This window comes from Nonomuraea sp. NPDC049158, assembly GCF_040648335.1.
Classification (GTDB): domain Bacteria; phylum Actinomycetota; class Actinomycetes; order Streptosporangiales; family Streptosporangiaceae; genus Nonomuraea.
On the sequence record NZ_JBEZDM010000014.1, the window covers coordinates 171,507 to 227,444 of the forward strand.

General features: G+C 69.2%; 58 protein-coding genes and 1 pseudogene (2 of these 59 running past the window's edge). 33 read left to right on the forward strand and 26 right to left on the reverse strand.

All coding sequences use genetic code 11. The features are described 5' to 3' along the window. Positions 1-27 carry the 3' portion of a hypothetical protein gene (locus tag AB0B61_RS29145; RefSeq protein WP_358438242.1) on the forward strand. Its footprint begins 843 nt before the window's first position, so the window shows 27 of its 870 coding nt (coding positions 844-870); its start codon lies beyond the left edge, outside the window; it ends in the stop codon at positions 25-27. Between the two features lie 35 nt (positions 28-62). On the opposite strand, the gene AB0B61_RS29150 is transcribed toward AB0B61_RS29145, so the two are convergent. The 3 genes from AB0B61_RS29150 to AB0B61_RS29160 are packed head-to-tail and all read right to left on the reverse strand — an operon-like array spanning position 63 to position 3,411. Continuing rightward, positions 63-1,340 carry a D-arabinono-1,4-lactone oxidase gene (locus tag AB0B61_RS29150; protein ID WP_358438245.1) on the reverse strand — a complete coding sequence of 426 codons (1,278 nt, stop codon included), beginning with the start codon at positions 1,338-1,340 and terminating at the stop codon, positions 63-65. A 47-nt stretch (positions 1,341-1,387) separates the two neighbouring features. Continuing rightward, positions 1,388-2,155, reverse strand: a complete 768-nt coding sequence (locus AB0B61_RS29155; RefSeq protein ID WP_358438247.1) for a polysaccharide deacetylase family protein — start codon at positions 2,153-2,155, stop codon at positions 1,388-1,390. A gap of 53 nt (positions 2,156-2,208) precedes the next feature. Further along, positions 2,209-3,411 (reverse strand): MFS transporter, encoded by a 1,203-nt coding sequence (locus tag AB0B61_RS29160; RefSeq protein WP_358438250.1) that lies wholly within the window; start codon positions 3,409-3,411, stop codon positions 2,209-2,211. Between the two features lie 93 nt (positions 3,412-3,504). On the opposite strand from AB0B61_RS29160, the gene AB0B61_RS29165 reads away from it, so the two are divergent. Beyond that, positions 3,505-4,701, forward strand: coding sequence for a lytic transglycosylase domain-containing protein (locus tag AB0B61_RS29165; protein WP_358438253.1), 1,197 nt, complete (start codon positions 3,505-3,507; stop codon positions 4,699-4,701). Here AB0B61_RS29165 and AB0B61_RS29170 read toward each other — a convergent pair. Beyond that, positions 4,692-5,639 carry a ferrochelatase gene (locus AB0B61_RS29170; RefSeq protein WP_358438256.1) on the reverse strand — a complete coding sequence of 316 codons (948 nt, stop codon included), beginning with the start codon at positions 5,637-5,639 and terminating at the stop codon, positions 4,692-4,694. The two genes, AB0B61_RS29165 and AB0B61_RS29170, sit on opposite strands and share 10 nt — an antisense overlap. Before the next feature lie 92 nt (positions 5,640-5,731). Between AB0B61_RS29170 and AB0B61_RS29175 the strand changes: the two genes are divergently transcribed. Next, on the forward strand, positions 5,732-7,708 hold the full coding sequence (locus tag AB0B61_RS29175; protein ID WP_358438259.1) for a S9 family peptidase: 1,977 nt from the start codon (positions 5,732-5,734) through the stop codon (positions 7,706-7,708). Next, positions 7,708-8,505 carry an inositol monophosphatase family protein gene (locus tag AB0B61_RS29180; RefSeq protein ID WP_358438482.1) on the forward strand — a complete coding sequence of 266 codons (798 nt, stop codon included), beginning with the start codon at positions 7,708-7,710 and terminating at the stop codon, positions 8,503-8,505. Before AB0B61_RS29175 ends, AB0B61_RS29180 begins: the two co-directional genes overlap by 1 nt. Before the next feature lie 136 nt (positions 8,506-8,641). On the opposite strand, the gene AB0B61_RS29185 is transcribed toward AB0B61_RS29180, so the two are convergent. Continuing rightward, positions 8,642-8,806 (reverse strand): hypothetical protein, encoded by a 165-nt coding sequence (locus tag AB0B61_RS29185; RefSeq protein WP_214635883.1) that lies wholly within the window; start codon positions 8,804-8,806, stop codon positions 8,642-8,644. A 227-nt stretch (positions 8,807-9,033) separates the two neighbouring features. Between AB0B61_RS29185 and AB0B61_RS29190 the strand changes: the two genes are divergently transcribed. The 4 genes from AB0B61_RS29190 to AB0B61_RS29205 all read left to right on the forward strand — a co-directional run bounded on the left by AB0B61_RS29190 (position 9,034) and on the right by AB0B61_RS29205 (position 12,405). Continuing rightward, positions 9,034-9,687, forward strand: coding sequence for a response regulator transcription factor (locus tag AB0B61_RS29190; RefSeq protein ID WP_225289202.1), 654 nt, complete (start codon positions 9,034-9,036; stop codon positions 9,685-9,687). A gap of 167 nt (positions 9,688-9,854) precedes the next feature. Further along, positions 9,855-11,003 carry a HAMP domain-containing sensor histidine kinase gene (locus tag AB0B61_RS29195; RefSeq protein ID WP_358438262.1) on the forward strand — a complete coding sequence of 383 codons (1,149 nt, stop codon included), beginning with the start codon at positions 9,855-9,857 and terminating at the stop codon, positions 11,001-11,003. Positions 11,004-11,289: 286 nt separating this feature from the next. Next, positions 11,290-11,589: a DUF4193 domain-containing protein gene (locus AB0B61_RS29200; RefSeq protein WP_020542847.1), complete on the forward strand. Its 300-nt coding sequence runs from the start codon at positions 11,290-11,292 to the stop codon at positions 11,587-11,589. An 18-nt stretch (positions 11,590-11,607) separates the two neighbouring features. After that, positions 11,608-12,405: a hypothetical protein gene (locus AB0B61_RS29205; protein WP_358438265.1), complete on the forward strand. Its 798-nt coding sequence runs from the start codon at positions 11,608-11,610 to the stop codon at positions 12,403-12,405. Positions 12,406-12,420: 15 nt separating this feature from the next. Here the strand turns inward: AB0B61_RS29205 and paaK are convergent, their stop codons facing one another. The 3 genes from paaK to AB0B61_RS29220 form a co-directional block, all read right to left on the reverse strand. Further along, on the reverse strand, positions 12,421-13,728 hold the full coding sequence (gene paaK, locus AB0B61_RS29210; RefSeq protein WP_358438268.1) for a phenylacetate--CoA ligase PaaK: 1,308 nt from the start codon (positions 13,726-13,728) through the stop codon (positions 12,421-12,423). Continuing rightward, a complete protein-coding gene (paaI, locus tag AB0B61_RS29215) occupies positions 13,725-14,093 on the reverse strand; it encodes a hydroxyphenylacetyl-CoA thioesterase PaaI (protein ID WP_358438485.1) in 369 nt (122 codons plus the stop codon). Before paaI ends, paaK begins: the two co-directional genes overlap by 4 nt. 456 nt (positions 14,094-14,549) lie before the next feature. Next, on the reverse strand, positions 14,550-14,786 hold the full coding sequence (locus tag AB0B61_RS29220; RefSeq protein WP_358438270.1) for a hypothetical protein: 237 nt from the start codon (positions 14,784-14,786) through the stop codon (positions 14,550-14,552). Between the two features lie 26 nt (positions 14,787-14,812). Between AB0B61_RS29220 and AB0B61_RS29225 the strand changes: the two genes are divergently transcribed. Beyond that, positions 14,813-16,246: a trehalose-6-phosphate synthase gene (locus AB0B61_RS29225; protein WP_358438273.1), complete on the forward strand. Its 1,434-nt coding sequence runs from the start codon at positions 14,813-14,815 to the stop codon at positions 16,244-16,246. Here the strand turns inward: AB0B61_RS29225 and AB0B61_RS29230 are convergent. Continuing rightward, on the reverse strand, positions 16,179-16,463 hold the full coding sequence (locus AB0B61_RS29230; protein WP_357940820.1) for a DUF4235 domain-containing protein: 285 nt from the start codon (positions 16,461-16,463) through the stop codon (positions 16,179-16,181). The genes AB0B61_RS29225 and AB0B61_RS29230 overlap by 68 nt on opposite strands. Positions 16,464-16,542: 79 nt before the next feature. Here AB0B61_RS29230 and valS point away from each other — a divergent pair, with 79 nt between their 5' ends. Continuing rightward, positions 16,543-19,059, forward strand: a complete 2,517-nt coding sequence (gene valS / locus AB0B61_RS29235; protein WP_358438276.1) for a valine--tRNA ligase — start codon at positions 16,543-16,545, stop codon at positions 19,057-19,059. Between the two features lie 3 nt (positions 19,060-19,062). Here the strand turns inward: valS and AB0B61_RS29240 are convergent, their stop codons facing one another. Further along, the gene (locus tag AB0B61_RS29240) at positions 19,063-21,240 is read right to left on the reverse strand and encodes a DUF6351 family protein (protein ID WP_358438279.1); all 2,178 of its coding nucleotides are present in this window, start codon (positions 21,238-21,240) and stop codon (positions 19,063-19,065) included. Positions 21,241-21,331: 91 nt separating this feature from the next. On the opposite strand from AB0B61_RS29240, the gene AB0B61_RS29245 reads away from it, so the two are divergent. The 5 genes from AB0B61_RS29245 (at position 21,332) to AB0B61_RS29265 (ending at position 24,864) form a co-directional block, all read left to right on the forward strand. Then, positions 21,332-22,483 (forward strand): AI-2E family transporter, encoded by a 1,152-nt coding sequence (locus tag AB0B61_RS29245; protein ID WP_358438282.1) that lies wholly within the window; start codon positions 21,332-21,334, stop codon positions 22,481-22,483. Between the two features lie 189 nt (positions 22,484-22,672). Further along, on the forward strand, positions 22,673-23,113 hold the full coding sequence (gene dut, locus AB0B61_RS29250; protein ID WP_358438285.1) for a dUTP diphosphatase: 441 nt from the start codon (positions 22,673-22,675) through the stop codon (positions 23,111-23,113). 9 nt (positions 23,114-23,122) lie between these two features. Continuing rightward, on the forward strand, positions 23,123-23,773 hold the full coding sequence (locus tag AB0B61_RS29255) for a DUF3710 domain-containing protein (RefSeq protein WP_358438288.1): 651 nt from the start codon (positions 23,123-23,125) through the stop codon (positions 23,771-23,773). 28 nt (positions 23,774-23,801) lie between these two features. After that, positions 23,802-24,188 (forward strand): OB-fold nucleic acid binding domain-containing protein, encoded by a 387-nt coding sequence (locus tag AB0B61_RS29260; RefSeq protein ID WP_214635894.1) that lies wholly within the window; start codon positions 23,802-23,804, stop codon positions 24,186-24,188. A 4-nt stretch (positions 24,189-24,192) separates the two neighbouring features. Beyond that, the gene (locus AB0B61_RS29265; RefSeq protein ID WP_358438291.1) at positions 24,193-24,864 is read left to right on the forward strand and encodes a DUF3159 domain-containing protein; all 672 of its coding nucleotides are present in this window, start codon (positions 24,193-24,195) and stop codon (positions 24,862-24,864) included. 4 nt (positions 24,865-24,868) lie between these two features. Here the strand turns inward: AB0B61_RS29265 and AB0B61_RS29270 are convergent, their stop codons facing one another. Continuing rightward, positions 24,869-25,528, reverse strand: coding sequence for a TrkA family potassium uptake protein (locus tag AB0B61_RS29270; RefSeq protein ID WP_357642476.1), 660 nt, complete (start codon positions 25,526-25,528; stop codon positions 24,869-24,871). Further along, a complete protein-coding gene (locus AB0B61_RS29275; protein WP_358438294.1) occupies positions 25,528-26,193 on the reverse strand; it encodes a TrkA family potassium uptake protein in 666 nt (221 codons plus the stop codon). Before AB0B61_RS29275 ends, AB0B61_RS29270 begins: the two co-directional genes overlap by 1 nt. 103 nt (positions 26,194-26,296) lie before the next feature. On the opposite strand from AB0B61_RS29275, the gene AB0B61_RS29280 reads away from it, so the two are divergent. From AB0B61_RS29280 to AB0B61_RS29290, 3 genes are all read left to right on the forward strand, one after another. After that, on the forward strand, positions 26,297-28,348 hold the full coding sequence (locus AB0B61_RS29280) for an APC family permease (protein ID WP_358438297.1): 2,052 nt from the start codon (positions 26,297-26,299) through the stop codon (positions 28,346-28,348). A gap of 50 nt (positions 28,349-28,398) precedes the next feature. Beyond that, positions 28,399-29,649, forward strand: a complete 1,251-nt coding sequence (locus AB0B61_RS29285) for a class I SAM-dependent RNA methyltransferase (protein WP_358438299.1) — start codon at positions 28,399-28,401, stop codon at positions 29,647-29,649. Between the two features lie 80 nt (positions 29,650-29,729). Next, entirely contained in the window at positions 29,730-30,686 is a 957-nt protein-coding gene (locus AB0B61_RS29290; RefSeq protein ID WP_358438302.1) for an aminoglycoside phosphotransferase family protein, read from the forward strand. A 123-nt stretch (positions 30,687-30,809) separates the two neighbouring features. Here AB0B61_RS29290 and AB0B61_RS29295 read toward each other — a convergent pair whose 3' ends face one another. Together AB0B61_RS29295 and AB0B61_RS29300 are read right to left on the reverse strand one after the other, a co-directional pair. Next, a complete protein-coding gene (locus AB0B61_RS29295) occupies positions 30,810-31,541 on the reverse strand; it encodes a GntR family transcriptional regulator (protein ID WP_358438305.1) in 732 nt (243 codons plus the stop codon). A 457-nt stretch (positions 31,542-31,998) separates the two neighbouring features. Further along, entirely contained in the window at positions 31,999-32,136 is a 138-nt protein-coding gene (locus tag AB0B61_RS29300; protein WP_358438308.1) for a hypothetical protein, read from the reverse strand. 42 nt (positions 32,137-32,178) lie between these two features. Between AB0B61_RS29300 and AB0B61_RS29305 the strand changes: the two genes are divergently transcribed. The 3 genes from AB0B61_RS29305 to AB0B61_RS29315 all read left to right on the forward strand — a co-directional run bounded on the left by AB0B61_RS29305 (position 32,179) and on the right by AB0B61_RS29315 (position 33,942). After that, positions 32,179-33,000, forward strand: coding sequence for an MOSC N-terminal beta barrel domain-containing protein (locus AB0B61_RS29305; protein ID WP_358438311.1), 822 nt, complete (start codon positions 32,179-32,181; stop codon positions 32,998-33,000). 259 nt (positions 33,001-33,259) lie between these two features. Beyond that, the gene (locus AB0B61_RS29310; protein ID WP_358438313.1) at positions 33,260-33,526 is read left to right on the forward strand and encodes a hypothetical protein; all 267 of its coding nucleotides are present in this window, start codon (positions 33,260-33,262) and stop codon (positions 33,524-33,526) included. After that, positions 33,523-33,942 (forward strand): hypothetical protein, encoded by a 420-nt coding sequence (locus tag AB0B61_RS29315; RefSeq protein WP_358438316.1) that lies wholly within the window; start codon positions 33,523-33,525, stop codon positions 33,940-33,942. The genes AB0B61_RS29310 and AB0B61_RS29315 overlap by 4 nt, the downstream gene beginning before the upstream one ends. Positions 33,943-33,948: 6 nt before the next feature. On the opposite strand, the gene AB0B61_RS29320 is transcribed toward AB0B61_RS29315, so the two are convergent. Then, a complete protein-coding gene (locus AB0B61_RS29320; protein ID WP_358438319.1) occupies positions 33,949-34,470 on the reverse strand; it encodes a hypothetical protein in 522 nt (173 codons plus the stop codon). Between the two features lie 631 nt (positions 34,471-35,101). Between AB0B61_RS29320 and AB0B61_RS29325 the strand changes: the two genes are divergently transcribed. The 6 genes from AB0B61_RS29325 to AB0B61_RS29350 all read left to right on the forward strand — a co-directional run bounded on the left by AB0B61_RS29325 (position 35,102) and on the right by AB0B61_RS29350 (position 40,407). Then, entirely contained in the window at positions 35,102-36,100 is a 999-nt protein-coding gene (locus tag AB0B61_RS29325) for a Gfo/Idh/MocA family oxidoreductase (protein WP_358438322.1), read from the forward strand. Continuing rightward, positions 36,078-37,073 (forward strand): LacI family DNA-binding transcriptional regulator, encoded by a 996-nt coding sequence (locus AB0B61_RS29330; protein WP_358438325.1) that lies wholly within the window; start codon positions 36,078-36,080, stop codon positions 37,071-37,073. Before AB0B61_RS29325 ends, AB0B61_RS29330 begins: the two co-directional genes overlap by 23 nt. A 29-nt stretch (positions 37,074-37,102) precedes the next feature. Next, a complete protein-coding gene (locus AB0B61_RS29335) occupies positions 37,103-37,621 on the forward strand; it encodes a VOC family protein (protein WP_225289227.1) in 519 nt (172 codons plus the stop codon). Continuing rightward, positions 37,618-38,508, forward strand: coding sequence for a sugar phosphate isomerase/epimerase family protein (locus tag AB0B61_RS29340; RefSeq protein ID WP_358438329.1), 891 nt, complete (start codon positions 37,618-37,620; stop codon positions 38,506-38,508). Before AB0B61_RS29335 ends, AB0B61_RS29340 begins: the two co-directional genes overlap by 4 nt. Beyond that, positions 38,505-39,494, forward strand: a complete 990-nt coding sequence (locus AB0B61_RS29345) for a Gfo/Idh/MocA family oxidoreductase (protein WP_358438332.1) — start codon at positions 38,505-38,507, stop codon at positions 39,492-39,494. The genes AB0B61_RS29340 and AB0B61_RS29345 overlap by 4 nt, the downstream gene beginning before the upstream one ends. Positions 39,495-39,594: 100 nt before the next feature. After that, positions 39,595-40,407 (forward strand): sugar phosphate isomerase/epimerase family protein, encoded by an 813-nt coding sequence (locus tag AB0B61_RS29350; RefSeq protein ID WP_358438335.1) that lies wholly within the window; start codon positions 39,595-39,597, stop codon positions 40,405-40,407. Between the two features lie 133 nt (positions 40,408-40,540). Here the strand turns inward: AB0B61_RS29350 and AB0B61_RS29355 are convergent, their stop codons facing one another. From AB0B61_RS29355 to AB0B61_RS29380, 6 genes and pseudogenes are all read right to left on the reverse strand, one after another. Continuing rightward, the gene (locus tag AB0B61_RS29355) at positions 40,541-40,756 is read right to left on the reverse strand and encodes a transposase (protein ID WP_358438338.1); all 216 of its coding nucleotides are present in this window, start codon (positions 40,754-40,756) and stop codon (positions 40,541-40,543) included. Next, positions 40,692-40,859: pseudogene (locus tag AB0B61_RS29360) on the reverse strand (transposase); the annotation flags it as partial. The pseudogene AB0B61_RS29360 and the gene AB0B61_RS29355, both read right to left, overlap by 65 nt. A 101-nt stretch (positions 40,860-40,960) precedes the next feature. Beyond that, entirely contained in the window at positions 40,961-41,752 is a 792-nt protein-coding gene (locus AB0B61_RS29365) for an SDR family oxidoreductase (RefSeq protein ID WP_358438341.1), read from the reverse strand. Positions 41,753-41,877: 125 nt separating this feature from the next. Continuing rightward, positions 41,878-42,699 (reverse strand): hypothetical protein, encoded by an 822-nt coding sequence (locus AB0B61_RS29370; RefSeq protein WP_225289233.1) that lies wholly within the window; start codon positions 42,697-42,699, stop codon positions 41,878-41,880. Beyond that, complete coding sequence (locus tag AB0B61_RS29375; RefSeq protein ID WP_358438344.1) at positions 42,696-43,310, reverse strand: ATP-binding protein; 615 nt, start codon at positions 43,308-43,310, stop codon at positions 42,696-42,698. Before AB0B61_RS29375 ends, AB0B61_RS29370 begins: the two co-directional genes overlap by 4 nt. After that, entirely contained in the window at positions 43,307-43,954 is a 648-nt protein-coding gene (locus AB0B61_RS29380) for a hypothetical protein (RefSeq protein WP_358438347.1), read from the reverse strand. Before AB0B61_RS29380 ends, AB0B61_RS29375 begins: the two co-directional genes overlap by 4 nt. Positions 43,955-44,348: 394 nt before the next feature. Between AB0B61_RS29380 and AB0B61_RS29385 the strand changes: the two genes are divergently transcribed. The 3 genes from AB0B61_RS29385 to AB0B61_RS29395 all read left to right on the forward strand — a co-directional run bounded on the left by AB0B61_RS29385 (position 44,349) and on the right by AB0B61_RS29395 (position 46,732). After that, positions 44,349-45,725: an MFS transporter gene (locus AB0B61_RS29385; RefSeq protein WP_358438349.1), complete on the forward strand. Its 1,377-nt coding sequence runs from the start codon at positions 44,349-44,351 to the stop codon at positions 45,723-45,725. 181 nt (positions 45,726-45,906) lie between these two features. Beyond that, entirely contained in the window at positions 45,907-46,218 is a 312-nt protein-coding gene (locus AB0B61_RS29390) for a hypothetical protein (RefSeq protein WP_358438352.1), read from the forward strand. A gap of 34 nt (positions 46,219-46,252) precedes the next feature. Beyond that, positions 46,253-46,732 (forward strand): pyridoxamine 5'-phosphate oxidase family protein, encoded by a 480-nt coding sequence (locus AB0B61_RS29395; protein ID WP_358438355.1) that lies wholly within the window; start codon positions 46,253-46,255, stop codon positions 46,730-46,732. 30 nt (positions 46,733-46,762) lie between these two features. Here the strand turns inward: AB0B61_RS29395 and AB0B61_RS29400 are convergent, their stop codons facing one another. Genes AB0B61_RS29400 through AB0B61_RS29420 form a run of 5 tightly spaced genes read right to left on the reverse strand, consistent with a single transcriptional unit; the run spans position 46,763 to position 51,012 of the window. Then, positions 46,763-47,482, reverse strand: a complete 720-nt coding sequence (locus AB0B61_RS29400; protein ID WP_358438357.1) for a hypothetical protein — start codon at positions 47,480-47,482, stop codon at positions 46,763-46,765. Positions 47,483-47,530: 48 nt separating this feature from the next. Next, positions 47,531-48,043, reverse strand: coding sequence for a ricin-type beta-trefoil lectin domain protein (locus AB0B61_RS29405; RefSeq protein ID WP_358438359.1), 513 nt, complete (start codon positions 48,041-48,043; stop codon positions 47,531-47,533). Positions 48,044-48,083: 40 nt separating this feature from the next. Then, positions 48,084-48,683, reverse strand: coding sequence for a response regulator transcription factor (locus AB0B61_RS29410; RefSeq protein ID WP_357642485.1), 600 nt, complete (start codon positions 48,681-48,683; stop codon positions 48,084-48,086). After that, entirely contained in the window at positions 48,680-49,858 is a 1,179-nt protein-coding gene (locus tag AB0B61_RS29415) for a histidine kinase (protein WP_358438362.1), read from the reverse strand. Before AB0B61_RS29415 ends, AB0B61_RS29410 begins: the two co-directional genes overlap by 4 nt. Continuing rightward, complete coding sequence (locus AB0B61_RS29420) at positions 49,855-51,012, reverse strand: histidine kinase (protein ID WP_358438365.1); 1,158 nt, start codon at positions 51,010-51,012, stop codon at positions 49,855-49,857. Before AB0B61_RS29420 ends, AB0B61_RS29415 begins: the two co-directional genes overlap by 4 nt. Before the next feature lie 135 nt (positions 51,013-51,147). Here AB0B61_RS29420 and AB0B61_RS29425 point away from each other — a divergent pair, with 135 nt between their 5' ends. The 3 genes in view from AB0B61_RS29425 to AB0B61_RS29435 are tightly spaced (at most 45 nt apart) and all read left to right on the forward strand, a layout consistent with a single transcriptional unit that may run on beyond the window. Beyond that, positions 51,148-52,062, forward strand: a complete 915-nt coding sequence (locus AB0B61_RS29425; RefSeq protein WP_358438368.1) for a TIGR03560 family F420-dependent LLM class oxidoreductase — start codon at positions 51,148-51,150, stop codon at positions 52,060-52,062. 45 nt (positions 52,063-52,107) lie between these two features. Further along, a complete protein-coding gene (locus AB0B61_RS29430; RefSeq protein ID WP_358438370.1) occupies positions 52,108-53,589 on the forward strand; it encodes a 3' terminal RNA ribose 2'-O-methyltransferase Hen1 in 1,482 nt (493 codons plus the stop codon). Further along, positions 53,586-55,938, forward strand: the 5' portion of a protein-coding gene (locus AB0B61_RS29435) for a polynucleotide kinase-phosphatase (protein WP_358438372.1). The gene runs 143 nt beyond the window's last position; only the first 2,353 of its 2,496 coding nucleotides appear in the window; the start codon lies at positions 53,586-53,588; the stop codon falls past the right edge of the window. The genes AB0B61_RS29430 and AB0B61_RS29435 overlap by 4 nt, the downstream gene beginning before the upstream one ends.

A 55,938-nucleotide genomic window follows, 5' to 3' on the forward strand; every position in this document is an offset into this window, starting at 1 on the left:
CAGGACCAGCCCGCCGAAGCACAGTAAGAGGCGCAGTAATCAGCAGTAATCAGCAGTAATGCCTACCCCAGCACCGTCTCCAGGTAGGCGTTGCCGAACAGCCGTCCCGGATCCAGCCGATCCCGTAGCGCCACGAAGTCCGCGAACCGCGGGTAGACCGTCCCCAGATACGCCGCGTCCCGGGTGTGCAGCTTGCCCCAGTGCGGCCGCCCGCCCAGCCGCGTCATGATCTCCTCCACCCCGGCGAAGTACGCGGGATTGGGCGTGGGCCGATATATGTGGCAGGCGACATACGCCGACTGCCGGCCGTACGCCGTCGACAGCCACGCCGTGCTGGCCGGCGTCACCCGCACCTCCACCGGGAACGTGATCCGCCACCCCATCCGCTCCACCAGCGCCCGCGTCTCCCGCAGCGCCTGGCCGAGGTGCTCGCGCGGCACCGCGTACTCCATCTCCAGGAAGCGCACGTCCCGGCGCGAGGTGAAGATCTTGTACGACGCGTCCACGGCCTCGGAGTCGCCGAGCGCGGCGGCGCTGACACCGTTGATCCGCGGGATCAGCCCGGGGGAGCGGGCCCCCAGAGCGCAGGCGGCGCCGAACAGCGTGTTCTCCAGGAAGACGTTGTCCAGCCAGTGCTTGACCGCGCTGGGCGGCCGGGCCGGGCCCGGGTCGCGGTTGTTGGTCTTGACCAGGCACGCGTCGGTGTGCGGCAGCCAGAAGAAGTCGAGATGCTCGTTGTCCGCGGTCAGGGAGTCGAGCGAGTCGAGGATGCCGCTGAGCGTCATCCGGCGCCGCCGGTTGCGCAGCAGGAAGGCGGGTTCCACCCGGAACGTCACCGAGGTCAGCACCCCGAGCGCGCCCAGCCCCACCCGCGCGGCGTCGAACAGGTCCTCCCCGGGGGAGGCCGTCACCACCGAGCCGTCCGCGAGCACCAGCTCCAGCGCCTCGACCTGGTCGGCCAGGCCGCCGCTGTCGCGCCCAGTGCCGTGCGTGCCGGTCTGGATGGCCCCCGCGACCGTCTGGTCGGTGATGTCGCCCATGTTGGCCAGCGCCAGCCCGCGCGCGGCGAGCAGGGAGTTCAGCTCCCGCACCGGCGTGCCGGCGCGCACGGTGACGCGGTCGCCGGCGGCGGAGGTGACGCCGGTCAGCGCGGTGGGGCGGAGCATGACGCCGTCGGTGAGGGCCACTCCGGTGAAGGAGTGGCCCGTACCGATCATGCGCAGACGGCGGCCGGCGGCGGCGGCGTCCTTCACGGCGCGTACGACGTCCTCGGTCGAGGCCGGGGTACGCACCTCGGCGGGCGCGGCCGTCTGGTTGCGGGCCCAGTTCGTGAAGACCATGGCCGCCCTCTTGCTAGAGCATTGTTCGGATTAAACGTGAACGATACTCAGTTCTGCCAGCCCTCGGGAAGCGGGAAGGCGTCGCCGGGCTGCAGGTTCTGCGACTTGATGATGTCGGAGACCTTCACCAGCGTGTAGCCGCGGCTCTGCAGCAGTTGCACGAGCGACGGCATCACGTCGACGGTCTGCTTCACCCAGTCGTGCATGAGGATGATGCCGTCGCGCTTGGCCACGGCCAGCGTCTGCTTCTTGATCTCCGCGGAGTTCTTGGTCGCCCAGTCGCGCGAACCGGCGGTCCACAGGATCATCGGCATGCCGAACTCGGCCGCGACCTCCGAGGTCTGGAGGTCCAGCATGCCGTACGGGGGCCGCAGCAGCTTGGGCTCGACGCCCGCGGCCTTCTTGACGGCGTCCTGCGTCTTCTGGATCTCGCTCTTGACGGCGTCCGGCTCGATGGTGGTGAAGTTCTTGTGCGTGTAGCTGTGGTTGCCGAGCTCGTGGCCCTCCTTGGCCATGCGCTTGACGAAGGCGGGGCGGCTCTTCACGTACTGGCCTTCGAGGAAGAACGTCGCCTTGGCGTTGTACTTCTTCAGCGTGTCGAGGAGCGTTCCCGCGTACTTGCCCGGCCCGTCGTCGAAGGTCAGGGCGAGGCACTTGACCTGCTCGTCAGCGCAGTCCACTGCCTTCGCCTTGGCCTGGGCGACGGCGGCCGACTTGGCCGGGGCGGGCTGACGGGGGGTGGCGGACGCGGTCGCCGGTGTCAGAGTGACAGCAACAGCCGCGATGGCCAGAAGTGAAGTGATTTGTCGGGACATGCGAAAGCTTTCGTTTGTGAAGGGTGTTGCGAGGGTTGTTCGACCGTAGCGGATCAGTTCCCGGCCGGTGAAGGTGCCTCGGGAAGTCTCAGCAAACCCGAACCTCCGACGCCCACGACGGCCGCGACCGCCGCCGCGGCGAGCGTGAAGCCGTACGCGTTGGACGCCCCGAACGCCTCCGTGAGCCGTCCCCCGGCCCACGCCCCGATCGCCACCCCGAACCCGATCGACGTGGAGATCCACGCCAGCCCCTCGGTGAGCACCGAGGGCGGCACGAGCCGCTCGGTGAGGGAGAAGCCGGTGATGAGCGTCGGCGAGATCGCCAGCCCGGCCAGGAAGAGGCCGAAGGCCATGATCCGCGCGTCGCCGATGAACATGATCGGCAGCAGTCCCACCACGAGCACCCCGAGCGCCCGTACGAACCGGTGGCGCAGCGAGACCCGCCAGTGCCGCGACCCGAACCAGAGCCCCGACACCATCGACCCGCCCGCGATGGCGGCCAGCAGGAACCCGGCGGCGCCCTTGACCCCGTGCTCCTCGGCGAAGGCCACCGTGATCAGGTCGACCGACCCGAACACCGCCCCCAGCGCCAGATAGACGCAGGACAGCAGGGCGATCCCCGGAATCAGGATGGCCATCCCGGCGCTGGACTCGCCCGGCCGTGTCGGTGGCTGGGTGCGCCGCTGCGCCGCGAGCGCGAGGGATCCGCCGAGCATGCAGACCAGCGCCACCAGCAGTCCCATGTACGGGTTGACCGCGGTGGCCAGCACGGTGACCAGCGCCGGTCCGGCGACGAAGATCATTTCGTCGGCGACGGACTCGAACGCGAAGGCCGTGTGCAGCTTGGCCGAACCGCCGTGCAGGTGCGACCAGCGCGCGCGGACCATCCCGCCCAGGGACAGGGAGGTCGCGCCGACCGCCAGCCCGGCGGCGTACAACGTCCACTCGGGCAGCCCGAAGCCCGCCGACAGCATCAGCGCGGCCAGCGAGAGCGCGTTCACGATCGAGAAGGGCACGATCACCCGGGCCTGCCCGAACCTGTCGACCAGCCGAGCGGTCAAAGGCGCGGCCACCGCGAAGGAGACGTTGGTGGTGGCGGCGACGGCGCCCGCGGTCGCGTACGACTCGGTGAGGCCGGAGATCAGCAGCACGATGCCGATGCCGAGCATGGACATCGGCATCCGGCCGACGAAGCCGGCCAGCACGAATCCCTTGATGCCGGGCCCCTTGAACAAACCCCGATAAGGCCCGACCACGTCCGTTCCTCTCCCTTGATGCGCCCCAACATTTACGCGTGCGCTGACCGGACAGCAAGTGATTTTTCCGGCAACTCGGCTAACGTGTGCCGGGTGTCCGGTCTTCCCTCGTTCCGCGCCGTCCTGATCGTGATCGCTTCGGTCATCGCCGTCACGGTCGTGGCCGTGGGAGTGGCGCTGTCCACGCGGGACGACCTGTTCGCGAGTACGGCCGACCAGCAGCCGGTACGGAAGGCCCAGAAACCAGCCCAGAAGACGCAGCCGCAGACCGCCGGTCTCGACAAGATCGTGCCCACGGCCGAGCCGGTGAAGGACTTCGGCAAGGGCGGCCCCAGCGTCACCCCCACCCCGCCCCGCGTACTCGCGATCGCCCGCGCCGAGGTGCCCAAGACCACCCGGTTCGCCCTGGCGAAGCTCAAGCACGTGCAGAAGGTCGCCGTCGTCGACGCGGGCTCGGTCCGGGTGTCCGGCACCGGGCTGAACCTGCTCGCCGTCGACCCGGCCGACTTCCGCTCCTGGACGCCCAAGGCCGTCGCCGACCAGCCGGCCGTCTGGAGCGCGCTGTCCAGGGGCGAACTGGTCGCCGACAGCTCGGCCGTACGCAGGCTCGGCATGATCCTGGGCGCCGAGTACCAGGTGGACGGCGGCCCCCGCCTGCGCGTCGCGGCCTCGGCCACGCTCGGCCTGTCGGGGATCGACGGCCTGGTGGGCGCCGACATGGGCAAGGCACTCGGCCTGGCGCCGGGCGTCGCGGTCCTGCTGCACGGCAAGCCCGGCATCAGCGAGCCGGGCGTACGCAAGCTGCTCGGCAAGGGCGCCCAGGTCGTGACGCTGGGCGCCCGCCCCAAGGCCCAGCCGACGCAGCCGGCCCAGCAGAGGGCCAAGCCGCAGCAGCAGGTCAACGTCGGACGGCCCAGCAGCTACCTCGACCTCTACAAAGCCTCGGCCACCCACTGCCCCGGCCTGTCATGGACCGTGCTGGCGGCGATCGGGCAGGTGGAGAGCGGGCACGGCCGCAACAACGGCCCGTCGAGCGCGGGCGCGCTCGGGCCGATGCAGTTCATGCCCGCCACCTGGAAGCACTACGGCGTGGACGGCGACGGCGACGGCAAGTCCGACATCTGGAGCCCGTACGACGCGGTGCCCGCGGCGGCCAAGTACCTCTGCGCGAACGGCGCCGGCCAGGGCGGCCAGAAGCTGCGCAAGTCGATCTGGTTCTACAACCACTCGTGGGACTACGTGAACAAGGTGATGGGCATCGCCGAGGCGTACGCCCGCGCCTACACCTGACGCCGCCGGGGCGGTGGGCAGCAGGTGAGCGCGCAGGGCTGCGGCTCGGGCTCCTCCATCAGCTCGCGGATCATCCGGACGAAGGCCGGGTGGGTGCCCGCCGTCGCGGCCCGCTCCATGGGCAGGCCCAGCTCGGTGGCCACCTGCCTGGCCTCGGTGTCGAGGTCGTAGACGACCTCCATGTGGTCCGAGACGAACCCGATCGGCACGAGCACGACCGACCGGGCGTCGGTCTTGCGCAGATGGTCGCAGACGTCGGGCTCCAGCCACGGCACCTCGGGCGGCCCGCTGCGCGACTGCCACACCAGATCCCACGGCTGGGTGCGGCCCAGCGCCTCGTTCACCAGCTCGGCGCTCCTGCGCAGTTGCGCCTCGTAGAGGCCGCCGTAGGGCCCGGCGGTGCGCGCCATCGAGACCGGCACGCTGTGCGCGGTGAACACCAGCCGGGCGTCGTCGCGGCCGAGCCGGTCGAGCGCCTGCCCGACATGATCGGCCATCGCGGCGACGAACCCCGGATGGTCCCCGAAGTGCCGCATCTTGACCAGCTCGGGGCCGCCCTTGACGGAGATCCTGGCGATGTCCTCGTAGTACTGGCGGCAGCTGGAGTAGCCGGCGAACGCCGAGGTGGCGAACACCGCCGCCTTGCGGATCCCGTCGGCCGTCATCCGCTGGACGGTCTCCTCGCCGAACGGCTCCCAGTTGCGGTTGCCCCAGTAGACGGGCACATCGACCACGGGACGCAGCGCCTCGATGAGCGCGCGGTTCTGGCCGTTGATCGGGCTGACCCCGCCGAAACCCTGGTAGTGCTCGGCCACCTCCAGCAGCCGCTCCTGCGGCACACCCCGGCCACGCACCACGTTCTCCAGAAACGGCAACACGTCCTCAGGCCCCTCGGGCCCACCGAACGACAGCACCAGCAGAGCGTCGTAGTTCCCCACGTGCCCCACCTTATTCCCGCGAGAGACCGGCTCCGCCTGGAGCCCGCGGGTCTCTACGGAGCTAGGCAAATCAACAGGGTAGGTTCGGTTGAGTGAGCGCATTCGACGATATTCGTGACTATGTTGCCATCCCCCGGGTTCTCTCGCTGAAGCTCTCGCCCGACGGCTCCCGGCTGATCTCCGCGGTCCAGTCCCTCAACCCCGACGGCAAGTCGTACGGCACCGCGCTCTGGGCCATTCCGATCGACGGCGAGCCGTACCGGCTGACCCGCTCGGCCAAGGGTGAGAGCGCGGCGGAGTTCACCGACGCGGGCGACGTGCTGTTCACCTCGGCCCGTCCCGACCCGACCGTCAAGGACGCCACCGACGAGGTGCCCTCGCTGTGGCTGCTGCCCCGCTCGGGCGGCGAGGCCCGGCAGGTGGCCGCCCGTCCCGGCGGCGTCGGCGCCTTCCGTACGGCCGGTGACGTGGTGGTGTTCGCCGCCGACGTGCTCACCGGTGAGGAGGCGGCCGAGGAGGAGCGCCGCAAGGCGCGCAAGGACGCCGGCATCAGCGCGATCCTGCACGAGAGCTACCCGGTCCGCTACTGGGACCACGACCTCGGCCCCGGCCACACCCGGCTGTTCGCCGCGAGGCTCGGCGCGGACCGGCTGGAGGACGTACGCGACCTGACCCCCGACCCGGGCGAGGCGCTGCGCGACGTCACCTTCGCGCTCACGCCCGACGGCGCCACCGTGATCGCGACCTGGCGTACCATCCTCCCGGACGCCGAGCAGCGGGTGGACCTGGTCGCCATCGACGTGGCCACCGGTGAGCGGCGCACGCTGTTCACCGAGGAGGGCCACGACTTCTACGGCCCGATCGCGGTCTCGCCCGACGGCACCCGCGTCGCCTGCGCGCGCGAGCGCCTGGCCGACCTCGACGTCTCCGTCCGTATCGACCTGTGGATCGGCGACCTGGCCACCGGCGCGGGGCGTACCTATGCGCCCGGCCTGTTCCCGGCGGACGTCGATTGGGCGCCCGACTCGTCGGCCGTCTACCTCGCGGCCGACCACCAGGGCCGCCGCCCGATCTTCCGCGTCCCGCTGGACGGGGAGGTCGCCCGGCTGACCCAGGACGACGCCGCCTACCTCGGGCTCAACGCCTCGGCGGACGGCCGGTTCGTCTACGCGCTGCACAGCGGCGTCGGCCGCACCCATGGCCCGGCCAGGATCGACACCGCCACCGGCGAGATCACCGACCTGCCCTCGCCCGCCTCGCGCCCCGAGCTGCCCGGCACGCTGACCGAGGTCTCCGCGACGGCCGACGACGGCACCACGATCCGCGGCTGGCTCACGCTGCCCGAGGGCGCCTCGGCCGACGACCCGGCGCCGATCCTGCTCTGGATCCACGGCGGTCCCGTCGCCTCGTGGAACGACTGGCAGTGGCGCTGGAACCCCTGGATCATGGTCCAGCACGGCTACGCCGTCCTGCTGCCCGACCCGTGCCTGTCCACCGGCTACGGCCAGGAGATGATCGACCGCGGGTGGGGCAACTGGGGCCCGCGTACGCTCGCCGATCTCGACGCGATCGTGGACGTGGTCGTGGCCAGGGACGACATCGACGGCGAGCGGATCGGCGCGATGGGCGGCTCCTACGGCGGCTACATGGCCAACTGGATCGCCGGTCACAGCGACCGCTACAAGGCCATCGTCACCCACGCCGCCCTGTGGAACCTCGACCAGTTCGCCGGCACCACCGACGCGGCCCAGTACTGGCAGCGCGAGATGGGCGAGCCCGGCTCCGAGCGCTACGCCAAGCTCTCCCCGCACCACGCGCTCGACAGCATCACCACGCCGATGCTCGTCATCCACGGCGACAAGGACTACCGGGTGCCGATCGGGGAGGCGCTGCGCCTGTGGTGGGACCTGCAGCGCCGCAACGTCGAGTCGAAGTTCCTGTACTTCCCCGACGAGAACCACTGGATACTCAAACCCGGCAACGCCGTCGCCTGGTACGAGACCGTATTGGCCTTTCTCGGCCAGCACGTCCTCGGTCAGGAGTGGAAGCGCCCGGACTCGGTGGCATGATGACCGATCCGCAGACCCTGCTCGAACTGGCCGAGGACATCGCGCGCGAGGCGGGCGACATGCTGCTCGCCAAGCGGCCCACGATGTCGGAGGTCGTCGAGACCAAGTCCAGCCCCACCGACGTGGTCACCGCCCTGGACACGGCGTCGGAGCGGCTCATCCGCGCCCGCGTCCTGGAGGCCAGGCCCGGCGACAGCGTCCTGGGGGAGGAGGGCGGCGAGGCCGCCGGTGACTCCGGCGTGCGCTGGATCGTCGACCCCATCGACGGCACGGTCAACTTCCTGTACGGCCTGCCTGAGTGGGCGGTGTCGATCGCCGTCGAGGTGGGTGGCGAGATCGTCGCGGGCGTGGTGAACGTGGTGCCGCGCGGCGAGGTGTTCACCGCGGTGCGCGGCCGGGGCGCCTGGCTCGGCGGCGAGCGGCTGCGCTGCAACACCGGTGTGCCGCTGTCGCAGGCGCTGGTCGCGACCGGCTTCGGCTACCTGCGCGAACGCCGGGCCGTGCAGGCTCAGGTGCTGGCGTCGGTGCTGCCGCGGGTACGCGACATCAGGCGTGGCGGCTCATGTGCCGTCGATCTCTGCTCGGTGGCCTCGGGCCGGGTGGACGCCTACTACGAGCGGGGCACCAACTACTGGGACTTCGCCGCGGCCGGGCTGGTCGCCACCGAGGCGGGGGCCAGGCTCGGCGGGCTGAACGGCAGGCCGCACAGCAACGACTTCGTGCTCTGCGCGGCGCCGGGGCTGTTCGACGAGTTGCACGACCTGCTCGTACCGCTGGATCCCGAACGCGACGCCTGACGGCCCGTGGATCCCCGAACGCGACGCCTGACGGCGCGTGGATCCCCAGCGCGACGCCTGACGCTGTGATGTGACGGCGCGAAACGGCCGGAGCCCTTGTTCAGGGCCCCGGCCGTTTCGTCACACGATGCGCCGATCAATGAGGCAACGGGACGCCGTTGTCATCCGCCAGGCGGCGCAGGTCCTCGATCTCGGCGGTGAGGGTGTCGGCGAGGTAGTCGTCGCCGGCGCACCGGGCCTCCCGAAGGCCCTTGTAAGCCTGGTCGAGGCGGCTTTCGATCGTGGTCGTGAACTCGCCCATCTCACCTACTCTCTTCAGGGGTTGCGGAGCGAAGAGCGCCCACCGCTCGTGGGGAAGCCAAAAGAGGCACACGGCGATGGGTGTCCAGCAGGCATACCCCGGCCCATCGCGTACCGAAACATGAATTTGGCTGTGCCTTGCGGCACACATGCTCTGACATGCCTTACCGTGCGCTTATCGCAGATGTGGGCAGAATGAAGCAGCGGATCCGGAGAGAGGTGCCAGTCGTGCGAGTGCTGGTTGTAGAGGACGAGCGGGTGCTCGCTGACGCGATCGCGACCGGTCTGCGGCGCGAGGCCATGGCGGTGGATGTGGCCTATGACGGGGGCGGCGCGCTGGAGCGCACCTCCTACATCGACTACGACGTGATCGTCCTGGACCGCGACCTGCCGGTCGTGCACGGTGACGAGGTCTGCCGCCGTCTGGTGGAGCAGCGTACGTCCTCGCGCATCCTGATGCTGACCGCGTCCGGTGACGTCGACGACAAGGTGGAGGGGCTCGGCCTGGGGGCCGACGACTACCTGGCCAAGCCGTTCGTCTTCGTCGAGCTGGTCGCCCGGGTGCGGGCGCTCGGCCGCCGGTCGGCGCCGGCCCTGCCGCCCGTCCTGGAGCGGGGCGGGATCCGGCTGGACCCGGGCAAGCGGCTGGTCGAGCGCGAGGGCAAGGAGGTCATCCTCACCAAGAAGGAGTTCGCGGTCCTGGAAGAGCTGATGCGGGCGGAGGGCGCCGTCGTCAGCCAGGAGGATCTGCTGGACAAGGCGTGGGACGAGAACATCGACCCGTTCACCAACGTGGTGCGGGTGACGATGATGACGCTGCGCAAGAAGCTTGGGGATCCGCAGGTGATCGAGACGGTGCCCGGAGTGGGATACAAATTGTGACTGAACGGCCGGAGCGCGAGGCGACGCCGACGCACCCGATGATCAGCCCCCATTCCGAGCGGGCCGTGTCGCGGAGCAAGCAGCTGCCGCCGGTCCCGCCGCCGAGCGGGCCGCCCGTCTGGGACGGCCCGCCGCCACCGTCGTACGTCCGGCCGCAACGGACCACGATGGAGCGGGTCAAGGAGCTGCCGGGCAAGCTGAGTATCCGATGGAGACTCACCATCGCTTATGGCGCGCTGTTCTTCGTGGCCGCGGGGGTACTGCTCGTCTCGATGTACGTCATCGTCGGCACAGCGATCAACAGCGTGTGGCCGCCGCTCGACACCGGCGACATCGACGCCATCGACGCGGCCATCATCCACGCGCGGTGGTACAACGCCAAGGACCAGACCGTCGCCAACGCCCGCGACGCGCTGCTGCAGAGCTCCTACCTGGCACTGGCCGGCGTCGGCATCCTCGCGGTGATGCTCGGCTACTTCGTCGCCGACCGGGCGATGCGGCCCGTGAGCCAGATGACGGCCACGGCCAAGAAGCTCTCCGAGAGCACCCTGGCCCATCAGCGCATCGACCTGGTGGGCCCGGACGACGAGTTGAAGGAGCTGGGCGACACCTTCGACGCCATGCTCACCCGGCTCAATCTCGCATTCGACACCCAGCGCAGGTTCGTCGCCAATGCCTCGCACGAGTTGCGGACCCCGCTGACCATCAACAGGACGGTCCTGGAGATCGCGCTGTCCGATCCCGAGGCGTCCCAAGACCTCAAGGCGCTCGGCCGTACGCTGCTCGAAGTCAACGCGCGCAACGAGAAGCTCATCGAAGGCCTGCTGCTGCTCGCCAGGAGCGAACGCGAGCTGGCGGTACGCAAGCCGCTGGACGTCAAGGACGTCGCCCAGACGGCCGTTGAGCAGGTGACCCCATTCGCCGAAGATAACGGCGTAACCATCACCACCGAACTGGTCAGCGCGCCTACCATAGGCGATCCGGTGCTCTTGGAGCGGTCCGTCAGCAACCTGCTCGAGAACGCCGTCAAGTACAACATTCCGGAAAACGGAAAAGTATGGATCCGAACGGGAATGGTAGACGGTGCACTGGTTGTTCAGGTGGCCAACACAGGGCAGCATGTCCCTGCGTACGAGGTGAACAGCCTGTTCGAGCCCTTCCGGAGGCTCCACGCGGATCGCGTGGAATCGGCGAAGGGATCTGGGCTGGGGCTGTCCATCGTTCGTGCTGTTGTGCAGGCTCACGGCGGAAATGTGACCGCCGTGCCGCGGGAAGGCGGAGGACTTGTGGTGACCATTCGGCTGCCGAGCCGCTGATCCGGCGTGTTGCACCACGGCGGGCGTCTCGTTCTCGCCGCACATGTGGTTGGATGTGCCGTCGAACACGGTGGGGCATGCCGCCAAGGCTGTGGGTTTCGCCATATTTGGCTAACCATTGCCGACGGCAGCGAGCCCTGACGTGTTGGGAGGTTCATGGTTCCTTCCTGCTGGGTACCGATGCAAAAATTCCCCCGGCAGAACGGGCACAAGATGAGGCTCCTGGACGTTAGAAGACGCGCGATGAGCGCGAAGACGTATAGATGAGGGGGATGGAGCAAGCACGATGGCTACCGATTACGACAGCCCGCGCAAGACGGACGACGACCTGGGGGAAGACAGCCTCCAGGAGCTCCAGGCGCGGCGCACCGACAAGTCGTCGGGCAGTATCGACATCGATGAGACCGATCTGGCCGAGTCGCTCGAACTACCCGGTGCCGACCTGTCGAACGAAGAGCTCAGCCTGCGCGTGATCCCGCGCCAGGCGGACGAGTTCACCTGCTCGCGTTGCTTCCTCGTGCACCACCGCAGCCAGCTGGCCTCCGAGAAGAACGGCCAGCAGGTGTGCCGGGAGTGCGCCGCCTGACGAAGGAGGAGGCTCCGCGTGGCCGCACCTGAGAAGGACAGGCAACCAGACGACGAGATCGCCGACCCCGATCAAGAGGTCGGCGAGCTCGTAGGCAGGCTCACCGATTCCGGTGAGCTGGAGCCGGCCGAGCGGCGACGGCTGCTCGGCCGTCTAGCCCGCGCTCTGGCCTCTGGCGCGCGCAAGACGCGTGAGACCGGAGTCGGGCGTGGACGCTGGCTGGCGGATGTGTTCATGAACATCGCGCCCCGCATCCCCATCAGAGACCTGCACACGCTCTCCGAGCACCACCACGGCCTGACTGGCGAGCAACTCGCCGACGACCTGGTGCGCACCGCCCAGAAGGCGACCATGACGGTCGGCGCCATCGGCGGAGCGCTCGCCGCGGCCGAGTTCGCGGCTCCACCCCTCCTTCTCTCCGCTCCGGCCCAGCTCGTGGCCGAGACCATCGTGGTGGCCGCCATCGAGGTCAAGCTGCTGGCCGAGCTGCACGAGGTCTACGGCGTACGCGTCTCGGGCACCGGCACCCAGCGCGCGGCCGTCTTCGCCGCGGCCTGGGCCAAGCAGCGCGGCGTCGACCCCCTCGCGCCCGCCTCCGTCACCCTCGCGCTCGGCGCGGCCACGAAGACCGCCCTGCGCAACCGCCTCATGCGTACCCTCGGGCGCCACCTGACCACACTGGGCCCGTTCCTCACCGGCGCCGTCGCCGGCGGCGCGCTCAACCGGATGGCGACCAAGAAGCTGGGTGGGGCCATCCGCGACGACCTGCGCGGCAAGCTGCCGCCCGGCAACCGCTCGCCGGAGATCCAGCCTTAGGACGCCTCCGTCGGCCTAATGATCCCGCTTGTCGATGACGCGCCGGAGTTTGCCTACTGAGCGCTCCAGCGTCTCCGGGTCCACCACCTCGACCTCGACCTGCACGCCGATCGTGTCCTTGACGACCCTGCGCAGCGTCTGGCCTGCCTCTGCGCGGGCCTCTGTGCCGTCCTGCGGGCCCGGTCGCGCCTCGACCCTGACCGTCATCACGTCGAGCCGTTCCGGTCGGGTGAGCCGTACCTGGAAGTGCGGCGACAGCCCCGGCACGCGCAGCACGATCTCCTCGATCTGGGTGGGGAAGACGTTCACCCCGCGCAGGATGATCATGTCGTCGGTGCGGCCCGTCACCTTCTCCATCCGCCGGAACGCCGGCCGCGCCGTGCCGGGCAGCAGCCTGGTCAGGTCGCGGGTCCGGTAGCGGATGATCGGCAGCGCCTCCTTGGTGAGGCTGGTGAAGACCAGCTCGCCCGACTCGGCGGGGGCCCCGGTGAACGGGTCGACGGTCTCGGGGTAGAAGTGGTCCTCCCAGACGTGCAGACCGTCCTTCGACTCCACGCACTCGTTGGCCACGCCCGGCCCCATCACCTCGGACAGGCCGTAGATGTCGACGGCGTCCAGGTCGAAGCGCTCCTCGATCTCCGCGCGCATCTCCTCGGTCCACGGCTCGGCGCCGAAGACGCCGATGCGCAGCGAGCACGCGCGGGCGTCCAGGCCCTGCCGGTCGAACTCGTCGAGCAGCGCCAGCATGTACGACGGCGTGACCATGATGACGTCCGGCCGGAAGTCGGTGATCAGCTGTACCTGGCGGGACGTCATACCGCCGGAGACCGGTATCACCGTGCAGCCCAGCCGCTCGGCGCCGTAGTGGGCGCCCAGGCCGCCGGTGAACAGGCCGTAGCCGTACGAGATGTGCACGATGTCGCCCGGCCGGCCGCCCGAGGCGCGGATCGAGCGGGCCATGACCTCCGCCCAGACGTCGAGGTCGTTCTTGGTGTAGCCGACCACGGTCGGCTGCCCGGTGGTGCCGCTGGAGGCGTGCACCCGCGCCACCCGCTCCCGTGGCACGGCGAACATGCCGAAGGGGTAGCAGTCGCGCAGGTCCTGCTTCGTGGTGAAGGGGAACTTCACCAGGTCGCCGAGCTCCTTGCAGTCGGCCGGGTGGACGCCATGCTCATCAAACTTTTGCCGATATATCGGGACATTTTGGTAGGCGTGGTGGAGTGTCCGTTGGAGGCGCTCCAGTTGGAGCGCCATGAGCTCGTCGCGCGAAGCCCGCTCGATCGGATCGAGGTCGCCGGGCTGAGGGGCGGCGCCGAGTCTCATCTCATCTCCTTGCTGCGGCCACGGAACTCCGCGACCACCTCACCGTCGGCCTTCTTCACCGTGATGTCGTAGATGCCACTGCGGCCGTAGCGAGTGCGTTCGGCCGCCTCGGCCGTCAGAACGTCGCCCATCCGAGCCGGGGCGGTGAAGGTGATCTCCGCCCCCGCCGCGACCGTCACGGGGCCGTGGCTGTTGCACGCGCAGGCGAACGCGGTGTCGGCCAGCAGGAAGACGTAGCCGCCGTGGCACAGCGCGTGCCCGTTGATCATCCGCTCGGTGACCTCCATGCGGCACACCGCCCGCCCGGCACCCAGCTCCGTCAACTCGATGCCCAGGGCCGCGGAGGCGGTGTCGGCGTCCATCATGCGCCGCGCGCTCTCCAACGCAGGTCTCCTTCGCTCAACTGACCGACTGTTCGGTAAATACTCCACCGCCCGGCCTGATCTCTGTCAAGAGACGGCCAACTCCTCACTGCCCACCCTCCGACACCCACGACCTCCCCGCCAACGCCACCCGCCCCGGCGGCCGTCACCCGCTCCCGCCGACGTGGCCCGGCCGCGCGACGCCGCCGCCCGCCCAGGCCGCCGCCTCGCCCCGCCCGGCGCCGCCGACGTGGGCCCGACGGTCGCGGCGCTGTCCGACTCCCGCCGGGTAGCCGTTTTCCTCGCCCCGGAGGGGTGTCCCTCCCAAGGGCCCCAGCCATCACGGACCGTCCCTTTTCCCTCCCCCGAAGGGGGTTTCTCTCCGAAAGACCCCAGCCACCACCGACCGTCACACGGATCGAGACGGTCGTGTGACGAACCCACTCAGTGACCGCCGCACTAGGTGATATGTGCGATTCGCGTTTGTTTGTGCAGGTCCTGGGCAAGGTCACTACGGCGCCGCTCGCCGTGCGTGAGTTCGCGGCATTGGACCGCTCCCGAGTCCTGGTAAAGACGCTGGGCGCGGAAGCGGGGCGAGGTCTGGATCGTCAGGCCGGCCGCCCATGTCGCCGCGATCATCTCCCAGGCGGAGCCCGAGCGGGTGGCCGCCACCATGTGCCGTGTCCCGCGGCGCATGAAGGATGGACTCTAGGAGGACCTGGGTGAGTGGCCGTAACTCGTTTATGATCGTCGCGAACCGGTTGCCGGTGGATCGAACGGTCGAGCCGGACGGGACGGCCTCATGGCGCAGGAGCCCGGGCGGGCTCGTCACCGCCATCGCTCCCGTCATGCAGCGCCGGCACGGCGCCTGGCTGGGCTGGCACGGCGCCGCCGACGAGCGCCTGGAGCCCTTCGACCAGGACGGCATGAGCCTGATCCCGGTGCCGCTGTCGGCTCGCGAGGTGGAGCTCTACTACGAGGGTTTCTCCAACGCCACGCTCTGGCCGCTCTATCACGACGTGGTGGCGCCGCCGGTGTTCGAGCGTGACATGTGGGACGCCTACACCACCGTCAACCAGCGCTTCGCCGAGGCCGCGGCCGAGGTGGCCGAGGAGGGGGCGGTCGTCTGGGTGCAGGACTACCAGCTCCAGCTGGTCCCCGCCATGCTGCGCAAGCTCCGGCCGGACCTGCGCATCGGCTTCTTCCTGCACATCCCGTTCCCGCCGGTCGAGCTGTTCTGGCGGCTGCCCTGGCGCAAGGAGCTGGTCGAAGGGCTGCTCGGGGCCGACCTGGTGGGCTTCCAGTTGCCCGGCGGCGCCGCCAACTTCCGGCGGCTGTGCCGCAGGCTGCTCGGCCTGCCGTACAAGGGGAACGAGATCTTCCTCGACGACCGGATCGTGACCACGCAGGCGTTCCCCATTTCGGTGGACTTCGCTGAGCTCGACACGATGGTGCGCCAGGAGCACATCATGACCCGAGCCAAGGAGATCAGGGCGGAGCTCGGCGATCCGGAGCACGTGCTGCTCGGGGTGGACCGGCTGGACTACACCAAGGGCATCGGGCTGCGGCTGGAGGCGTTCGGCGAGCTGCTCAAGGAGGGGAGACTGAAGCCCAACGAGGCGGTGTTCGTGCAGATCGCCACGCCCAGCCGGGAACGGGTCGACGAATATCGCCGGCTGCGCGACGACATCGAGCTGCAGGTCGGCCGGATCAACGGCGAGCACGCGATGCTCGGCCTGCAGCCGATCCAGTATTTCCACCAGTCGTACGGCCGCGAGGAGCTGGCCGCGCTCTACCTGGCCAGCGACGTCATGGTGGTCACGCCGCTGCGTGACGGGATGAACCTGGTCGCCAAGGAGTACGTCGCCTGTCACCACGACCTGCGGGGCGCGCTCGTGCTCAGTGAGTTCGCGGGGGCGGCCGACGAGCTGCGGCAGTCGTACCTGGTCAATCCGTACGACGTCGAGGACGTCAAGCGCCAGATGATGACGGCGATGCGGGCCACGCCGCACGAGCTGTCCCGGCGGATGCGTACGATGCGCCGCCGGGTAGCCACCTACGACGTGGACCGCTGGGCCGGAGAGTTCCTCAATGCCCTTGAGACACCTGCTTTACCGTCTTCCACGCCTCATACCGCTTCTTGGCGGTCCGGTTGACCACGATCTGCGCCACGGACATCCCGACGCCCATCACCACGGCGTAGCCGATGGCCTCGCCCATGCTGACCTCGGGTGAGTCGGTGTCGATCGGCGGCTCCTTGCCGGTGGTCTTCACCCAGACGAACCCGAGGATCTTGCGTGCCGCCCACGCGGTGGCCAATCCGACCAGTCCCCCGATGACCCGCCAGGCGAGGTCAGGCTTGTCGTCTGCCATCCGAACGTCTCCTTCCGCTATGTAACGAACCCTAGTCTGTAACGCTTCCTGGGCCGGTGAAGCCGTACCATAAGGAGGCATGAATCAGCAGCGACTACGCCATGCAGCCATGCCGGAGAAACCGACTCTCGACGGCTTGGAGAAGGTATGGGTAGCGCGCTGGGAAGATGACGCTATTTACCGGTTCGACAGGTCCAAGCCGTGGGAGCAGATCTACTCGATCGACACCCCGCCTCCGACCGTCTCCGGTTCCCTTCACGTGGGTCACGTCTTCTCCTACACGCACACCGACACCATCGCCCGTTTCCAGCGGATGCGCGGCCGCGAGGTCTTCTACCCCATGGGATGGGACGACAACGGCCTGCCCACCGAGCGGCGGGTGCAGAACCACTTCGGCGTCCGCTGTGACCCTTCGGTGCCCTATGACCCGGACTTCACACCTCCGGCCAAGCCCGATCCCAAGCGGCAGGTCTCCGTCTCACGTGGAAACTTCATCGAGCTGTGCGAGCGGCTGACCGTCGAGGACGAGAAGGCGTTCGAGGAGCTGTGGCGGCGGCTGGGGCTGTCGGTCGACTGGTCGCTGACGTACGCGACCATCGACGCCAACGCGCGAGCCGCCTCGCAGCGGGCCTTCCTGCGCACCCTGGCGCGCGGCGAGGCCTATATGGCCGAGGCGCCGACGCTGTGGGACGTCTCCTTCCGCACCGCCGTCGCCCAGGCGGAGCTGGAGGATCGCGAGTGGCCGGGGGCCTTCCACCGGGTCTCCTTCTACGGCGAGAAGGGGCCGGTCTGGATCGAGACGACCCGGCCCGAGCTGCTGCCCGCCTGCGTCGCCCTGGTGGCGCACCCCGACGACGAGCGGTACAAGCCGCTGTTCGGCACCTCGGTGCTGACGCCGCTGTTCGGCGCCGAGGTGCCGGTGCTGGCCCACCACCTGGCCGAGCCCGACAAGGGCTCCGGCATCGCGATGGTCTGTACGTTCGGCGACCTCACCGACGTCACCTGGTGGCGCGAGCTGGCGCTGGAGACCAGGCCGATCATCGGCAAGGACGGCCGCCTGCTGCCCGAGCCGCCCGAGGGCGTCGAGCAGGAGCCGTACAAAGAGCTGGCCGGCAAGACCGTCCACAGCGCTCGCGAGCGCGTCGTGGAGCTGCTGCGCGAGTCCGGCGACCTGGACGGCGATCCGCGCTCCACGAAGCGGATGGTGAAGTTCTACGAGAAGGGCGAGCGCCCGCTGGAGATCGTCACCACCCGCCAGTGGTACATCCGCAACGGCGGGCGCGACCCCCAGCTGCGCGAGCAGCTCCTGGCCAGGGGCGCCGAGCTGCGCTGGCACCCGCCGCACATGAAGGTCCGCTACGACAACTGGGTTCGGGGGCTGGCCGGCGACTGGCTGATCTCCCGGCAGCGCTTCTTCGGCGTGCCGATCCCCGTCTGGTACCCGCTGGACGCCTCGGGCGAGCCCGACTACTCCAACCCGCTGGTGCCGTCGGAGGACCTGCTGCCGATCGACCCCTCCTCGCAGGCGCCCGACGGCTACACCGAGGACCAGCGGGGCGTGCCGGGCGGCTTCATGGGCGATCCGGACATCATGGACACCTGGGCGACCTCGTCCCTCACGCCGGAGATCGCCGGCGGCTGGGAGCGGGATCCCGACCTGTTCGCCCGGGTCTTCCCGATGGACCTGCGGCCGCAGGCGCACGAGATCATCCGCACCTGGCTGTTCTCCACCGTGGTCAGGGCGCACCAGGAGTTCGGCACGCTGCCGTGGCGGGACGTGGTCATCGCGGGCTGGATCCTCGACCCCGACCGCAAGAAGATGTCCAAGTCCAAGGGCAACGTCACGACGCCGCTCGGGCTGCTGGAGGAGTACGGCTCCGACGCGGTCCGCTACTGGGCGGCCAGCGGGCGGCCGGGCACCGACACGGCGTTCGACACCGGGCAGATCAAGGTCGGCCGGCGGCTGGCCATCAAGATCCTCAACGCGTCGAAGTTCGTGCTCGGCTTCCCGGATTCCGACTCGGCGGTCACCGAGCCGCTCGACCTGTCGATGCTGGCCCAGCTCTCAGAGATGGTCGAGGAGGCCACCCAGGCGTTCGAGGGCTACGACTACACCCGGGCGATGGAGGCCGCCGAGCGCTTCTTCTGGGCGTTCTGCGACGACTACCTGGAGCTGGTCAAGGCCAGGGCCTACGAGAGCGGCCCGGCGGCCGCCTCGGCGCACGCGGCGCTGCGCCAGGCGCTCGATGTGCTGCTGCGGCTCTTCGCGCCGTTCCTGCCGTTCGTCACAGAGGAGGTCTGGTCGTGGTGGCGTCCGGGCTCCGTCCACCGCGCGGCCTGGCCGTCGGCCCCGGCGGGCGCGGGTGACCCGGCGGTGCTCACCGTGGCCTCCGACGTGCTCGGGCGGATCCGCAAGGCCAAGTCGGCCGCCAAGCTGTCGATGCGCGCCGAGGTCTCCCGCCTCACGGTGTCGGGCCCCGAGATCGCCCTGGTACGGCTGGCGCAGGACGACCTGTGCGGCGCGGGCAACGTCGAGGAGTTCGTCCTCGACGCCGGTCCCGAATTCGCCGTCGAGGTGGCGCTCGAAGAGCAGTAATCGCTAGTAGTCGCACACCCCCGAGGGGAAGATCGCCTCAAGGCGGGTCCGCTCCTCGGGGGACGGGCGCCACGAGCCGTACAGACCGCGCGCGACGGCCCTGGCCACCGGCTGCAGGCGGCACTTGTAGACGCCGCCCTCCAGCGGGCCGCCCGCCACCACGCGGGAGGTGGAGTAGAGCGGGAAGCGCGTGGTGCAGGCGCCGGCGGCGCGGCGGTCCAGGACGCCGTCCCACACGTGCGGGCCCGCGGCGATCTGCGCCCCGGCGCTGGTGAAGCAGCGGTCCACGGCCGCCGCGGGCTTGTTGCCCGCCACCCCGCGCCACGGGCGCGAGCGGATGTTGGCCATCCACTGGTCCATCACCTGCAGCGCCTCGGGCGTCTGGTCGAAGGCCGGCCCGTCGGGGCGGGCGTCGGTGAACCAGATGACCTGGTTGCCGGCGTTGCCGTCGTAGTTCAGCATCCGCTGCCGCGAGACGAACGACTGGTGCGAGTCGTGCATGTCGAGCTGGTCCTCGAGATAGTGGCGCCAGTCGATGATCGGGATGGCGATGTCGCCCCTGAACACCAGCCCGCTGCGCTCCACGTTCTTGATCGCGATGGGGTCGCCGGTGCGCCGCGGGGCCGGGTCGCCGGTCCGCATGTTGCGCGAGCTCCACGGGTCGAACTGGGCGGGGTCCTGGCAGAGGGAGGGGGTGAACGGGCAGCCCTCCCGCACCATGTCCTTCGACTCCTTCCAGGAGCCGGCGCGCGCGTTGACGTCGAGGAACTCCGCGGGCGTGATCACGCCCTTCACCAGCGCGCCCAGGCCGTACTGAACGCCGACGTTGTCCCAGGTGGAGCGGGCGTAGCCGTCAGGGGCGACGCCGTAGATCTCGCGCAGGTCGTCCCAGTGCGTCCACTGGACGGTGTCCTTGACGCCGGGCGGGTCCATCTTGGCCCACTCGGCGTCGTTGTTGGAGGTCCAGAGGGGGTTCATGGTCAGCGGGGTCAGCCCGCGCCAGCCCTTGACGCACTCGTCGGAGCCCGGCTTGCCGGTGTAGGGGTTGTCCACGGTGTCACTGGCGTTCATCCCGATCAGCGCGGTCCGCGCGTCCCAGGAGGCCCAGCGCGGGTTGTGGTCCATGTAGCGTTCGAGCAGTTCGCAGTCGCCGACGTGGATGGTCTGGGTGACCATGTCGGGATAGGAATACTGCGGGATCGCCGCGTCGATCACCTCGGTGCCGTAGTTCTGGCCGTAGACGTACTGCTGGAGGGCGCCGCCCGAGGCGCCGACGCCGACGGTGTAGAGCGGCACGCCGTACTTCTCGATGAACCGCTCCTTCACCATCAGCGCGGTCTCGCCGCCGAGGATCAGGTTGTAGTGCGTGGAGGTGCGGGTGCCCGAGGAGTACAGGATCGCGTAGCCCTTGCCCAGCCCGTACGCGTCGAGCGCGCTACCGCCGATCGTGCCCTGGTCGTGGCCGATCCCCACGCCGCCGTCGAAGCGGTAGATCGCCCGGCCGTTGTAGCCGTCCTCCAGCATCGCGATGGAGTAGAGGAAGCGGTTGATCACGCCGCGCTCGCGGCGCACCACGAAGTCCACCGTCCGGCCGTCGAGGGTGGTGGTGGTCGACATGTCCGCGGGCCGTTCGGCGGGCATCGTCTTGAACGCGCCGTCCGTCGCGCGGTAGAGCCGCTCCGTCAGCACCGGCGCGAAGCAGTCCCTGCTCCATCCGCCCGTGGTGCGCATGCCCTGGCCTTCCTGGTTGTCCGCGACGGGCGGGCCGAGCCCGCTCCGCTCCGTCTTGCACAGGAAGGGGTACTGGTGCGGCCCCGAGAAGACCGGCCCCGAGATCGGGTGGTTGCGTAACTTCAGCGTCTCCTTGAACGGCCCCGCCAGCGCCTTGATCGTGTTGTCGCCGTCGATCAGCCCGGTCACCAGGCCGCTGAAGGATTCGCCGCCGGGGTCCGGCTTGAAGGACGCGGTGACGTCATCGCCGTTGCGCAGCACCTTGAGCCGCACGCCCTGGCTCACTCGTACCCTGACCAACGCGTCCCCGCCACTCACTCGATCGGCGCGGCTCGACAGCACGTCGAGCGCGGGTTCGCCGCGCGAGGCCAGGGCGGGCACCGGGGCCGCCACGAGACACGCGATCACCGCGGTGATCGCGCTCACTTTAACCAGCGCGACGGTCCTCATGTGCATGACGGTGACATGTGATCATGCCGTTGCCCAGACCCGATCTTTTATCCATGCGCACATATGTCCCTGACGTGCCAGTCTTGAACACGTGCTGACCGACCGCCCCACCAAGCTCGTGCCACCCGTGCTGGCCAAGATGGCGGCATGGTGCCTGTGCCTGATCCTCGTCGGCGTGGTCGTCTACTTCTTCGTCCAGGGCATCGCGCGGCTCAGCTTCGTGGCCCTGCCGGTCGCCATCGCGCTGCTGCTGACCGCGCTGCTGTTCCCGCTCACCAGGAGCCTGCGCCAGGCGGGCATGCGGCCCATCTACGCCACCTGGATCACCATGCTGGTGGCCCTCGCGGTGCTCGCCGGCACCGGCTGGCTGGTGGGCGCGCGGGCCACCGAGGAGTTCCCCAACCTGGTCGAACAGGTCCAGTCCACCGCCCGCGACGTCCAGAACTGGCTGATCACCGGCCCGCTGCACCTCAAAGAGGCGCAGATCACCAGCTACGTCGACGAGATCGCGACGATGGTCAACGCCCAGCGCACGGCCATCACCAGTACGGTCCTGACCGCCGGCGCGGTCGCCTTCGAGGTGCTCGCCTCCCTGGTGCTGCTGCTGTTCGTCTCGTTCTTCCTGCTCAAGGACGGCGACCGGATCTGGTCGTGGTTCCTGCGGGGGTTCGGCTCGATGTCGCCGCGCGTCGACCGGGCGGGGCGGGCCGCCTGGACCACGCTCTCCCACTACGTGCAGGGCACCGTCGCGGTCGCCGCCGTGCACGGCGTGATCATGGGCATCGTGCTGGCCGGCATGGGGGTGCCCCTCTGGGCGCCGCTGGCGGTGCTGATCTTCTTCGCCAGCTTCATCCCGATCGTCGGCATCTTCTTCGCCGGTACGATCGCCACCCTGGTCACGCTGGGCGCCAAGGGGCCTCTCTACGCGTTGATCTTCGTCGGCATCCTGATCGTCGAGCAGCAGCTGGAGAACCACGTGCTCCAGCCGCTCATCGTCGGCCGGGCGCTCAACTTCCACCCGCTGGCCATCATCCTCGTGCTGTCCGTCGGCGGCATCCTGGCCGGCATCGCGGGGGCGGCGGTGGCCGTGCCCGTGGCGGCGGTGATCTACCGGGCGCTGCCCGAACTGTTCCACAAACCGCCCGCCCTGCCACCTGGGCCCACTCCGGCACCCGCCCCGCGGCCGTCTCCGCCGGCTTCGGGTTCTCCCGCCGAGGACGATAGTCCGTCTGACAGCGAGTAACCTCGTCACCCGTGACCACCTCGCCGCGGGACCTCGGAGATCGGCGGCCGTCTCCCCGTTCTCACGAGGGCTTCCGGCGGCACGACACTCCACCCGCCTGCCCGGTGCGCCGGGATCGCGGGCGGAAGGGCGTACCTTGAGGCTGAGGGGGCGCATCGCCGCCGAGCACCATGACCATGAGGTGAACCCTTGACCGACGTGCAGGTCCTCATCCAGCGACTCGACGACGGGCTGCCGGTGCCGTCCTACGCCCATCCGGGCGACGCGGGCGCCGATCTCTACGCGGCCGCGGACGTCGAGCTGCTGCCCGGCGAGCGGGCCATGGTCGGGACGGGCGTCGCGATAGCGCTGCCCGACGGCTACGCCGCGTTCGTGCACCCCCGCTCGGGCCTGGCCGCCAGGCACGGCGTCACGCTGGTCAACGCGCCAGGCACGGTCGACGCCGGCTACCGCGGCGAGATCCGGGTGACGGTGATCAACACCGACGCCAAGGAGCCCTTCCGCCTGAGCCGCGGTGACCGGGTGGCCCAGCTGGTCATCAAGCGCGTCGAGCGGGCGGCCTTCACCGAGGTGGAGCAGCTGCCAGGCTCGGCCCGCGGCACCGGCGGTTTCGGATCAACAGGACGTTAACCAGGGAGAGTGAGCACAGTGTTCCGACGACGCCGTCGTGAGCAGCCGGATCAGGCGGCCGAGCAGCAGGCTTCCGCCGCCCCAACGCGCGAGTCCGGCCCGTGGGACGCCGACGAGCCCCACCCCGAGAGCGACAGGATCGACCTCGGCGGGCTGCTCCTGCCGCACAACCCGGACTTCGACCTGCGGCTGGCCTCGGTGGGAGACCAGAACGTCGGGGTCGTCGCGCTCTACGAGGAGAGTTCGCTCCAGCTGCAGGCGCTGGCCGCGCCCAAGAGCATGGGGCTCTGGGACGAGATCAGAGCCAAGATCCGGACCGGCGCCGACAATCTCACCGAGCAGGAGGGCCCCTTCGGACCCGAGCTCATCGGCGAGATCAGCGGCGAGGGCAACACCACCCGCAAGGCCCGCTACATCGGCGTCGACGGGCCGCGCTGGTTCATGCTGGCGATGATCAGCGGCCGCGCCGCGCTCGACGAGAACGTGGCGAACGTCTTCCTCGACTTCATCAAGGACGTCGTGGTCGTGCGCGGCACCGAGCCGATGGCCCGGGAAGAGCCGATCACGCTGCGCCGCCCCAACGAGCAGGGCGCCGAAACGACCGACGACCAGGGGCTCAACCCGTTCAAACGAGGTCCCGAGATCAGCGAGATTCGCTGAGCGCCCACATCACGTAGGCTGAGTCATCATGAGTACGGCAGAGCCCCCCAAACGCGGGGGATTGCGCGGGTTCTTCAGTCGGCTGGCCTCCACCCAGTCCGAAATCGAAGCCCAGGAACTACGGGAAGACGTCGACGAGGTCGGCGCGACCCCGATCGTCTCGTGTGGCGGCCGCCGCCGCTTCTGCGTGGCCGGTACGCTACGTACCGTGACACTGCGACCCAGGGGCGGCGCGCCCGCCCTTGAGGCCGAGCTCTACGACGGGTCCGACGTCATCGACCTGGTGTGGCTCGGCCGCCGCAAGATCGCGGGCATCGAGCCCGGGCGCACCGTCAAGGCCGAAGGCCTGGTCAGCATGCAGGACGGGCGCAAGGTGATGTTCAATCCTCGATACGAGCTGCGCCCAGGGAGTTGATCAGGTGAGTGCTGAGGCGGAAGAGGTCGCCCACGACACCGTCGAAGCGGCGGTGCGAGCCCAGCTCGCCAAGGCGTTCGGGGGAGTGCGCGGAATCATCGAGGCGGCGGTGCCGACCATCGCGTTCACGCTGTCATGGATCGTCACCGAGGAGCTGAAGACCTCGCTCATCGTCAGCATCTCGCTGGCGGTCGTGCTCCTGCTGGCCAGGCTCGCGCAGCGGTCGACACCGCAGTTCGTGATCAACAGTCTGATCGGCATCGCCATCGGCGCGTTCTTCGCCAGCCGCAGCGGCGACGCGAAGGACTATTTCCTGCCCGGCATCCTGTGGAACGCCGGCTACTCGGTGGCGATGCTGCTGTCGATCGTCACCCGGTGGCCTGTGGTCGGATTCCTGATCGGCTCGGTCACCGGTGACCCCACGGCCTGGCACAAGGATCCGGGCATCGTGAAGCTCTGCGTCAAACTCACCTGGCTGCTGATGCTGCCGTGTGTGGTCAGGGTGGCCGTGCAGCTGCCCGTGTGGCTGGTGGGCGGCGGCGACGAGGCCGTGGCCGCCCTCGGCCTGGCGAAGATCGCGATGGGCTGGCCGCTCCAGGTGGCCGCGCTCGGCGCGATGCTGTGGCTGCTCGGCAAGGGGCGAACGCCGATCAAGCCGCCGGTCGCCCCCGCCTGAGCCGTCAGTGCTGAGAGAGCAGGTGCGCGAGCTCCTGCTCCACCTCCTGGTTGGCGACGAAGAGGAGTTCGTCGCCCGCCTCGAGGGGGTCGTCGTTGGTCGGCACCAGCACCCGGCCCTCACGCAGGATCGCGACCAGCGCCGAGTCGTTGGGCCACGGCACCGAGCCGGCCCGCTGGCCCACCACGGGCGCGTCTTCGGCCAGGGTGAGCTCGACCAGGTTGGCCTGCCCCTGGCGGAAGGTCATCAGGCGCACCAGGTCGCCGACGCTCACCGCCTCCTCCACCAGCGCGCTCAGCAGGCGCGGCGTCGAGACCGCCACGTCCACGCCCCACGACTCGTTGAACAGCCACTCGTTGTTGGGGTGGTTGATCCGGGCCACCACGCGCGGCACACCGTACTCGGTCTTGGCCAGCAGCGACACCACGAGGTTGACCTTGTCGTCTCCGGAGGAGGCGACGACGACGTGGCAGTTGTTGAGCCCCGCCTCGTCGAGCGAGGCGATCTCGCAGGCGTCGGCCAGCAGCCACTCCGCCCGCGGCACGCTGTCGATCTTGATGGCCCTGGGGTCGATGTCGATCAGCAGGACCTCGTGGCCGTTCTCCAGCAACTCGGCCGCGATGGACCGGCCCACGGCCCCCGCTCCGGCGATGGCGACGCGCATCAGTGGTCCTCTTCCGGTGCCGCCGCGAGCACCTTGTTGATCCGGTCCATGTCGCTCTCCGCGGCGATGACGTGCAGCACGTCGCCGTCCTGGATCACGGTGTCGTCGGCGATGACCAGGGCCTCGCCCATGCGGTTGAGGTAGGCGACGCGGACCCTGCCCCGCTCCTCCAGATCGACGGCCCGGGTGCCGATCCAGCCGGTATGCGCGGCGACCTCGGCCAGGACCACGGTGCCTGTGGGGTCGCGCCAGAGCGGCTCGGCGCCCTCGGGCAGGATGCGGCGCAGGATCTGGTCGGCGGTCCACCGCACGGTCGCCACCGTCGGGATGCCGAGGCGCTGGTAGACCTCGGCCCGCCGCGGGTCGTAGATGCGGGCCACCACATTGTCGACGCCGAACGTCTCGCGCGCCGCCCGCGCCGAGATGATGTTGGAGTTGTCGCCGCTGGAGACCGCCACGTACGCGGAAGCGGACTCGATGCCCGCCTCGGTGAGCACGTCGCGGTCGAATCCGACACCGGTCACCCGGCGCCCCCGGAAACCGGCCCGCAGGCGGCGAAACGCCTGCGGATCCCGGTCGATGATCGCGACCGTATGGCCGTTGTCCTCGAGGATGTGAGCCAAGGTCGAACCGACCCGGCCACATCCCATGATCACTATATGCATACTCCCCCGCACTTCGCGGTCGGCCGGTTGCTCGACACCAGTATGGCGCGATAAGGGAGCGCAACGTCGGCGCCCCTACAGCGGGGGGCTAGCATCTCGTAACGTGGCGAAGGTAACGGATCTTGTCAAACGCGTGCTGGTGGGCCGGGCGCTGCGCAGCGGCCAGCTCCACGAGCAGCTGCTGCCCAAACGCATTGCCCTGCCGGTCTTCGCCAGCGACGCCCTGTCCTCCGTGGCGTACGCGCCGCAGGAGATCCTGGTCATCCTGTCGCTGGCCGGAGTGTCCTTCTACGCCTACAGCCCATGGGTCGCGATCGCCGTCGTGGTCGTGATGCTCACGGTCGTGGCGTCGTACCGGCAGAACGTGCACGCCTACCCGAGCGGTGGCGGCGACTACGAGGTGGCCACCACCAACCTGGGCAAGAACGCCGGTCTGACCGTGGCCAGCGCGCTCATGGTCGACTACGTGCTGACCGTGGCGGTGTCGGTCGCCAACGGCGTCGACTACGTGGGCGCCACGATCCCCTTCGTCGGCGAGCACAAGCCGGCCGTCGCCATCGTCATCGTCGTCCTGCTCACCGTGGTCAATCTGCGCGGGCTGCGCGAGTCGGGGGCCGCCTTCGCCGTCCCGACGTACGCGTTCATGGTCGCGGTGCTGGGGCTGATCCTCTGGGGCGGCTTCCGGCTGCTGGTGCTCGGCGACGAGCTGCGGGCGCCCAGCGACGGGTTCACCATCGACGCCGAGCAGACCAACCTGACCACCTTCGCCGCCGCCTTCCTCATCTTGCGCGCCTTCTCCTCCGGCTGCGCGGCGCTGACGGGCGTGGAGGCCATCAGCAACGGTGTGCCCGCCTTCCGCAAGCCCAAGAGCAAGAACGCCGCCACCACGCTGCTCATGATGGGCCTGGTCGCCATCACCATGTTCGGCGGCATCATCGCGCTGGGCCTGGCCTCGGGCGTGAAGGTGGCCGAGCCGTCCGTGGTGGCCACGGACCTGCACGGGCCCGACGGGCAACCGGTCGGTCCCGGCTACTACCAGCAGCCGATCATCTCGCAGGTGGCCGACGCGGTCTTCGGCGGCGGCTCGCTGCCGTTCGTGATCATCTCGGCGGTCACCGCGCTCATCCTGTTCCTGGCCGCCAACACCGCCTTCAACGGCTTCCCGGTGCTCGGCTCGATCCTGGCCCAGGACCGTTACCTGCCCCGCCAGCTGCACACCCGCGGCGACCGGCTGGCCTTCTCCAACGGCATCGTCATCCTGGCGCTGGGCGCGTGCCTGCTGCTGTGGGGGTTCAACGCCGACGTCAGCCGCCTGCTGAACCTCTACATCGTCGGCGTCTTCGTCTCCTTCACGCTCAGCCAGATCGGCATGGTCATCCACTGGACCCGCCATCTCAAGACCGAGACCGACCCCAAGATCCGCCACCAGATGCACCGCTCGCGGGTGATCAACTTCTTCGGCGGCATCATGACCGGGCTGGTGCTGGTCGTCGTACTGCTGACCAAGTTCCTGGTCGGCGCCTGGATCGTGTGCTTCGCGATGCCGGTCCTGTTCCTCATGATGAAGGCCATCAGGCGCCACTACGACAACGTGGCGGCCGAGCTGGAGATCACCGAGGAGTACGACGAGTCGACGCTGCCGGCGCGCAACCACGCGATCGTCCTGGTCTCCAAGATCCACAAGCCGACGATGCGCGCGGTCGCCTACGCCCGCGCCACCCGGCCGTCCACACTGGAGGCGATCACCGTCGGCGTCGAGGGGGCCGAGGCGCGGCAGCTCCAGGACGAGTGGGAGCGCCTGGGCATCCCGGTGCCGCTCAAGATGCTCGACTCGCCATACCGGGAGATCACCCAGCCGATCCTCGACTACGTCAAGACCCTGCGCCGCCGCTCGCCGCGCGACGTGGTGACCGTGTTCATCCCCGAGTACGTGGTCGGGCACTGGTGGGAGCACCTGCTGCACAACCAGAGCGCGCTGCGGCTGAAGGCGCGGCTGCTGTTCAAGCCGGGCGTCATGGTGACGAGCGTGCCGTGGCAGCTCCACTCCTCCGACCGGCTCAAGGGCCGGCCCGAGCCGGCCGCCCCGGGCGCCTCGCGCCGGGCGGGACATCAGGTGGCCAAGAAGCAGGTCAAGGCCGGAGACCACTCCGCGTAACGGGGTAAGTCCGGAAAGTGGCAGTGCCGGTCAGGGCATAGGGTGTCCGTGTGGAACAGGCATCTCTCGAGCTGACGGTAGGTCCGGTCGCCCATGGCGGTTGGTGCGTGGCGCGCCATGACGGGCGGGTGGTGTTCGTCCGCCACGCGCTGCCCGGTGAGCGGGTCATCGCCGAGGTCACCGAGGAGACGACCCGCTTCCTCCGGGCCGACGCCGTACAAGTGCTGGAGCCCTCGCCCGACCGCGTGGTCCCGCCCTGCCCCTACGCGGGCCCCGGCCGCTGTGGCGGCTGCGACTGGCAGCACGCCACCCAGGAGGCCCAGCGTGGCCTCAAGGCCGCCGTGGTGGCCGAGCAGCTGAGCAGGCTGGCCGGCATCGAGCGCGAGATCGTGGTCGAGGAGGTGCCGGGCGCCAAGGACGGGCTCGGCTGGCGTACCCGCGTCCAGTTCGCCGCGCGGCCCGGCGGCGAGCTCGGCTTCCGCCGGCACCGCTCGCACGACATCGAGGTGGTCGACGCCTGCCTGATCGCGCACCCGGAGGTGGAGGCCGTCGGGGCCGAGCGGCGCGAGTGGCAGGGCGCGTCCGCCGTCGAGGTGATCGCCTCCTCGACCGGCGACCGTGCCGTCGTGGTCAGGCCGCGCCCCAGGCGCAGCGTGGCCGTGCCCGACCTCGACGCGCCCGCCTCGATCCTGCTCGACCAGGGCAAGGGCCACACCGTCCCGCGCAAGGGCTCGGGCGTGCTGCGCGAGCAGGTGGGCGACCGCGAGTTCAGGGTGGCGGGCAGCGGCTTCTGGCAGGTGCACCCGGGCGCCGCCGAGACTCTGCTGGACGCCGTCCTGTCCTACGCCGCGCCGGAGCCTGGGGAGTGGGCGCTGGACCTCTACTGCGGGGTCGGCCTGTTCGCCGCCGGCCTGGCGGAGGGCGTGGGGGAGCAGGGCGCGGTGTTCGGCCTGGAGTCGGAGGCCTCGGCCGTCCGCGACGCCCGCGCCAACCTGCGCGACCTGCCGCAGGCCCGGGTGGAGCGGGGACGGGTGGAGGAGGCGCTGGACCGCTTCCAGATCGAGCGGGCCGACATCGTCGTCGTCGATCCGCCCCGGTCGGGGCTGGGACGCGACGTGGTCCACCGGATCACCGCGCTGGAGTCCTCGCGGATCGTCTACGTCTCGTGCGACCCGGCGACGCTGGCCCGCGACCTGGCCTGGTTCGGCGACGACGGCTACGGGCTGGTCGACCTGCGGGCCTTCGACGCTTTCCCGATGACCCACCATGTGGAGTGCGTGGCGCTGCTGGCCAGGGGATGACGTCCTTCCCAGCATCGTCGTGCTGGGAAGCGGACCTCCATCCACCGCACGTCCTCATGGGCCGACACCTGGAGCTGGTCTTGGCAAGCGCGAGCACGGACACCAGGCCGCACATCGACACCGCACTGGTCAGGCGCCTGGTCGATGCCCAGTTCCCGCAGTGGGCCGAGCTGCCCCTGGCGCTGCTCGATCCGGCCGGCTCGGACCATGTGATCTACCGGCTGGGCGAGGAGCTGTCCGTCCGGCTGCCCCGCCATACCGGGGCCATAGGGCAGGCCAAGAAGGAGTACGAGTGGCTGCCCCGGCTCGCCCCGCACCTGCCACTGGCCATCCCGGTGCCGGCGGGGGTGGGTGAGCCCGGCTACGGCTACCCATGGCCGTGGGCGGTGTCGCGCTGGCTGGACGGCGAGGTGGTGACCGTCGAGACCCTGGCCGACTCGTCCGAGGCCGCCGTCGAACTGGCGGAGTTCCTTACCGCCCTTCAGCGGTTCGCGCCCGGGGACATCCCGGCCGCGAGTGCCCGAGAGGACCTCACCGGCCGACCGCTGGCGGACCGGGACCGTGCCACGCGGGCCGCCATCGCGCAGGTGGGCACGGCGTCGGGCGCCGCGTCTGGGGTCGCGTCGGGAGCCGCGGACGACGCTGCTTCGGGTGCCGTTTTCGACGGGGCGGCCATGACCGAGCTGTGGGACGCGGCGCTGAGCGTACCCGGATGGGACCGCCCCCCGGTCTGGTTCCACGGCGACTTCCACACCGGCAACCTGCTGACCGCCGACGGCCGCCTCAGCGCGGTCATCGACTTCGGCGAGCTCGGCATCGGCGACCCGGCCCGCGACCTGACCATCGCCTTCACCCTGATGTCGGCCGAGAGCCGGGCCGCCTTCCGCACGGCGCTCGGCGTGGACGACGCCACCTGGACCCGCGGCCGCGGCTGGGCGCTCGCCACCGGCCTGAACGCCTACATCTCGTACGCCGCCACCAACCCCCGAGTCGCCGCGCAGACCACCCGCCAGATCACCGAGGTCCTCATCGGCTAGAAGCGGCAAAGACCCATTTCGCCGACCGACGCCAGGCTGACGCTCCCGAGGCGCCCGTCGAGAAAGCCATAGAGCACGTCTCTCCAGCGAGCGCGGTAGGCGGCCCCGCACCTCGGTCCCAGGTCAGCCGAGGTTGATGTGGTAGTCGAGAATCGCCCGATCGGCAGGGATGACGATGGGATCGGCCACTTCGACAACGCGGCCCTGGGCCAGGATGCGGCGGGTGATGGCGAACACGGGCACCCCGGATCCGATGCTCAACGTGGCCGTCTCCTCCGGCGTGGGCATCCGCGCCGAGACGCTCTCTTGGACGTCGTCCACGACGATGCCGATGGAGCGCAACTGGGCGATGGTTCCGCCCGGCCACGGTTCGCGATCGGGGTCGGCGACCGGCGTGCCCTCGACATCGGAGGCGAGCAGGCACGGCCGGGACATCTGGGTCGGCTCTCCCTGGGCGTGAAAGACGAAGCGCCGCTCCAGGACACGCGTCCCGGCCGCGACGCCGAACAGCTCGGCCAGCCGCTCGTCCGCCTCGATCCACTCATACGTCCGGTCGAGCCGGTAGTCCTGCCAGGCGATGCCCTGCTCGGCCGTAAAGGACGTCTGCGGTGTGTCCTGCGGCTCCATGTCCGCGCGATACCGCTCAGACGCGATGCGCCGAATCGAGGGCCGGCGCTTGGCGAAGACGCCGCGACCGCGCTGGCTGAACACCAGTCCTTCCGCCTTCAAGGCGGCGATGGCCTTGCCGACGGTGCTCTTGCTCGCGTGATACCGGGAGATGAGCTCCGGTTCGGACGGTAGGAGCTCGCCGGGGCGGAGCCTGCCGGACTCGATGGCCTCGCGGTAGTCGTTCACGATCCGCTGCTAGAGCGGCTCAGCCATGGGCGGCCTTCCTGTTCCGGACCCGATCAGCTTAGGGGACACCCCTTGAGGGAGCGGCCCTCGGATCTCACGAATCATCTTGACAACCTCCCTAGGGAAGTTCCTCCCTAGGGAGGAAGATGCCATGAATTGCCCGAATTAGGGACTTTGTGGGGACCGGCCCATGGTGCTCATGGTCCGTGCGGCGATGGCCCGATGACCGACGCCGAGATTCAGGCGAGGCTCGCCACCCTCAAGCGGCTGATGGCCCGCACCGGCGGCCCGGCGGCCGCGACGAGTAGCTGCACTCTCCCAACTTGCAAGCGGTGTGCTCAGGTGGAGATGAGGCCGACGGCCTCTCGTGAGACACCCACCCCCCACAACCTGGCACCGGAAGGCCCCCGCCATGACGCACCACGGGTACGATATCCCGCCATTGGCGGGGTGCCCGCTAGCTATCGCCTGGCCCGAGGCGCAGCTGCCGCTGGCCGCCGTCGTTGGCGCCGTCCTGCTCCTGCCAGCCGTCGACTCCCTGGTCCGGGTCGGGGTGTTCGTGCGGCAGTCGCCGCTCCGAACGCCCCGTGGACACGCTCCCATACCCCGAGAGAGCGCTTTCTCTTAGCCTTGACCGATGGAATTAGCTGAGATCCGCACCTATCCCATCAAGTCCACCAAAGGCGCCCCCCGCCCCTCCGTCCAAGTCCTCCCCTGGGGTCTGGAAGGCGACCGCCGCTGGGCCGTGGTGGACCCGCTGGGAGAATTGATCTGGGTAGGCGAACACCCCCGGCTCCTCTCGGTTTCGGCCGCTGAAACCCCTGAAGGCGACCTCCTCCTGTCTGCGAGAGGCATGGGTGAGCTCAAGGTCCCCCAGGCCACCGGCGACACGATCCCCGTGGGTTTCTCCAACTTCGACCGAGCCGTCCTCGCCCACGCCGACGCCCATGAATGGTTCACCCGCCTTCTCGGCAAGCCGGCCTGCCTCGTCTGGCAGGACGACCCGCGACGCCGCACCATTACCGAGGAACACGGCGGCCTCCCCGGAGAGATCGTCAACTTCGCCTGGGACGCGGCTCTCCACCTGGTCTCCCGGAGTTCGCTGAGACGCCTCGACGACTGGATCGCCGAAGGCGCCATGGAACGCCAGGAGCACCCCCCAGAGCCCCTCGACGTCGCCCGCCTCCGGCCCAACGCCGTCATCGACGGCGCGGAACCCTTCGCGGAGGACGCCTGGACGTCGGTCCGCATCGGCGAGATCGACTTCAGCGTCTCGGAGTTGTGCGACCGCTGCGCCGCCACCACCTGGGACCCGGCCACGCAGGACGGCGGCAAGGAACCCCTGAGAACCCTGGCCAAACACCGCCGCTGGGACGGAAAGACCTGGTTCGGCATCCGCCTGGTGCCCAGGAACGTCGGCGTACTGAGAGTCGGCGACGAAGTCCGGCCAGGCGCTTGAGGGCCGCCTTCACCACCGCGGGGTCGGTGGTCCGCAAGTAAGGCGGGAGCGAGTTGAGCGAGAAGCCGCTGTAGCGGGCGGTGACTGGGTGCGAGGTCCAGGACGGCCTGCGTGGCGAGTGATCCAATTGCCGGTCGCTCAAAGTCGATCAGGTCTGGCGGCTGGGCGTTCGCAGGCATCCTCCTGCTCGGAGGAGCAGGTAAAGGTGAGATTTCGCGGGTCTAGGATCGACCCGGTATTACTGAGGTACTCTTCTGGTATGACTGACAAGAGGGCGATCAGCCTCCCTGAGGAAGACGCCGCGTGGCTCGACGAGAAGGTGAAGGCGGGCGAGCTCCCGTCGTTCTCCGCGGGAGTGGCCGATCTGATCGCCACGGCCCGCAAGCGCGAAGCTTGGCTGGCCGACGAGGCCGCCGCCTTCGGCGAACCGCTGCCCGATGATCCCGAGCGCGCGGCGTACTGGGCGGCGCGGCTGCACCGCTCGACCGCTGAGGTCCTCAAGGACAGCGAGCACGACGCCGCATGACGCGCGGCCGTATCCTGCACACGCCGGCCGTGGCCGGCTACCTCGGCGGAGACAAGGACCTGCGCCTCATGCTGGCGGCGGCCGCCCGGGAGATGGTGACCATCGTCCTGCCCTCCAGTGTGCTGGCCATCGCCACGAGCGGATACCCCGAGCTGTACCTGCAACGCCTGGCCGCTCGGGTCGAGGCACTGCTGACCAATCCGGCGATCGTCGTCGACCACCTGATCGACCGGCGCGGCGACGCCGAGCGGGCCGTTCGCTCCGGCTTCCTGATGAGCGCTGTGGCCCTCACCCTCGAAGACGCGCAGACTGCGGACCTGGCGCTCAACCGGTCTGCCCCGGTGCTCACCACGCGGGCGGGCGCCGCACGGCTGGCCAAGATCGAGCCCCGGCTGGCCTTCGACCTGGTCGGGTAGGCGGGCTCACGCCTTTGGGGGCAGGTCGCCGAGCCAGCGTTTCGTCGCGCGTGCCGTACGCAAGCGGATCGCCGTCACCTCCGGGTACTGGGCGATGCGGTCGGCAGTCTGCGTCTTGCGGCGCTGGTGCTGCGTCCACGCCCACCGGATCGGGTGGTCGGGTTCGAGCCACGAGCTCCAGTCCTCCCGGTTGCCGTTCCACAGCTCGCGCCGGGTGATCGCGCGGCCGAGGGAGCGGCGTACGACCCGCCACATCACGGTGCGGCGCGGCAGGTCCAGCCAGGCGACCGTGTCGGCGCGCTGCCACAGGAGGTCACCCAGGAAGCGGTGGTACTGGTCCTCGGTCACCCATCGCTCGCCCCGGCTGAACTCGTCCACCTCGGCCTCGAACTCCGGCCGCTTGACCCAGCCGGGACCGTGATGCAGGGCGTCGAGCTCATGGCGGGGCAGGCCGAGCCGGGCGGCCAGCTTCCTGGCGAGCGTCGTCTTGCCCGACCCCGAGATGCCGCAGACGATGATCCTGTTCACCGTGCCAGTGTGACAGCTCGCCCAAATGAGGGTGCGCCATCCTGAATGTGCAGGTGGGAGGCCTTGTTTGATCTCTGTTGGAGGTGTTCTGTCTGGCCAGGGGCGGTGATCATGGTGGTAGATCATCTGTCAGCGTGTGGTCTGGTGATAGGTGACATTGCCGACAGTCCTCCCAACGAGTAGACATTTGAGCGTGGCGCGTGGATCACCTCGGCAGTGCGCCGTCGGCGGAGTACAGCATCCACGGCAGGATCATGGACGCCGGTATGATCGTGACCGTCCCGCTCCTCATAACGGTGCTGCTGTTCCAGCGCCGCCGGCGTTCTCCGGCGGGTTTGCGGACCCGCGTCGGATCGATCCGTGGTTGACACCTAGGTGGTCCTCCGTTAACTTTTCTGCAACCGATCTCAGCAACCGATCTCAGTGGGGAGTTCATGACCACTGGCCCTGGCGATCTGCATGCCTGCAGCGTACGTTGCGACGCGCTGCCCCAGCCGTCGCACCGAGACGCTGATGACCGGGCTCTTGGTGCCGTCGATGGCCTCGATGATCGTGCGTTGGTCGGGCGCCGTCAGGCCCTGCGGGCCAGCGAGCTCCCCGATGGGATGCTCAGCCGCAGTGGTGCGCAGACATGAAAAAGGCCAAGACGATCATCCTCGGCGCGTCGCACTGGCATGTGCCCCTGTGCGCAGACCGGATCGCCGAGCAGCACGACGTCGTGGGGGTCAGCGACCCCGACCCGTCGCGCACGGAGCACCTTGCGCGTCTCTGGGACGCGCCTCTCTACCAGTCCTGGGCGGAAGTGCTTGCGGCCCACGGGGACGCCGAGCTGGCGTACGTCTTCGTCCCGCACGACGTGATGCGCGAGGTCTGCCTCGCTCTCGTCGCTCGGCGCATCCCGCTCGTCCTGGAGAAGCCGGCCGGGGTGTCGTTGCAGGAGCTGGTCGACGTCCGGGCGGCCGCGGACGCTGCCGGGATACCGATCGCCGTGCCTCTCGTGCAGCGGGGAGGCCCGACCGACCGCTGGCTGGCGAGAGCCGGCCGCTCGGTGTACGAGAGCGTCCAGTTCATCGCGGGCCCGCCCGACCGCTACCTCGTCAACGGCAGTCCGTGGATGGTCAACGCCGAGCGCGCCGGCGGCGGGTGCATGGTCAACCTCGCTCCGCACTTCGTGGATCTCTTCCTCCGCTCGGCCGGTGCGGAGGAAGTAGCGGTGACGGCAGCCTTGTCGTCGACGCTGCACCGCCGTAGCGTCGAGGACTACGCCTCGATGACGCTGACCACGGCCGACGGACGGATCGCCACCATCGAGGTGGGATATGCGTTCCCCGGGTCGCCGCTCAAGCGGCACTGCTCCTTCATGCGGATCGGTGCCGCGGGGACCGCGACCATCTGGTCTGACGGGAACGCGTCGTTCACCTCCATCGACGGCGTCACGGAGACCGCACTCATCGACGTGGACAGCGACCCGTTGTACGGATTGTTCGTCGGCCAGGTGGCCGAGCAGCTAAGACATGATTTCGTGGAGCTCCCGCGGATCAGCGATCTCGAGACCACGATGGCCGTCATCTGGGACGCGTACGCGCACGGCCGACAGGAGAGAACCGTTGTCCACACCCAGCATCGATGAGGTAGCGGCGGCAGCCGGGGTCCACAGGTCGACGGTCTCGCGGGCGTTCTCCCGCCCCGAGGCCGTCAAGCGGGAGACCCGGGAGCACATCCGCCAGGTGGCGGCCTCCATGGGGTACAGGATGAGCCCGCTCGCCCAGGCGCTCCGAACCAAGGTCAGCACCCTCGTGCCTCTGATCGTCCCCGACATCACCAACCCGTACTTCGCCGAGCTCGCGAAGGCCATGACGGCCGCCGCGGGGGAGCGTGGCTACCAGCTGGTGCTGTGCGTGACGGAGAATGACGCGGACGCCACGGCCCGGTACCTCGACGCCATGCAGGCGATGTACGCGCCTTTCGCGGTGATCGCGCCCTACGCCCGGGTCTTTCCCGCCGAGTTCGAGTCCCGGGGCTTCGGAAAGCGGCTGGTCGTCATCGACCGGGTCGAGTCCGGCGACCAGATATCCACGGTGACCGTCGACAGCGCGACAGGGATCGCGCTCGCGTTGGACCACTTGTTCGAGCTCGGGCACACCTCCATCGCCTATGTCTCGGGGATCGCGGGGACGCACACCGCCGCAGACCGATGCCAGGCTTACCGGACGCTGGCGGAGAAGCGCGGGATGACGCCGATCGAGCTCGACAGCAGCGGGATCGGCGTCGGCGCCGGCGAACGTGCCGCAGAAGAGCTCGTGAGCCTGCGTGAGCGGCCGACCGCCGTCGTCGCGGGCAACGACCTGGTCGCCTTCGGACTCATCAGCTCGCTCGGCTCGCGGGGGATGTCGGTCCCCGGCGACGTCTCGGTGGTGGGCTTCGACGGTCTGGCGCTCGGCGCCCGCAGCAACCCGCCGCTGACCTCGGTGCAGCAACCCATCGCCGAGATGGGCCGCATAGCGATCCGTCTCGCCGAGCAGGTGGCGAACGGCGGCCCGGTCGAGCACGTAGTGCTCCAGCCGCAGCTACTCGTCCGCTCCTCGACCAGGCCGGTCCGGTGACTGGCCAGCTGCTTCCCGGGCTCCGTCACGTGGACCATGCTGCGTACACGGTCCCCGACCTGGACGAGGCGGTGCGCTTCTTCGTCGAGGTCCTCGGGGCGGAGGAACTCTACCGTTCCCAGCGCGGTCCCGACCCGTCGTTCATGCCGGCGCACTTCGACGTTCCGCCGGACGCTGTCCTCGAGCTCGCAATGCTGCGGCTCCCGCCGAACCTGAACGTCGAGCTGTTCGAGTGGCAGTCCGTGGACCAGCGGACCCAGCACCCTCGACACAGCGACCGGGGCGGTCATCACCTGTGCTTCGTCGTCGACGACGTCGACGCGGCGATCGCCCACCTCGGCACGATCCCGAACGTTCGGGTCCTCGGCGGCCGCAAGGAAGTCGGTCCCGACAGCCCCCTCGTGGCCGGCAACCGGTGGACGTACTTCGTCACCCCCTGGGGCCTGCTGATGGAGCTCGTGGACCGGTCCCGAGTGCAGAACCCCCCGAACCTCGTCGGCCCGGCGGACTGGAACCGCCCGCCAAGAAGGAGCACCTCTCTAGCATGATCATCGCCGGACACACGCTGGGAACCCCGGGCTGTGACCTCGCCGAAGCGCTGCGCCTCTTCGGCACGGCAGGTCTCGACGCCGCCGAAGTCATCTACCAGGACGATTATCCGGCGTCCATCAGCCCGTCGGACCCGCGGTCTGCGCAGCAGGCCGCCGCAATCGCCGACGCCGAAGGTGTCCCGATCGTCGCGCTCACCCCGTACACGACCTCCATCAACAGCGTCGACGCGGCGAGCTGGCAGCAGGGGATCGACGAATTCCGCGCATGCCTCGAGGCCGCGCACACCGTCGGTGCGACCCGCGTCCGGGTGTACGCCGGTGCCTGGCACCCGGGGGACACTGATTACGCCCGGCACTGGGAGCAGCTGCGGAGCGCGCTGACCGTCCTCGCGCCCGAGGCCGCGGACGCGGGCGTCGTGCTCTGCGTCGAGAACCACTTCGGCACCATGGCGCAGACCGCGGCCGATACCGCCCGTCTCGTCAGCGAGGTCGGCTTCCCCTCCGTCCGCGTCCTGTACGACCAGGCCAACCTGACCTTCACCCATGACGAGACCTGGCAGGAGGCCTTTGCCGTCCAGGGCGAGCTCGTCGGCCACGTGCACGTGAAGGACCTGGTCTTCAAGGACCCGGAGGCGCCCTTCCGGGCCTCGGACACCGCCCGGGTCAAGGCCGAGGAACGCGCCGTCAGGTCCCGGGTCGTCGGTACGGGCGTCGTGCCGTGGCCCGACATCCTCGAGGAGCTCGTGCGCCGCGGTTACGACGACGTGCTCTCACTCGAGTACGAGTACCGGTGGCATCCTCAGGACCTGCCCGACCCCGCGATCGGCTTCAAGGAGTCCGCGCTCGCGCTCCGCAAGATGCTCGCCACGGTGGTGTCCGCGTGACGAGTGGAGACGTGCTGCGCATCGGTGTGGTGGGCGCCGGCAACATCGCGAGCATCGCCCAGCTCCCGACCCTCGTCGCGCGCGACGACGTGGAGCTGCGAGGCCTGGTCACCCGCAAGGATGACCCGCAGCCCCTGATGCGGCGCTGGGGCTTCCGCCGTGCCTATCCGACGGTCGAGGCGTTGCTCGAGGCGGAGGAACTGGACGCGTTGTTCGTCCTCACGCCCCGGTCGGAGCACGTCCACGCGACGCGACTCGCGCTGGAGGCCGGCGTTGACGTCTTCTGCGAGAAGCCGCTGGCGACGAGCGCGTCCGAGGCGCAGTCCCTCGCCGAGCTGGCCGCCGTACGAGAACGGGTGCTCATGGTCGGGTTCAACCGCCGCTTCGCTCCGGTGTACGAGGCCGGTCGCGCGGCTTTCGGGGAGAGCGGTGCGAGCTTCTGCGTCGCCCAGAAGAACCGGGCAGGCTCCGAGTACCGCGCCACCTTCGAGAACGCGATCCACATGGTCGACCTGCTGCGCTGGTACTGCGGGGGTGAGCCCGTCGACGTCAGCGCGCACGCGGCCGGTGAGGACCGCTGGCAAGAGGACGGCGTGGCCGCGCTCGTCCAATTCGACAACGGTCACTCCGGCGTGCTCGTGGGGGCCCGCGACGCCGGCGGCTGGAGCGAGAAACTCGACGCCTACGGAGACGGGACGAGCGCGAATGTCACCGCGCCCGACCGGATCTCGATCAGCCGGCCCGACGGGACGACCGTGCGCGAGATGTCGCCCGAGGCCTTCGGCTGGGCGACGGCGACGCAGACGTTCGGCTTCGCCGGAGCGGTTCACCACTTCCTGGACCGTGTCCGGGACCGCGGTGAGCCCTTGACGTCCGGGGCTGACGCGGTGAAGACCCAGCTCCTCCTCGATCGCATCCTCGCCGCCGCCGGGCTCCCCACCGACGAGCAACCCGGACGGGCCTGGAGCAGCCATGCCAAGAAGTGACGGCGACGACCCGACGTCGTCACCGGCTCGGTCAGGTCGTTGAGCCTTGTGCACGGCATAAGTTTTTTCCACCGTCATTCAACCGAGGGGATGTTTCGACGTGATTATCAACACATTTTCGTATCTATGGTCGTCTACGGCGATTGATGCAATTGCGGAATTGGTCGACAATGGGTATAAGACTTTCGAAGTTCCGATTAGCTCTCCACATTGTTGGCCGGATGAAATATCCATCTCAGAGCGCTCGGCCATGAAAGCAAGGCTCAGTGAATCCGGCGCGAGAATCAGATCGCTCAATGCTGGTGGATATGACATCAACTTGGCGAGCCCTGGTGCAAACATGCGCCGCAAAAGTATTGAACACATCAAGTCGGTGATCGACTTGGCCGTAGCTTGGGATGTCCCCGAAGTTGTCATATCCCCCGGCACAAGACGCCCTATGATTTCACCTTCACTCGAAAAAGCTTATGGATGGATGTATGAGAGTCTGGGCGACCTGATTCCACTGGCCAAACAGGCTGGCACACGACTCCTTCTGGAAAATACTCCCTATTGCTTCACACCTACCATCCGGGACCTGGCGGGTATCGTCAGTACGGTCAACGATGATGTGCTTAAGATCGTGTACGACGTCGCCAATGCTGCTTACATTGAGGAGGATCCCGTAGCGGGTTTGCTCTCGCATCAAGAATCTATTGCGCTCGTGCATATTTCTGATACGGGTTTGGAAACATGGGGTCATGATCCAATCGGCACTGGAGTGGTAGATTTCGAAGGGTTGGGCGACGCCGTCGAAGCAACGTGCGGAGTAGGTAATGTTGTTCTCGAGATCATTCGCGAAGAAAACACCCTGTATGAGTTCAACCAAGCAATGCACGACCTCAGAAATAAAGGCTGGAAATTGGGAAACTAACTCAAGTGTGAGAGGTGGAGGGTGTCTGAAAAAGGTCAAGGCGAACGGCCGCTGTGGCGGTGCAGCAGGATCATGCTCATCGCCAGGTAGATGACGTTCTCGGAGGCCGCGGTCAGGTACTCGTAGTCTGTGGTCAGGCGTTGACGCTCGCCGGGTTGACACAGGCGGTGACCACGGTGCCTAGGGTGTCGACCAGCAGGTGCCGTTTAACCCCCGGAACCTTCTTGTCGCCGTCGTAACCGTGTAGGCCGCCGCGATCGGTGGCCCGGACGCTCTGGCTGTCGATGATGCCAGGCACAGCCTGCCCGCACCCAGTACGCCAGCGCATTGACAATTTCCCGGCGCTCATGGATGGCAGGCCGGCCGCCTGGCTTGGGAACAGGAATCAGCGGGGCGAGCAGCTCCCACTCAGCGTCGGACAAATCGGTGGGGTGCGGACACCGAGGAACCATCGCACGCCTCCAGGCTCACGCCCCCGACACCTGTCAGCATGACCCACCAGCCACTTTTCAGACACCCTCTGGTGCTGACTCTACTCGAAGCACATCGAGCCTTAAGAGTTGGAGCTTGGCCGACCGGGAATATGGCTAAGAATAGACTTAGAGAAGCCGCCATCGACACAGATGTCTTGCCCCGTGACATAGCCCGACAACGGGCCTACCAGAAACTCGATCACATTCGCGATATCCGTGGGGTCCCCAATTCGCGACAGCGGAATGATGCCTTCCCTTGCTTTCTTGATTTGGGGGTCGGCATACATTTTCTCAGTCATCGGTGTATGAGTCATACCTGGGGATACCACATTCACACGAACACCGTCAGGCGCCCACTCCAAAGCGAGTGTCTGGGCCAGCATCGTCAAAGCAGCTTTGCTGGGGCTGTAAGCACCTGATCCGGCATGCGGTAGCTGACCGGACATTGAGGAGGTAAAACAAGCCGAACCGCGACTACGCTTCAGATGCGCGTAGCTTGCTTTGGCAAGAAGCCACGCGCCGCGGAGGTTAACGGAGAACATATCGTCCCAGTCCTCGACGGATAGGTCGCATATTGCGCCGGGGCTGGCGATTCCAGCATTCGCTACCAACCCATCCAGGCCACCAAATTCGGCTACCGTAGCTTCTACAAGTTGACCTGGCACGTCGGGATCACTGAGGTCACCCACCAGCGCGATGGCGGTACCGCCCAGCGACTGAATTGAACGGACAATTTGCTCTTGATCAGTGGTCAATTTGTGTCCGCACACCGCGATCTGCGGCTGCTCGCCCCGAGCAAGAGCCGCCTCTGCGAGCCTCACGCATGTAGATGCGCCTATGCCGCTACTTCCACCACTGACCAAAGCTCTCATCGTGCACACTCCTATAGCTAGGGATTAATAGGTCGAACGTTGGTAGACCTATTCGTAGATTGCCGAAAGCCAGCCCGCTACCGAGTATTTCTTTGGCAACGGACACCTTCCGCAAGCGGTGGTCGTCACGGTTCGCTGCGCAGCTCGTCGGGTACGGCGTCTTCGAAGCCGAAGAACTCCAGATAGGCGGGAATCAGCTCGAACAACATGTCGCTGCCGACCTGGATCGTGCAGCCCTTGTCCTTGGCTGCCTGCAGGAACGGCGTGATGTCGGTCTTGAGCACCACATCTCCGACGTACGAACCGGGGGCGACGCGGTCGACGTCGACAGGCAGAGGATCGCCGTCCTTCATTCCGATGGGGGTGGCGTTCACGATCAGGTCGTAGCCCTCGGGATCCCTCGACCCCATCACGACCTTCACGTCCGAGTAGTGCAGGCCGATGCGCTGGGAGAGCGCTTCAGAGGCGGCTGCGTCGGGATCGAACAAGCCGATCTCGGCCATGCCGAGGCCGGCCAGCGACGCAGCGATCGAAGAACCGACCCCGCCGTTGCCGACGACCAGCGCGCGTTTCCCGGTCGGGTCGAACCCCTTGCGCAGCATGCCGCGGACGAAGCCGGCGCCGTCGAACTGGTCGGCGATGAGCGACCCGTCCTCCCGCCGCAGGACGGCGTTCGTCGCGCCGGCGATCGCGGCGGCCGGGCTGATCTCGTCCACCAGCTCCATGGTGGTGACCTTGTGCGGCATGGTGACCAGCGCACCGCGGATGTTGGTGAGGGTGAAGATCGATCGGAAGAAGTCCGGGTAGTCCTCGGCCTTGATCCCCATCGGGACGACGACGGCATCGATGCCGTTCTTCTCAAACCAGGGGTTGCAGATCAGCGGCGACTTGAACGTGTGCGTGGGGTAGCCCAGGTGCGCGATGAGTGTGGTGGTTCCGCTGATCACCGGGTGCCTCCGTCTGTGCCGTGTCCTCCGTGCTCGAAGTCAACGGGCGGGGCCGTCACGTCCGAGGCGGTCCCTGCCTCCTGCGCGTCGTTGGAGAGCTCTGACAGTCGTACGCCGGTCCACGCGCACCGCAGCCCACCGTGCACGGCCCAGTACTCGTCCCAATGGGCGAGCTTGACCTGGTCGCGTTTGAGGCCACGCTTGCGCAGCCGGTCCTGCAGCGTCCTCGGGGAGACGCGGACCCGTATCACCTCCACGTCGATCGGCGGCCAGTCGAAGCGCTCCGCGGCCGCGGTGATGAAGGCGGGGTCGGACAGGTAGGGGCTGAAGGGTGCGTCTATCACCACGGGGCAACCGAGGCGGAGGTTGGCCCCGGCGACGTCGAGCAGCGAGTCGTACTCGAGGGGCAGGATGTTGTCGCGGTAGAACTGGTTGGCCTCGCGGTCGCCGGGGTCGTACCCGGCCGACACCAGGGCGGACTCGACGAACCGTGCGCTCATCGCGTCCTTGTCGAGGTAGGCGGCGCCGTGCTGCCGGGCGAGGCGCTGGGCGATCGTCGACTTGCCGGAGCCCGCTGTGCCGATGACGATGCGCAGGGTCGGCGCGTTCATCCGCGCGCGTCCCGCACCGCCATCAGGACGTCGCGGGCGGCGGCGGTCACCCGGGTGAAGTCGCCGTCAGGCTGCCACGCCTTGGTGACGGCGCTGCCCACACCGACGCCCGCCACGCCTGCGGCGAACCACTCCTTGACGTTCTCGACAGTTACCCCACCGGCGGGCATGATCGGCAGGTGCGCCAGCGGCGCGAGCACGGCCTTGGCGTACGGAATACCCGCGTTCTCGGTCGGGAACATCTTGATGATGTCCGCACCCGCCTCAGCGGTCTCGAGGATCTCGGTCGGGGTGAAGGCCCCGCTGATCGTCGGCACCTGGTAGCGGTTGGCGACCCGGATCATCTCGGTGTTGAGCTGCGGGCTGACCAAGAAGGCCGCACCGGCTCGGATGCTCTCGTACGCGGCGTGGCCGTCGAGGACGGTTCCCGCCCCCACGGCGACACCGTCCGGTGCGTACCGGGTGGCCAACCGTCGGATGAGCTCGACGGCCCCTGGGATGGAGAGCGTGATCTCCAGGGCGCGGAACCCGCCCTCGATCGCGGCGTGCGCGACGCGCTCCGCGCTGTCCGCGTCGGGCAGCCGAACGATGAGCACAGCGCCTGACTCGTCGATCGTGCGCAGTGTCGCAAGCTTGGTGAACACCTGTTTCCCTTGGCTGAGAGAGTGATTGACAAATAGTCGCATGCTCCTTACTGTCTCTGCAACCGATCTCAGCAACCGATCTCATTGGGGAGACGCTCATGGGAGCTCGCAGAGCCTTCGGCCCCTGCGATCCGCCTCGCCGGGTGGCGCACCCCCGGAACGGGTCTCGCGTCAGATCGGCACCAGGCGGCATGTGCTGACCTGGACCGGGTGCCGATGACGGTCGTACGGCCGGAGCCCGGGACGAGCTCGACCGGTCCAGGAACACCAAGGCGCTGCCGCACCGCTGGCTTCGCCCCCTCGACTGGGGCCTGCTGACGAGGAACGGCGATGTCCTCGACGAACACGTCCTGACGATGCCCAGCACGGCACCACACCCTCCAAGGAGCGCTCAATGACGACGAACTCACCAGACGCCTCCGGGACTTCAAGCCCTCCGGGGCTCTCTGAAGTTCTGGATCGCCCTCGCCGCCCGGTCAACATGGTGGCGGGCACGATCGGCCACTTCGTCGAGTGGTACGACTGGTACATCTACGGGTTGCTGACCGCGGTGTTCGCCCCGCAGATCTTTCCGAGCCACTCCCCGTTCGCCTCGCTCATCGCGGCGCTGCTCACGTACGCGATCGGGTTCGTGGTCCGCCCCTTCAGCGGGATCATCGTCTCGCCGCTGGCCGATCGCTACGGCCGGCGGGCCATCCTCACCCTGTCCGTGTCCGGGATGGCGCTGGGCTCCCTGATCATCGCGCTCACCCCCGGGTACGGCACGATCGGCTACGGGGCGCCCATCCTCTTCGTGGTGGCCCGGATCCTGCAGGGTATCTCGGCCGGCAGCGAGCAGCAGAGCGCCATCTCGTTCATGGTCGAGCACGCCCCGCCGAACAGGAGAGGTCTGTTCGGGTCCTTCTCGAACATGGCGAGCGGCCTGGCGACCCTCGCCGCCACCGGGGCCGCCGCGATCATCGCCACAGCCTTCGCTCCGGACGAGCTCGCGGTCTGGGGCTGGCGCATCCCCTTCCTCGTGGGCGGCCTCCTGGGTGTGGTCGGTCTCGTCCTGCGGGCCCGCGCCGACGAGACCTCCGAGTTCGAGGCAAGCTCCCTCGTCGACAAGAAGTCGGCACCCGCACGGCTGCTGGCTCTGCTCCGTGAGCATCCGAAGGCCCTGCTGCAGACGGCGGCGCTGTCCGCGCCGGCCGTGGCCTACTACACCTGGGCGACGTTCCTGCCCACCTACGCCCAGCTCACCAGCGGACGGGACAAGGGCTCCACCTTGGTCGGCAGCGTCATCGGGCTCACCCTGCTGGTCATCGTCGTGCCGATCTGCGGCGCGCTGTCGGACCGGCTCGGTCGGCGCAAGATCTTCCCCATCGTAGGTGCGGTCGGCATGATCGTGCTCTTCTACCCTCTGCTCCTCCTCCTCGACCGGCCGGGCTTCTGGATCTACGTCGTGGTGGCCGCATCAGGTTGGCTCGTCCTGGGCATCTGGCAGGCGGTGTACCCGACCATCCAGGCGGAGCTGTTCCCGGCGTCGGTCCGGGTGGCCGGCATCGGCTTCTCCCACCAGCTGGTGATCGCCGTCTTCGGCGGCACCGCTCCCCTGATCGCTGCCGCGTTCGTCGCCGCCGGGCACCCCAGGTACGTCGCTCTCTACATGATCGTGATCGTCGCTGTCTGCCTCGCCGTCTACTTCACGCTCCCGGAGACGGGCAGCAAGACGCCGCGAGCGACCGTCGCGCTGAAGGACCCTGAGGTCGTGGAAGGTGAGCTGGGATAGGCCACTGTGCGCACCCGGACGAGGCGTTCCCTGTCGTAGGCGCCGCCTGCTCTCCGCGAGCAAGGCGCTCTTCATCGACGAGGGTCGCTTCGTATCGAGGCCGGAGGTTGGTGACACTCCGCTGAGTGCTTGAACTGACGAGGGCCTCCGGGCGATGGGATGCGTGTCTGGCTGTGGATCGATGCGATCGAGCACGTACTCCAAGCTCTGCAGACGGGCGTGGATCGGAACCCGCCCCGGCCGCTCATCGGAGATCACCACCGCCCGCCACCACGACCTGCCCGCCAAACTCCGCGACGCCGGCCTGGCCGCCCTTGCCGACCTCGGCTTCGTCGGCCTGGACGACGACCCCGTCGAGCACGGCTTCGCCGACCTGAAAGGCCGGCGTGTCCTCACCAAACCCGTCTGGACCCCACCGGCGCCACTGAACTGCTCCGCGCCCTGCTCCTCCTCACCGCGGACCTCAATCCAGGCCTGCGGCTGTCGAACGTGAAACCGCGGTCCAGGCCGGAAATGGAGATTGTCCGATGAACGACATGTGGGCGGAAGTCCCCTGGCTGCTCGCCGACAACCGCTATGCCGTGCTCGGCACGGCTGATCGCCACGGGCGGCCGTGGGTCACTCCCGTGTTCTACGCGGCACGCGGTGCCGACCAGCTGGTATGGGTGTCGGCCCCTGACAGCAGACACTCCCGCAACCTCGCCGAACGCCCAGAGATGGCGATCACGGTGTTCGATTCCCATGCCCCGGTCGGCGGTGCCGAGGCGCTCTACCTGGAGGCGGTCGCCGCGCCCGACCAGGATCCCGGCGCGGCCCTCGCCCTGCTCAACGCTCGCCTGCCCGCCGGTAAGGAGCTCACCGGCGACGACCTCGCGCCATCCGGCCCGATGCTGGCGTACCACGCTGACGTGCGGCGACACTACCTCCTGATCCGGGGCGGGGACTCGCGGTTCGACAACGTCACAGACGCGCGGCTCCTTGTCACACCGCCAAATGGTGCCGGGTGAGGAGAAACCGGCCTCGCATGGCCGGGAGGCTCAGGCGAAGCGTTCGATCGTGACGGGGATCAGGCCCTGCTCGCGGATCACCTGCCGGTGGTGGTGGAGCAGCACCCCGATGGTGAACTCCGGGCCGGCCCCCAGGCGTACGGTCATGTCCAGGCACCAGGCGATCCCCTGCCCGATCCGGCGCATCTCCCAGGTGAAGGTGTGACCCTCGGCGGTCACCGTCGCCGTGCCGACCACGCGGGCCAGGGGGTCCGCGGGGTCGGCTACCGGCTCCAGCCTCAGGGCCGACCGCACGTTCGCCAGGCCATCCCCGCCGAGCTCCCCGGCGAACAGGACGCGGTAGCGGCGCGATCCCGTCGCGCCCAGGTCAAGCGGGGCGGCGGCCGGCAACGGCTGGCGTTCGCGGAACAGGGTGCGGATCTCCGCCGCTGGTGGCAGCTCGCCCCCGCCGCACGCCTTGTAGGCGTCACTCGCGTCGTGACGGCTCACCGCGATCACCCGCGAACGCAGCAGGGCGTCGGTACGGAGGTTGCGGCTCGTCGCGGACGAATCACCCCACGCACCGGTCGCCGACGACCACTCGACGCCGTCGATACCGGCCGCGGTGTAGTCGTCGCAGAGCACGAACTCCTCCACCAGGATCCCTAGAGGCGGCACTCCACGGTCTCTGTCTTCCGGCGTGGCGAAGATCAGGTAGTGGTCCAGCGAGGCGTCGTCCGCGCCGCCGGCCCTCTGCACACCATCTGACATCACGTGATCCTCCGAGCTAGGTGTTACGGGATCTCTGTGAGCGATCGCCTAGCCGACACGAGCCCGAGGGCCCCATGTCCAGCTCTGGTTCGTGCTGCCCGGATCGCAGGGCGAGCCGAAGACCTGGCCCTTGTCGTTGCTGTTCAGGCAGGTCGCCGGTGACAGGCCCGTCCACTTGATCAGAAACCAGTCGCCGTAGTTGGTCTTGATGGTGGAGAAGGTGAACCGCTGATGCTTGAGATCGGACCCGCAGCGGCGTACGAGCACGAGCGGACCTTTGGGCGCACCGATGCACAGCTTGCCGTGAAAGTCGGCGCTGGCGAGTTGGGAGCGGGCAGTGCGGTTCCATAAGTAGCCCTGGAGGCCGGGCCGGCATTCCCAGGTCCGCGCGATGTTGCCCATCCGCCGCGTCGAGCTGTCGCCGCGGATGGTGAGGCACATAAGGGTGGAGACGTTTTTGATCACGTATCCGCTGTCCGCCAGCGCCGGCGCGGTCGGTGTCAGGGTGGCCAGGACGGTTGCCGCGAGGGCCACCTTTGCGATCTTTGCCCGTATGCTCATGGGTCGGCAGGCTATCCAGACCGCGACCGGCGAACGGGCTTCAGAGCCACCCCATCCGCTGAGCCGTACGGATGGCTTCGAGCCGGTTCTGGGCGTTCAGCTTGGTCATCGCGCTGGACAGGTAGTTGCGTACGGTGCCCTCAGTCAGGTGCAGTTCGGCCGCGATCCGCGCGATCGTGGCCCCGTCGTCGGCCAGGCGCAGGGCGTCCCGTTCCCGTTCGGTGAGGGGGCTGTCGCCCGCGGCCATGGCCGCCGCCGCGAGTTCGGCGTCCAAGTAGCGGCCGCCCGACTGCACCTTGCGGATCGCCATGGCCAGTTCCTCGGCCGAGGCGTCCTTGCCGAGGAACCCGCTCACCCCCGCCGCCATCGCCCTGCGCAGGTAGCCGGGCCGACCCAGGCTGGTCAGGATGACGATCTTGCACATGGAGCTGATCTGCTCCGCCGCGCTCAGCCCGTCCATGCCGGGCATCTCGATGTCGAGTACGGCCACGTCGGGGCGGTGTTCGACGACGGCGGCCAGCACCTCGTCGCCCCGGCCGACCTGGGCGATCACCTCGATGCCCGCCTCCAGGTCGAGCAGGGCCGCCAGGGCGCCGCGTACCAGGTGCTCGTCGTCGGCCAGCAGTACGCGCGTCGTCATGCCGGGACCGCCGCCCTGAGCAGGTAGGCGCCGTCGTCCGTGGGCGCCGCCGACAGCGTGCCGCCCGCGGCGCTGACCCGCTGCGACAGGCCGCCGAGCCCATCCGGCGCGTGGTCGCTCACCGGCCCGTTGACCCCGTCGTTGGACATCTCCAGCACCCCATCCTCGATCGTTATCGTGCAATGTCCGGCCTTGCTGTGCTTGAGGACGTTGGTCGCGCCTTCCCGGAGCACGGTGGCCAGCAGCGTGCGGGTCTCGGCGGTCAGCGAGCCCGTGTCCGCCCGGACGACGCAGCGTACGTCCGCCGCCTCCAGCACCGCCCGCACGCTGGCCAGGACCTCGTCGAGGTCCACGGCCCGATAGCTCTGCACGGTGGACCGCACCTCGCGCAGCGTATGCCTGGCCAGGTCGCGTACCTCGAACATCTCGCCCGCCGCCGCCGAGGGATCCTCGCGCAGTGTCAGGGAGGCGGCCCCGGCCCTGGCCGAGATGTCGGCGAGGCTCTGGCCGAGCAGGTCGTTCAGGTCGCGGGCGAAGCGCAGGCGTTCCTCCGACACCGCGAGCCTGGCCCTGGCCTCCTGGCCCTCGTGGGCATCCCTGGCCACGCGCCACAGCCACAGGTTCGCCAGGACGCCGCCGGTGACGAGGGTGGTGAGGACGGTCTGGACGAGGAGGACCTCGATCAGGAACCCGACCGCGAGCGTGATGTACGCGTTGACGACCACGATCGACCCGGCGGCCAGGATGAGGATGGTGCGCCTGCGGACGAACAGGGCGAGCATTCCCAGCCACACCGGGATCGCCCAGACCATCGCCAAGGCGGTCAGGAGCAGCGTGATGACCCCGGCGACCGCCAGCATCCCGGTCGGCCGCCGGCCGCCCCTGACGGCGATCCTGAACGGGCGGGTGGCCAGCCCGACCAGCACGAGGAGCAGGACGGTCGCCGCTATCGTGAGGGCGGCGGGAAAGCCCGCACGCCACCGGACGTACAGCTCGAAGAGCCCGATCAGGGCGAGCAGGTTGGCGATGTCGGTGCTGTAGACGATCAGCCAGCGCACCTTGTCGAGCCGGCTCGCCCGCCGAAGCCGGCCGCCGCCCTCCCAGCTCACCCGCCGTAACCGGCCGCCGCCCTCCCCGCTCGCCCACCGTAGCCGGGCGCCGCCCATCGCCCTCATGCGGGCACCGCCGCCCGCAGCAGGAACTCGCCCGCGGGCGTGCTGGCCGCCGTGAACGAGCCGCCCGCGGCCGACATGCGCTCGGCCAGCCCGCGCAGCCCGCTCCCGGCCCCGTCCAGGCCGCTGGTGGCGGGCCCGCGCACGCCCTCGTTCAGGCCGCTGATCGCGGGTACGCCGTCGTTGCGCATCTCCAGCACGCCACCGTCGATGACGATCGCGCAGCGCGTGGCCGTACTGTGCTTGAGCACGTTGGTGGCCCCCTCGCGCACCGCCCAGGCGAGCAGCGTACGGGCGGCCGGGGACAGGTCGTCGGTCCTGGCCTCGATGACGCACCGCGCGCCCGCCGCCTCCAGCGCGGCGCGGACCCCGGCGAGCTCCTCGTCCAGGTCGAGCACCCGATAGCCGTCCACGGCCACCTGCACCTCGGCGAGCGACTCAGCCGCCAGGCGGCGTACGTCGGCCATCTCGGCCGCCGCCTTGCCCGCGTCGATGGTGGCCAGCTTGGCGGCCAGCTCGCTCTTCAGCGTGAGGACGGACAAGCTGTGGCCGAGCAGGTCGTGCAGGTCGCGGGCGAAGCGCAGCCGCTCGTTCGACACGGCCAGGGTGGCCTTGGCCTCCCGGCTGTCGTAGGCCTCCCTGATCGTCCACCACAGCCAGCGCCAGAGCCTCATGGTGGCGGGCAGCAGCACGGCGGACACGGTGAGGGAGATCAGGAGGTACTGCCAAGGCTGGCCGCTGACCGCCGACACGTAGAAGGTGGTCAGCGCGACCAGCGCGGCGCCCACGCAGGCCGTCGCCCGCAGCGGGAGGTAGAGGGCGAGGGCCGAGAACCAGAGGCACCCGACCATCTCCCACGACCCGGTGGTGGTGATGGAGGGCGGCACGAGCGCCACCGCGCCGGCGGCGAACAGCCCGCCCGCGACCAGCTTCGCCGTGGGTCGCGGCCGGTCGTCGTAGGCGTCGCGCAGGACCAGGGGGAGGAACGCCAGCGCGGCCAGCACGCACACCTCTGCGGCCACCGCGTGCGGTACGGAGATCCGCCCCTCGCGGGCCGAGGCGAGGACCATCATCGAGAGCATCAAGGCCATCAGGGCGACCGAGGCGTCCATCCAGTAGAGGAGGATCTTCTTCGCCGTCTCGGGACGGGTCGCCATCTCACCCCTCTCTCGCCGACAAAAGCCACGCTGCTCACAAAATCCTATGGCCGTCGCGGGAGCGGCGGGATGCGGCGGGGGCATTCTCCGGGTGTCGTCCATTGTGTGGTGGTACGTAAGCGGATAATGGGGCTTATGAAGTTGCGGATCTTCACCGAGCCCCAGCAGGGTGCCACTTACGACGACCTGCTCACCGTCGCCCAGGCCACGGAACGGCTGGGTTTCGACGCGTTCTTCCGGTCCGACCACTACATGCGCATCGGGGAAGGAGAGCCGGGTCCCGGGTCGACCGACGCCTGGCTCACGCTGGCCGCGCTGGCCAGGGAGACCTCCACGATCAGGCTCGGCACGCTGGTGAGCCCGGCCACGTTCCGGCTGCCGGGGCCGCTGGCCATCAGCGTCGCGCAGGTGGACCAGATGAGTGGCGGCCGGGTCGAGCTGGGCCTGGGCACCGGCTGGCTGGAGGAGGAGCATCGCGCGTACGGCATCCCGTTCCCGCCGGTGGGGGAGCGGTTCGGCCGGTTCGAGGAGCAGCTGGAGATCATCCTGGGGCTCTGGACGGCGGAGAAGACCTACTCCTTCGACGGCAGGTACTACCGGCTCGTCGACTCCCCGGCGCTGCCCAAGCCGGTCCAGCGCCCGCACCCGCCGGTCATCATCGGCGGCGTCGGCGCCAAGCGCACGCCCCGGCTGGTCGCCGCCTTCGCCGATGAGTACAACGTGCCGTTCAGGACCCTGTCCGACACGAGCGAGGCTTATGACCGGGTGCGGGAGGCGAGCGCGGAGACCGGCCGTACCGTGCTCCTGTCGGCGGCTCAGACCGTCTGCGTCGGCCGCGACCAGGCCGAGATCGAACGGCGCGCGGCCGCCATCGGGCAGGACCTGGCCGGGCTGCGCGCGGGCGGCCTCGCGGGGACTCCGGCCGAGGTGGTCGACAAGATCGGCCAGCTGGGCGAGCTCGGGGCCGAGCGGGTCTACCTCCAGGTCATGGACCTGTCCGACCTCGAACACCTGGAGCTGATCGCGGCCGAGGTATTGCCACACGTCTGACATAACCGTTAGCGCCCCTTTGCTGGACTGCGGCACACTTGGCCCGTGCTGCTGACCATCACGACCACCGCCACACCCGCCACCGACCTGGGCTTTCTCCTGCACAAGCATCCTGATCGGGTGCAGGAGTTCGACCGGTCGTTCGGCACGGCCACGGTCTTCTACCCGGAGTCGGGCGAGGGGCGCTGCACGGCCGCGCTGCTGCTCGAGGTCGACCCGATCGCGCTGGTCCGGTCACGCGGCAAGAACTCGCCCGACTTCAGCCTGTCCCAGTACGTCAACGACCGGCCCTACGCCGCCTCCTCGCTGCTGGCCGTGGCCCTGGGCGACGTCTTCCGTACCGCGCGGGCGGGGCGCTGCAAGGCCAGGCCGGACCTGCCGGGCCGGCCGATGCCGCTGGAGATCCGGCTGCCGGCGCTGCCCTGCCGCGGCGGGCCCGAGCTGGCGGTCCGGCTGTTCGAGCCGCTCGGCTGGGCCGTCGAGGCGCTGGCCGTACCCCTGGACGAGGGCTTTCCCGAGTGGGGCGAGTCGCGTTACGTCCGGCTGACGCTCAGCGGGACCGTCCGGCTGGCCGACGCGCTCAACCACCTGTACGTGCTGCTGCCCGTGCTCGACGACGGCAAGCACTACTGGATCGCGCCCGACGAGGTCGACAAGCTGGTCAGGGCCGGTGAGGGCTGGCTGTACGGGCACCCGGAGCGCGGCCTGATCATGCGCCGCTACCTGGGCCGCCGGTGGGCGCTGGCCCGGACGGCGCTGGCCAGGCTGGCCGAGCTGGGCGACGAGACCGAGGAGCAGCTGGAGCCCGCGGTCGACGAGGACGCGGCGGCGGGGGAGACCGCGGCCGACGAGGCGGCCGCCGCCGAGGCCGAGGCCCAGGGCGAGGCGCCGGAGATCCAGGTCTCGGAAGGCGAGGGTCCGGAGGTCAAGCCGAAGGCGCTGAACGTCAGGCGGCGCGAGGCCGTACTGGAGACCCTGGAGGAGCTCGGCGCGACCAGCGTGCTCGACCTCGGCTGCGGGCAGGGCGAGCTGGTCGGCGCGCTGCTGGCCAGGCCCAGGTTCGCCAGGGTCGCCGGGATGGACGTCTCGGCCATGGCGCTCACCATCGCCGCGCGCAAGCTCAAGCTGGACCGGATGCCCGACGGCAAGCGGGCCAGGCTGACGCTGTTCCAGGGCGCGCTCACCTACACCGACAAGCGGCTGGCCGGCTATGACGCCGCCGTGCTCATGGAGGTGATCGAGCACGTCGACCCGCCGCGCCTGGCGGCGCTCGAACGCGTCGTGTTCGGCAACGCCAGGCCCCAGCACGTGCTCGTCACCACCCCGAACATCGAGTACAACCCCCGCTACGAGTTCCTGACCGGGCTGCGCCACCGCGACCACCGTTTCGAGTGGACCCGCGCCGAGTTCGCCGCGTGGGCCGAGCGGGTGGCCGAGCAGTACGGATACCAGGTCACCTACAAGCCTGTCGGCGACGACGACCCCGAGGTCGGTCCGCCCACCCAGATGGGAGTGTTCACCCGATGAGCCCGATCAGCGTTCCCGAGCTGTCCCTCGTGGTGCTCGTCGGCGTGTCGGGCAGCGGGAAGTCGACGTTCGCCGCCAAGCACTTCAAGCCGACGCAGGTGATCTCGTCCGACTTCTGCCGCGGCCTGGTCGCCGACGACGAGAACGACCAGTCGGCCACCCCCGCCGCGTTCGACCTGCTGCACCACATCGTCGGCGTACGCCTGGCCAGGGGGCTGTTCACCGTGGTCGACGCCACGAACGTCCAGTACGCCGCCCGCCGCAGCCTCATCGAGCTGGCCAAGAAGCACGACGTGCTGGCCGAGGCGATCGTGCTGGACACCCCCGAGGAGGTGGCGATCGAGCGCAACGCCGGCCGCCCGAACCGCGACTTCGGGCCCGGCGTGGTGATCCGCCAGCGCAAGGACCTGCGCCGCTCGCTGGGCAAGATCTCCCGCGACGGCTTCAGGAAGGTGCACGTGCTGCGCGGCCTGGAGGCCATCGAGAACGCGGAGCTGTCGTACGAGAAGGCGTGGAGCGACAAGCGCGAGCTGACCGGCCCGTTCGACGTCATCGGCGACATCCACGGCTGCCGTTCGGAGCTGGAGACGCTGCTGGAGAGCCTGGGCTGGCAGCTCGAGCGGGCCGAGGGCAGGGCGGTGACCGCCCAGCACCCGGCCGGTCGTACGGCGGTGTTCGTCGGCGACCTGGTCGACCGCGGTCCCGACACGCCCGGTGTGCTCCGCCTGGTCATGGGCATGGTCGCGGCCGGCACCGCGATCTGCGTCTCGGGCAACCACGAGGCGAAGCTGGTGCGCGCGCTGAACGGCCGCAAGGTCAAGGTCGCGCACGGCCTCCAGGAGTCGCTCGACCAGCTCGCCGCCGAGCCGCCGGAGTTCGTCGAGCGGGCCCGTACCTTCATGGAGGGCCTGATCAGCCACTACCGGCTCGACGGCGGCCGGCTCGTCGTCGCGCACGCCGGGCTCAAGGAGGCCTACCACGGCCGCGCGTCGGGCCGCGTCCGCTCCTTCGCCCTATACGGCGACACGACGGGCGAGACCGACGAGTACGGCCTGCCGGTCCGCTACCCCTGGGCCGAGGAGTACCGCGGCCGGGCCATGGTCGTCTACGGCCACACGCCCACGATCAAGGCCGAGTGGGTCAACAACACGATCTGCCTCGACACCGGCTGCGTCTTCGGCGGCACGATGACCGCGCTGCGCTACCCGGAACGCGAGCTGGTCTCCGTCCCCGCCGAGAAGGTCTGGTACGAGTCGGTCAAGCCGCTCGGCGCCGGGCCCGCCCGCGACCCGGGCATGCTCGACATCGGCGACGTCCAGGGCACCAGGCACATCGAGACCCGGTTCGGCACCCGCGTGAAGGTGATGGAGGAGAACGCGGCCGCCGCCCTGGAGATCATGAGCAGGTTCGCCGTGGACCCGCGCTGGCTGATCTACCTCCCGCCGACCATGGCCCCGCCCGAGACCTCCGCGCTCGACGGCTACCTGGAGCACCCGCACGAGGCGTTCGAGGAGTTCGCCGCCGCCGGGGTGAGCGAGGTCGTGTGCGAGGAGAAGCACATGGGCTCGCGGGCCGTCGCCGTGCTCGCCAGGACTCCCGAGGTGGCCGCCGCCCGCTTCGGCGTGACCGACGGCTCCGCGGGCGCCGTCTACACGCGTACCGGGCGCCCGTTCTTCGACGACATGGCGCCGCTGGTGGAGCGGCTGCGCGCGGCGTGCGAGCCGCTGTGGGCCGAGCTCGGCTCCGACTGGGTGGCGCTCGACTGCGAGCTGCTGCCCTGGTCGGCCAAGGCGGGCGAGCTGATCAGGAGCCAGTACGCCTCCGTCGGCGCGGCGGCGCGCGCGGCGCTGCCCGAGGCGATGTCGGTTCTGGAAGCGGCCGCCGGGCGCGGGCTGGATGTGGGCGGGCTGCTCGCCCGCACTCGACGCCGCACCGACAACGCTGCCCTGTTCCGCGACGCCTATGCGCGTTACTGCTGGCCGGTCGACGGCCTGGAGGGGGTACGGGTGGCGCCGTTCCAGATCCTGGCCTGCGAAGGGCGGGCCACGGCGCTGGAGCCGCACGCCTGGCACCTGGAGAAGCTCGCCCTGCTGGACTCGCCGCTGATCACCCCTACCCGGCACCTGTTCGTCTCGCTCGACTCGCCGCAGTCGCGGGCCGGGGCGATCGAGTGGTGGTCGTCGCTCACGGCGGCGGGCGGCGAGGGCATGGTGGTCAAACCCGCTCAGTACATGGCGGGACGGGTCCAGCCCGGAGTCAAGGTGCGCGGCCGCGAATACCTGCGGATCATCTACGGCCCCGACTACACCGAGTCGCTCGACGTGCTGCGCAGGCGTTTCCTCGGCAAGA

Coding starts and splice junctions, on each gene's coding strand:
- AB0B61_RS29200 (WP_020542847.1), top strand. CDS start 11,290: ATGGCTACCGATTACGACAGCCCGCGCAAGACGGACGACGACCTGGGG.
- paaK (WP_358438268.1), bottom strand. CDS start 13,728: ATGAGACTCGGCGCCGCCCCTCAGCCCGGCGACCTCGATCCGATCGAG.
- AB0B61_RS29305 (WP_358438311.1), top strand. CDS start 32,179: ATGGAATTAGCTGAGATCCGCACCTATCCCATCAAGTCCACCAAAGGC.
- AB0B61_RS29220 (WP_358438270.1), bottom strand. CDS start 14,786: ATGCGCCGCGGGACACGGCACATGGTGGCGGCCACCCGCTCGGGCTCC.
- AB0B61_RS29315 (WP_358438316.1), top strand. CDS start 33,523: ATGACGCGCGGCCGTATCCTGCACACGCCGGCCGTGGCCGGCTACCTC.
- AB0B61_RS29390 (WP_358438352.1), top strand. CDS start 45,907: ATGCGATCGAGCACGTACTCCAAGCTCTGCAGACGGGCGTGGATCGGA.
- AB0B61_RS29405 (WP_358438359.1), bottom strand. CDS start 48,043: ATGAGCATACGGGCAAAGATCGCAAAGGTGGCCCTCGCGGCAACCGTC.
- AB0B61_RS29415 (WP_358438362.1), bottom strand. CDS start 49,858: ATGAGGGCGATGGGCGGCGCCCGGCTACGGTGGGCGAGCGGGGAGGGC.
- AB0B61_RS29240 (WP_358438279.1), bottom strand. CDS start 21,240: ATGAGGACCGTCGCGCTGGTTAAAGTGAGCGCGATCACCGCGGTGATC.
- AB0B61_RS29275 (WP_358438294.1), bottom strand. CDS start 26,193: ATGCATATAGTGATCATGGGATGTGGCCGGGTCGGTTCGACCTTGGCT.
- AB0B61_RS29355 (WP_358438338.1), bottom strand. CDS start 40,756: ATGAGCGCCGGGAAATTGTCAATGCGCTGGCGTACTGGGTGCGGGCAG.
- AB0B61_RS29420 (WP_358438365.1), bottom strand. CDS start 51,012: ATGGCGACCCGTCCCGAGACGGCGAAGAAGATCCTCCTCTACTGGATG.
- AB0B61_RS29150 (WP_358438245.1), bottom strand. CDS start 1,340: ATGGTCTTCACGAACTGGGCCCGCAACCAGACGGCCGCGCCCGCCGAG.
- AB0B61_RS29385 (WP_358438349.1), top strand. CDS start 44,349: ATGACGACGAACTCACCAGACGCCTCCGGGACTTCAAGCCCTCCGGGG.
- AB0B61_RS29185 (WP_214635883.1), bottom strand. CDS start 8,806: ATGGGCGAGTTCACGACCACGATCGAAAGCCGCCTCGACCAGGCTTAC.
- AB0B61_RS29410 (WP_357642485.1), bottom strand. CDS start 48,683: ATGACGACGCGCGTACTGCTGGCCGACGACGAGCACCTGGTACGCGGC.
- valS (WP_358438276.1), top strand. CDS start 16,543: ATGAATCAGCAGCGACTACGCCATGCAGCCATGCCGGAGAAACCGACT.
- AB0B61_RS29425 (WP_358438368.1), top strand. CDS start 51,148: ATGAAGTTGCGGATCTTCACCGAGCCCCAGCAGGGTGCCACTTACGAC.
- AB0B61_RS29195 (WP_358438262.1), top strand. CDS start 9,855: ATGGAGCGGGTCAAGGAGCTGCCGGGCAAGCTGAGTATCCGATGGAGA.
- AB0B61_RS29230 (WP_357940820.1), bottom strand. CDS start 16,463: ATGGCAGACGACAAGCCTGACCTCGCCTGGCGGGTCATCGGGGGACTG.
- AB0B61_RS29340 (WP_358438329.1), top strand. CDS start 37,618: ATGATCATCGCCGGACACACGCTGGGAACCCCGGGCTGTGACCTCGCC.
- AB0B61_RS29155 (WP_358438247.1), bottom strand. CDS start 2,155: ATGTCCCGACAAATCACTTCACTTCTGGCCATCGCGGCTGTTGCTGTC.
- paaI (WP_358438485.1), bottom strand. CDS start 14,093: ATGATGGACGCCGACACCGCCTCCGCGGCCCTGGGCATCGAGTTGACG.
- AB0B61_RS29365 (WP_358438341.1), bottom strand. CDS start 41,752: ATGAGAGCTTTGGTCAGTGGTGGAAGTAGCGGCATAGGCGCATCTACA.
- AB0B61_RS29260 (WP_214635894.1), top strand. CDS start 23,802: ATGAGTACGGCAGAGCCCCCCAAACGCGGGGGATTGCGCGGGTTCTTC.
- AB0B61_RS29270 (WP_357642476.1), bottom strand. CDS start 25,528: ATGCGCGTCGCCATCGCCGGAGCGGGGGCCGTGGGCCGGTCCATCGCG.
- AB0B61_RS29180 (WP_358438482.1), top strand. CDS start 7,708: ATGACCGATCCGCAGACCCTGCTCGAACTGGCCGAGGACATCGCGCGC.
- AB0B61_RS29375 (WP_358438344.1), bottom strand. CDS start 43,310: ATGAACGCGCCGACCCTGCGCATCGTCATCGGCACAGCGGGCTCCGGC.
- AB0B61_RS29310 (WP_358438313.1), top strand. CDS start 33,260: ATGACTGACAAGAGGGCGATCAGCCTCCCTGAGGAAGACGCCGCGTGG.
- AB0B61_RS29395 (WP_358438355.1), top strand. CDS start 46,253: ATGAACGACATGTGGGCGGAAGTCCCCTGGCTGCTCGCCGACAACCGC.
- AB0B61_RS29325 (WP_358438322.1), top strand. CDS start 35,102: ATGAAAAAGGCCAAGACGATCATCCTCGGCGCGTCGCACTGGCATGTG.
- AB0B61_RS29400 (WP_358438357.1), bottom strand. CDS start 47,482: ATGTCAGATGGTGTGCAGAGGGCCGGCGGCGCGGACGACGCCTCGCTG.